Below are 52,725 nucleotides of genomic sequence, written 5' to 3' on the forward strand. Positions count from 1 at the left end.
TATCTAAAAACACTTTAATTATCTAATATGATGAGGTCTATTTCTATACACTATATTATTTGGCGCTTACACCTAAAGGTAATGAGCTTCTAGGAAATTAATGATTTTCATTTAAGAAGTTTGGTATTTAAGTTCCCACCTGAATACTCGTAAGCGCCAAATTATATAGTGTAACTTTATTAAACACTAGCTATGTTTCTGTTTTTATTTCTAAATATCACTACCATTATCTATTGATATAAAAAACATTGGATTCTATATCATGCTAGTTGTTAACAATAGATAAATGCCACCATTGATTGTTGAGGTGTTTCAACTTATGAAATATAATTTGTTTGAAATAAAGATTTGCGATATTTAGTTATTTATTTAAAGAAAGTTAATTGATGAGGTAATCGAAATGGAAATGGAAGGATTAGTAGTAAGCTATGATGGTTTAAAAAACACTTTAATGTATCATGGTATACACGAATACCCTATCGGGGGTATGATTGCAGAATATGCAAGATTACATCCAACAATTATTAAAGAAGTTATTATGAGTTATAGTGATTTAAATGTAGAACCAACTACCGATAATATATCTGTATTCTTTCCGTGGTTTATTAACGAACTTGAAACAAAAGTGAACCTTGTATCAGCAATAGTAATTACATTTGAGTTCATGGAATCAGTTGTTGGTCTAGTAAAAATGACTAAAGATGAACGTGACTCACTTTTTAAAGATAAAACAAAGGAAAAAGGAAAAATATATGAGTTTATTTTTGAACATACAAACTATAACAAACCAGGGATAGAAACAATGGAACAATTATTGCTCACGTGTTACTTATTTTATGCAGATATATACGTAGCTTTTAAATATTCATTTGAAATGTTAGCAACTGGTGATGAATATGAAAAAAAACAAGTTGACTACTTTTGCTCAATGTATGCCGATAACATCGAGTTTCAGCATATCGATTTCAAAATTGCATGTTTTGAAGGTGAATTCAAATCAATATATACAATTAAGTCTTCAATTTCATTACTATTGTTCGAAGCTGCTCATTGTCTTGATAGAGATACTAAATTTGTAAAATGTGCTAATTGTGGTGAATACTTTGTCCCAGAAGGAAGAAAAGATACAATATACTGTCATTATATTTCTCCTCAAAATTCAAAAAAGACATGTAAAGATATTGGTGCTCAGATTACTAGATCAAATAAAGAAAAAAATGACGTTTGTACAAAGGAATATCGTAAAGTATATATGAGGTATAAAATGAAAGCGTTGAGACATCCTGAAGATTGGAATAATAAGAACACATTTGAAAAACTTCAAACAGAAGTTAAAATCTGGAGAAAGCAACTATCTAACGGTGTTAAGACAACTGAACAATTTTTAAACTGGTTAAAAAGTTATTGACAATTTGCTCTCATAAAGTAAAGGAGGTGGTTCATTATGGGATATAAAAAAACATCATTAAACTATTGGTAGTAGTTCAATGATGTATTCGATTACTCAAATATGCTGAGTAAAACCGCATTTTCAATTTAGCATATTTGATGATTTAAAGCAACGCATTAGTATAAGATTTTAAAATTTAAAGAGAGAATATGTATAGATTGGAGGAAATTATTTTGAAAAAAGTAATTAATAGTACCCGTAATCTATTATTGTTATATGTAGGACAATTTTATGGGTACAACAAAGACAGGTAGAGTTTTAAATACAAAGGGTGCTGCAGGTGTCGCTAGTCATTATTCAGTTGTTCATTCTAATGAAGGAACATTTACTAAAGCGGGTAAAAATAATCATATTCGTTTAAAAAGTGGCGGACATGGTCAAACGGGTATGAATATGCTTGATAAGTATGGTATTAAATATAACATCGTTAAAACATTCCCTAATGGCGTTAGAGTTGGTAACATACCTACTCATAAGAATAAAAAAAAGGCAACAGGAACAGGACAAGCTTGGTTTCCAAAAGGATGGAAAAGCAAAGATATTAAACATGCTGGAGAACATGTAGCAAATTTAAAAATAAATAAGCACAAGAAGAATGGTGAAGTTATGTATGGAACATGGAAAGGTGTGCGTGTAGGAGTCATTAAAACGAATGGCATAATAGGTACTATTTTCCCAGACTCAAAACAACCATATAAGAAAGGAACAAAGAAAAAATGAATATTAGCAGATTTAAAGAAATAATTAAAGAAAGAGAAAAAATATCAAAAGAAACACAAGATAATTGGGATTATGGAATTGAAAAATGTTGGACAGAACTAATCCAACTTGTTAGTGACAACGTTGATGAATCAATTAATTTCATATTAAACGATTGCACAAAAGAAGAGTTTTCTTGGTTAAGTGAAGTAATTGAAGATATTATTGAAAACACAAAGAGCAAAAATTTACTAGAAGCTTATAAAAGTGTTGCGAATAAATATGCTGATGAAAGCAAAAAGTATCATGTGTTTGAAAAAATCCAAGATGCTGAATCTTTGCTCGAAGAGGATAAGTGATCTATGGCGAGAGGTATAAAGAATTTAGTTGATGAAGGATTTAGAATATCTCTAGTTGAAACAGCTTTTTTTAATGGAAAACACGAGATTCCTCATATAGATGCTCCATGTGAAATTGTAATCCCCTCGGGACTGGTTCCGTTTTCCAAAAGAGAAAAAAGTTTCAACTTAGGTTTTGAAGATTTTGTTTGCTTTTATGAAAATGACATCGAGTTTAGGTCAATTTTGACTGATACAGAAAAATATGTTAACGATTTAAAGAGATTTAAAGGCGTGATTACTCCTGATTGCTCTTTATATATTGATGCGCCGTTGGCTGTCCAGATTGCAAATATCTACCTTAATAGAGCTATTGGATACTATCTCAAACAAAATGGAATATATGTCATTCCTAATATATGATGGGGCGATGAAAGAACTTATACCGATAAATTATTTGGTGAGAAAATTGCTTTTTTAGGCGTAGACAAACATAGTATTGTTTCTATAGGCACATACGGGCAAATACAATCAAAAGAATCTAAGAACTACTTCAAAGAAGGATTAAGTGCAATGATTAAAGAATTAGAACCTAAAGTTGTTTTGGTATATGGACCAATGCCTAAAAGTATATTCGAGGATTTTATTGAAACCACAAGGTTTGTACAATATCCAGATTGGATAAAGAGAATGAAGAATAAAATTTAAGTTTTAATGATATAGTAGGTAATCAAATATCAGATCTGACAACGAGAAAATGCTAGATGGGACTCATGCGTAATAAGAGTTATAGATTATATTACTATCTAGAAAGAAAAAAACGAACATGCAGGAATAAGCACCTACATGCTCATTTTTACTTTAATACAGCAAACTAAATCCCATCGTTTCTTTTGACAATTCTTCTAATGACATTGTAAATGTTTGCCAATCTGTGGTGGCTTCTTGAAAATTGTTAGTAATTGCATCAAGATTGCCTCCTTGAACAGTTAAAGTTTCACCATCGACTTTAGTAATAATTCCAACATGATTATTACCAATTCCCGGGAATACACAATTTGGCATTGGTGTATCAGATTCTTTCCATTATCTATATGAGTAGCAATAAGTTGATCAACACAATCCCATCCATCTCCTATAAAGCCAGGGCTATAGCCATAAATTTCATAAAATCTTCCCCAAGCAAACCAAGAATATTGTCCATACAAATTAGATTGTGCATAAGGATTGAGAGTCACATATGCTTCTACATTATAAAAGTTAGGATCTTCTTCATTTCTATTATTACCCTATTATTACTTCCCCCAGCTCCAAAAATACTAGTTATTAAAACAATAACTAGTATCATAGAACAAATTGCAGCCGTTATTGCTAATTTATCAGCAGACAATAAGGTTGATTTAATTGGATTAAGGGTAGAGATGATTAAATTATCCTTTTTACGTACACTATATAATTTGGCGCTTACTAAATAAATGCTTCTTTTTTTGAAAATACACAGTTATTCCATAAGTGATTAGTATAATGCTTACAGGTGATAAAGCATGAAGATACTTTGGTTAATTGCACTCTTGTTGACAAGTGGATGTTCAACACGTGCAAATTCAAATTATATAGGCCAAGAAGTAAGGACGTTCTATTCAGGATTATTAAATGGTGAAAATATCTCTGTTACATGTATGGATAGAGACTATAAGACTACTTTCTTTAAAGAGATGAATAAGAATCTTCATAAGAAGGAATATAAAGAGATTGATTCTTATGTCCTTAATAAACATTTAGATGTTGCTTATACGATTAAGAAGGATAATAAGCTGATGCGTTGTTATCATGGTAGTTCTAAAGTATATGAGAAGCAGTATATGACTTACTTTTTTACTATTTCGGTTTTAGAGGGTGATTTGAGTAGTCCTCATGTAGAGACATCTTCTTTTAGACAATATGAAATGACGAGGAGGAAACAAAAAAAGTAACTCTCCTTAATTGTTCAATCGTGGATTTACCATTATACTTTGAGTAGTAATAAAAATTCATAGTATTGTGGGATTACCGCAAACAAATAAGGAGGGTTACCTATGAATAGAATAATAAAAATCGGGATGGATGTCCATACTTCAAACTACACTTTATGCATTTTTGAGCCATCTTTTGAACATGATGGTACAGTTCACTGCATTACACAGGTAAAACCAGAAGTTAAGAACATTATTCATGTTATTGAAACTTTTAAAAAGAAGCATGAAAATGAAGAACTGAATATTGTATGTGGCTATGAAGCAGGATGTCTAGGATATTCTTTATATCATGAATTAAAAGAAAAAGGAATTGAATGTGTTATCCTGGCTCCAACAACCATGAAAACTGAAAAAGGTGGACGAAAACTTAAGAATGATTATCGTGATGCCAAGATGATTGCGGAATGTTTGGCTTATGGAGGATATTCTGCTGTACATATTCCTAATGAACTTGATAATTCAGTAAAAGAATTCATTCGTATGAGAGATGATATAAAAGAAAACCTGAAAAGTATCAAACAACAAATAATTGCGTTTTTAACACGCAATGGTAAACAATTCGAAGGAAAAAGTTTCTGGACAAGAAAACATATTGATTGGATCAATACAGTTTCTTTTAGTGAACCATTACTTCAAGATACCTTGAAAGAATATATGATTGAATATAACCATCTATGCAATCGTATAGAGACTTTAGACAGACAAATTGAAGAAATATCATTAAAAGAGGAATATGTAGAAAAAGTGCAACAGCTACAATGTCTGATTGGGATTAAAACGCATACTGCATTATCTTTAATCGTGGAAACAAGTGATTTCAATCGTTTTAAAAAAGGAAACATGTATTCGGCATATTTAGGCTTGATTCCTGGAGATGACTCATCAGGAGGTCATGAAAATAAGCTTGGAATCACCAAAGCAGGGAATAGTCACTTAAGAAGATTACTGGTTGAAGCAGCACAAGGTTATACACGAGGAAGAGTAGGATTTAAATCAAAAGATTTGAAATCAAGACAAGAAAAATGCAGCAGTGAAGTAGTAGCATATGCGGATAGAGCCAATGAAAGATTAAGAAGAAAATATTATCGAATGACCTTGAGAGGTAAAAAATTTAATGTAGCTAAAACAGCTATTGCAAGAGAACTTGCATGCTTTGTATGGGGTATTATGACAGATCATATTGACTTATGTAATTGATTATATAAAGAATTAAAACAGTATTTAGTAACAAAAAAAGAATCAAGGATATTGGACAGGAAATCTCTATAAGAAGATGGTAAAAGTTATTCAAGATAAAACTATGTAGACATTTCTTATTCCAAAGATTTGATTCACGATATTAGACAAAGAAACTTGCGGCGAAACCATTGACCTGAGGTAACCAATCCACGTATAACAGAGTGGCCAACCGCCGATAAATCTGTATAGAAGTTTCTTGTCCTATGTCCTTGATTTAAAAAAACAATATAAAACGAAAGCGAAAACGAAAATCAAAGAATGTGTTATTTTCACTTGACAATCGTCATTTCATAACAGTTTTACAGATAAACGTAAAGTGTCTTTAAATATTCAAGTGACTAAGGATGATCACTATTACAATGCTATAATAACTGATAAAAAGACTGCAAGAACGTATAAAGAATTTAAATATCGCTTTGATAATGAAGTCTAGAGGAAAATCTAGACTTTTTGTGTATAATATAAATATGAGCGAAAGGAGATTAGAATGAATAGCGCTAAATTTTATAAAGTATCTTATGAACAGTTTCAAATGGGAATGGAAAAGGAAGATGTAAGGGACATCTATGATGCAATTAAGCTTCCACGTCGTGCAACTAAAGGGTCTGCAGGATATGATTTTTATACACCTATTAATATACATTTAGAACCAGGAGAAACAGTAAAGATTCCAACAGGAATCCGCTGTGAAATGAATGAAAGATGGGTATTGATGATTTATCCAAGAAGTGGTTTAGGATTTAAGTATCGTCTACAGTTAAATAATACTGTAGGTGTTATTGATAGTGATTATTTCTATTCAGATAATGAAGGTCATATTTTTATTAAGATGACGAATGATTCAAATGAAGGAAAAGTAGTTGATGTTCAGGCAGGACAGGGTATTGCCCAGGGAATCTTCATGACATATGGTATTACTGAAGATGATGATGCGACTGAAACACGTAATGGTGGATTTGGTTCAACGACTAAATAATCTATGAAATATCAACTTCTTCTTGCAGTTATGTTACTTCTTTCAGGATGTAGTGCACCTCCTAAAGAAGAAGTAAAGAAAAAAGAAACTTCGAGTGTTTCTTTTGTTGCAGTAGGAGATAATCTCTATCATCAATGTATGCTTGATGAAGCCAAGACTTCTAGTGGTTATGACTTTACAGGCTATTATAAGAATATTAAGAAGTATATCCAGGCAGATTATAGTTTTGTGAATCAGGAAACGATATTGGGTGGAGGTGCACCTTCTGGTTATCCCCTCTTTAATGCGCCTGATAGTGTTGCCGGTGATTTACAGAAGGTAGGATTTAATGTAGTGAATGGAGCCACTAATCATGCTTATGATCAAGGGGCATCAGGTATATTACATTCTATTCAGGTATTTAATAAGTATCCTCGTATGACTTATTTAGGGCTTTATAAGAATGAAGAAGAAAAACAGAATATTAAGATAGTAGAAAAGAATGGCATTAAGATTGCATTTGTATCTTTTAATCAATATGTGAATGGTGTGACTTATCAGGAAAAGTTACCTTATATGATTAATTTTCATGAATCCACTATGATGGAAAATATGAAGAAGGCAAGAGAGAGTGCTGATATTGTGATTGTGTCATGTCATTGGGGTATTGAGTATGATTATTATCCTAATATATTCCAAAAGAATATGGCTAAGCAGCTTGCTGATGCAGGTGCAGATGTGATTATTGGAACACATACACATACATTACAGGATGTAGAATATATTCAAAGAGCGGATGGTAAGCGTACATTAGTTGCTTATAGTTTAGGTAATTTTGTGAGTGGAATGTTAGAAGAATCATGTCAATTAGAAGGTATGCTTTCTTTTGATATAGAAAAAAAGAAGATTAAGAATGTGGTATTCACACCACTTGTGAATTACTATACTTTAACGGGTAAAAGAGAAAGACATGATTTTTCTGTTTATCGTTTAAAGGATTATACAAACAAGTTAGTGGAGAAACATGGTTTTCCTAATCTGACTATTTCTCATATGAAAGAAGAAGTAAAACAGAAAGTAAAGAATATCAAAATTGATATGTAAGGCAGTCTTTGACTGCCTTTTGAGGTACATTATGAAGGATTATAGACGTTATCACTGTGATGAGAATAAACTCATTGATTATGGATTTAAAAAACAGGGTCATAATTATATATATAAGAAAGACATACTAGATGGTGATTTCAGGATTGAAGTAATAATAAATGATATATTAGAGGCTAAGGTTTATGATTCTGATACAGATGAAGAATATACAAATATTCGTCTGGTAGGTAAGCAGGGGAAGTTTGTACAAAAAGTGAGACAGGCTTATGAAGAATGTATTGAGGATATTTTAACTCATTGTTTTGTATATGATTATTTTATTTTTCCTCAATCTAAACGTCTTATGCATCTCATTGAAGAAAAGTATCATGTTCTTCCAGAACATCCTTTTACTAATGGTGATTCATTTGTGTTTAGAAATAATGATAAGTGGTTTGGACTTATTATGCATACAGATTATTCTAAGTTTCTAGATAAACAAGGAGAAGTAGAATGTCTGAATATTAAGGTTCCTATAGATAAAGTTGATCATCCTTCTATCTATCCTGCTTTTCATATGAATAAGAAACATTGGATGAGTATATTATTAGATGAAACATTGAGTGATGAAGATATCATGGCTCTTATTGATCAGAGTTATCAGACTACTGTGGTATATGAAGATTGGGTGATTCCTGCTTCTCCTAAGCGTTTTGATTTGATTCAGGCATTTAATCAAAGTGATACTATAAGATGGCATCAGAAAGGGAATATTCATCAAGATGCAATTGTGTATATCTATTATGGGGCACCTTATTCAGCGATTATGTATAAGTGTCAGGTCATAGAGAGTGATGAAACAAGTATGCTTCTTAAACGTCTAAAAACATATGATCCTTCTCTTTATCCATTAAAAGTACTTAAGAAATATCAATTAAGAGCTATAAGAAGTGCAAGGCATATTCCTAAAGAATTAAAGGAGTATATAGGAAATACCGATAAATAAGTGAATTGTCTAGTAAATGTGATATAATAAGCACAGGCGAAGGAGGTTTTGGGAATGAAGGTAGAATATTATAAAGAATACAGTCCATGTCTTAAAAGAGATATGGAGTTTAAGGTGTATGGACATGCAGGAACACCAATACTGGTATTTCCAACACAGAATGGTAGATTTTATGATTTTGAAAACAATGGTATGGTCGCAACAGTAGAAGGCCTCATTGATAATGGAAATATACAATTATTCTGTTGTGATAGTATTGATTTAGAAACATGGAGTGAAGAAGGTGGTCATGATGTTGATTATCGTTCTTACATGCTTGAACAGTATTATCACTATATTGTAGACGAATTAGTACCAAGAATTATTGATATTAATGCGATGTGCGGTACACATGCAAATGGTATTTATACTACAGGATGTTCATTAGGTGCTTCACATGCAGTGAATTTCTTATTTAGAAGACCGGATATCTTTAGTGGATGTATCGCATTAAGTGGTTATTATGATAGTGATCTATTCTTCCATGATTACGTAGATGATAATATTTATCGTAATAGTCCTATCAAGTATATTGAAGGTATGAGTTATGATCATCCATATGTAGAAATGTATAGAAAACGTCGTATTGTATTATGTTGTGGTCAGGGTGCTTGGGAAGATGAAATGGTTCGTTCTACTAGTAGAATGAAGGAATTATTAGAATATAAAGATATTCCAGCATGGATTGATTTCTGGGGATATGATGTAAACCATGATTGGGATTGGTGGAGAGTACAGTTCCCATATTTCGTAAAGAGAGTTATCTAGGAGGAGAAGAATAGATGAATGTTGTATTTATATCACCACATTTTCCAGAATATTATCATAATTTCTGTTCACGTTTAAAAGATCGTGGTGTGAATGTATTAGGTGTTGGGGATTGCCCATATGATATGATCAGTGATGAAACAAAGAATTCATTGACTGAGTATTACTATGTAGGTTCATTAGAGAACTATGATGAAGTATATCGTGCGTGTGCTTATTTCTCTAGTCAATATGGTAAGATTGACTGGATTGAGTCTGAAAATGAATACTGGCTAGAACTAGAAGCTACATTAAGAAGAGACTTCAATGTGACTACTGGACCACAGATTCAGGATATGCGCTGGATGAAGTATAAATCAGCTATGAAAGAAGTTTATAAGAGTGCTGGTTTAAAAGTTGCGGATTATATTAAGTTGGATACACTCGATGAAGCTTTAGAGTTTACTAAGAAAAATGGTTATCCTGTGATTGTAAAGCCTGATAATGGTGTAGGGGCAACGCATACTTATAAATTAAAGAATGATGAAGAATTAAAGGATTTCTATAATCATAAACAGGATTATATTGATTATATTTTAGAAGATTTTGTGCCAGGTGATGTTGTAACATTCGAAGGTGTGACTGATAAGGATAAGAATATTTTATTCTCTACAAGTCATTTTATGGATACTTCTATTATGGATACAGTCAATGAGGCATCTGATATTTATTTCCATTCTGAACCAGTAGAAGGTAAGCCTATTTATGAAATTGGTGAAAAGGTTGTTAAAGCATTTGATACTAAGAGCCGTTTCTTCCATTTTGAATTCATTAAATTATCTGAAGATAAACCAGGATTAGGTAGAAAAGGTGATTTAGTTCCTCTAGAAGTGAATATGAGAGCACCAGGTGCTTTTATTCCAGATATGATGAACTATGCTTATGATGTAGATACATATACTATTTGGGCAGATATGATGATCTATAATACATGCTTCTATGAAATTGAAAGAAAGTATTATGTAGGTTATGTAGGAAGACGTCTTGGTATTGATTATGAATTGTCTGATGCAGAAGTGGCAGATAAGTATAGAGAATATATCAAGATTGAAGCAGATATTCCTCAGGTTCTTGCGCAGGCTGAAGGAAACCATATCTTCATCTTCCGTGCTAAGACTAAGGCAAAATTAAATGAAATCACAAAAGCGATTATTGCACATAAGAAGAAAAAGGCTGCACCTAAGAAAGCAGTAAAGAAGACAGTGAAAGCTGTGGCTAAAAAGGTAGAAGAAGTTAAGGAACCTGTAAAAACAGTTGTAGAAGAAACTGTTAAGACAGTAGAAGAGAAAAAAGAACCAGTTAAGGAAACAGTGAAAACTGTGACTAAGAAGGTTGAAGAAACTAAGGAACCAGTTAAAGCAGTTGTGGAAACTAAGAAAGAAGAAGTAAAAGCAGCTGTAGAAGAGAAGAAAGAAGAACTAAAAGAAGTAGTTAAAAAATCTCCTCGTGCTAGAAAAGCTGTTAAGAAACCTAGACATAAAGCGAAAAAGCGTTAATTAAGAAACTGATTAGAAACAGTTTCGTTTCTAATCAGTTTTTCTGTATATACAATGTGTTGACTGTTAATTGAGTGATGTTTATAATAGTTGAGAAGGAGTTTATGAATAATGAAAAAAACAACACTAACAGTGGCTACAGCACCAAAAACAAGCACTTTTCAGATGCGTATTAATCCAGAAATCAAAGCACAGGTAGAAGGAATCTATGCACAGTGTGGTATGACACTTACTGATGCTATTAATGCATTTATCCAGCAGTCTATTAATGTAGAAGGAATGCCTTTCTTAGTAACATCAAATAGTAAACAGGCATTAAGAGAACAGGCTATCTCTCAGTTAATGATTGAATTAGATAAAGGTGAAAAAGCACCTGCAGATGAAAGTATTTCTGAAGAAGATATATTAAAAGAATTTGGAATTGAACTATGAATCTAAGATATACAAGACAAGCACGTGCTGATTTAAGAAACCCTATGCGTTTGAATCCAAAGATTGTAAAACTATGTGCTGTATTAAAAACACACCCTGAAATAGGTGGTCAGCTATCTGATAGAACTGGATGGACAACAGATCTTTATTATGTCATTGCAGGAAAGTATAGTATTTTCTATAAATATGATCATGATACAGTGACAATCATCCGTATTCTAACGAATGAAGAAAAATATATGAATGTTATCTTTGGTGACAAGTAAAAAAGGATTGAATAAACTCAATCCTTTTTTAGTGCTTCTTCCATTGTTTCTTCACCAAGAAGATTATCAGATACCTTGATCTTATAGACAGAACTTAAGATACATTTATTATATATATCTGGTAGTTCTGAGTCTAAATGATTTGTCTTAAGGACACGCTCAAATACATCACAATACATATTATAGAATTCAGATAATTCTTTCTGACTCTGCTGTAATTGAATAAGCTTAGAAATCTCATCTAATGAAAAGACAGATTTTAATAAACAGATTAATGTGAAATAAGCAATCTGTTCTCTTTCATACTTCTTCTTTATAGGTGCTTTTACAAGCTTATGTTTAACATAGTTATTAATCATTGTTTTTGTGATAATAGCGTCATCATTATTTTTTAAGAAAGACAAACTCTTTTCTATAATAGATACAACCTGATCTATATAGAGTGGAAAATCTGGTATCTCTTCCCATCTAGAAATATGTACATTATCGTAATTCATTTTCATCACCTACTTAAAAACTATCATTTATTGTATTCATTGTCAAATCATCTAGACCATAAAACAAACTGTATATATTTTTTCTTATCTGCTATAATTTGGTGGGTGATGAAAATGAAAAACAAGTTTAGTTTAAGATCAATTATAGTCATTATTGTGTTAGTTATTGTTGTATTTATGGGTGGTATGTACTTTGGAGGACGTAGTACACCAGCTAAAGAAGAAATTACCTCAACAGCTTTAACACAGAAAATAAGAGATATTAATGAATTAGCTGTTTCTGAATATGATTATACAAAAGTAGGGAAGTTCTCTAATTCATTAAAGTTTAATGGCTGGACTGTTCCTTTAACACAGAAGTCTTTCTTAATCACTTATGAAGGTAAGCTAAAAGCAGGTGTTGATCTCTCTGATGTACAGATAAAAAAAACAGAAAACAAGATTATTGTGAAAACATCTGCAGTAAAGATCCTGTCTAATGAAATCGATGAGGATTCTATTAAGGTTTATGATGAAACAAAGAATATCTTTAATCAGATTTCTATTACAGACTACAAGACTTTCGCAAAGGAACAGAAGGAGAAAGTAGAAAAAGAAGCAATTAAGAATAAGTTCATAGAAAAGACTGAAACAAAAGTGAAGAAAAACATTAAAGATCTTATTTATATGACTGTAGATCAAGATAAGTATGAAGTAGAGGTAGAAGTAAGTGAATAAGTTAGAAGTATGCTGTGGCAGCTATGAGGATGCAATAAATGCATATCATGGCGGGGCAAAAAGAATTGAATTAAATAGTGCATTAGCATTAGGTGGATTAACACCTACAATTGCATCACTAGAACTTGTAAAGAATAATACGGATTTAGAAGTTATATGTATGGTGAGACCTAGAGGTGCAGGATTTGTATATAATGAACTACAATCTGAACAGATGATTATTGAAGCAGAAGAACTATTAGAACACGGGGCTGATGGTATTGCGTTTGGGTTCTTAGATCCTGATGGTAAAATCAATAGTGCACGTACAAGTGAAATGGTCTCTATTATTCATAGTTATGGGAAGACCGCAGTATTCCATAGAGCCTTTGATGTATGTGATGATCCAGATGAAACGATTCATAGATTAATTGAATTAGGTGTGGATAGAGTACTTACAAGTGGCATGAAGTCTACTGTGAGTAAAGGAATTCAGCTTATTAAGGAACTTCAGGAGAAGTATGGCAATCAAATAGAAATATTGGCAGGTTCTGGAATTAATGAAACAAATGTCGTAGACATTATTCACTATACAGGTATTCATCAGGTTCATTCTTCATGTAAGAATTGGAGAGCAGATCCTACTACAGCTAATGATCATGTATCATTTAGCTATAATGGTATTAATTATGATTATGTAGATAAAGAGAAAGTGAAGAGAATGGTTTCACTTGTGGAGGAGGATTAATTATGCAGCAGTATTGTGAAATTGCGACACCTAAGGGTGTTATGAGAGGATTCTTTCATGTGCCTCATAGAAAAGAATTCCCTGTATTATTAATATTCCATGGTTTTACAGGACAATGTACAGGAACTAAGTTCTCTTATGTTTCTTTATCACGTTTATTAGAAGCACAGGGTGTTGGTACTTTAAGAATGGATTTTCTAGGCAGTGGTGAATCAGATCTTACCTTTAAAGAAATGACATTTGATGACGAATTATCATGTGCACGCATTCTATTAGAAGAATTAAAGAAGATGCCTCAAGTAACAGATATATATGTCTTAGGACATTCTATGGGTGGTGCAATTGCGAGTGAACTTGCTAAAATTTATCCTGATGATATTAAGAAGCTAGTCCTATGGGCTCCTGCTTTCTGTTTACCAGATGCTTTAGATTATCTTACAGGTTCAGTGGAAGAAGCACCTGTTTATGATCATAATGGATTTGAAATCAGCGATGCTTTTGTAAAGGATATGCTTCAAAGAGATTTCTATAAGAACTTAGATACATATAAGAATGATTTATTAGTCATTCATGGAACTGAAGATAAAACAGTACCTTATGCAATTAGTGAGAAATATACAAAGTTATTTGGTGATCAGATGATCTTCCATCCGGTTGTTGGTGCATCTCATAATTATGATAATGCGGATCATATTCATGAAGTTCTTTCTACAACTTATAAATTCTTAACAGAACAGGTTGTGTAAGCCTGTTCTTTTTTTAAAAAGAGTTGAATTATTCAATATTTAATAAATTTTCTCATCTTGAAAACTATTCTTTATTGAAATGAAGACGAACTATGATATAATCTAAAAATTGAAAGAGGTGCGATTATGAATATTAGAAATATAGCAATTATTGCTCACGTTGACCATGGTAAAACAACATTGGTTGACCAGCTTATTAAGAAATCAGGAACACTTGAAGCACACGAAGAATTAGCTGAACGTGCTATGGATAGTAACGCTTTAGAAAGAGAACGTGGTATTACTATTCTAGCAAAGAATACAGCTATTCATTATAAAGATTATAAGATCAACATCATGGATACACCAGGCCATGCTGACTTTGGTGGAGAAGTAGAACGTATCATGCACATGGTGGATGGTGTTTTACTTGTTGTTGATGCTTATGAAGGTACAATGCCTCAGACTCGTTTCGTATTAAAGAAGGCATTAGCTGCTCATGTTAAACCTATCGTTGTTATCAATAAGGTTGACCGTCCAGTTGTAAGAATTCAGGAAGTTATGGATGAAGTTCTTGAATTATTTATGGAATTAGGTGCTGATGATAATCAGCTTGATTTCCCAACTGTTTTCGTTTCAGCATTAAATGGTACAAGCTCATTAGATCCTGATATTAGTACTCAGGTTCCTAATATGGACTGTTTATTCGATATGATTATCAATGAAATTCCTGCGCCAGCAGTAGATGTTGAAGGTGGTTTACAGTTACAGCCAGCTTTATTAGACTACAATGATTATGTAGGAAGAATTGGTATTGGTAGAATCCAGAGAGGTTCTATTAAAGTAAATGAAAATGTTGTATGTTTAAGAACTGATGGTTCTAAGACACAGTTCCGTGTACAGAAGTTATTCAGTTATTTAGGCATGCATAGATTTGAAGTAGAAGAAGCAAGTGCTGGTGATATCGTGGCTGTTGCAGGTTTAGCTGACATTGGTGTTGGTGAAACAATCTGTGAACCAAGCTGTGAAGAAGCATTACCATTACTTCATGTAGATGAACCAACAATCCAGATGATTTTTGGTACAAATACATCACCATTCGCTGGTCAGGATGGTAAGTTTGTGACTGCATCTAAGATTGAAGAACGTTTATTTAAAGAAACAAACAAGGATGTATCTTTAAAAGTAGAACGTATTCAGAATAAAGAAGAATGGATGGTAAGTGGTCGTGGTGAATTACACTTATCTATCTTAATTGAAACAATGAGAAGAGAAGGATATGAATTACAGGTATCTAGACCTCATGTTATTTTAAAGGAAATCGATGGTGTGATATGCGAACCATATGAAGATGTAGAAATCGAAGCACCAGATGATTGTATTGGTTCAGTTATTGAATCACTAGGTTTAAGAAGAGGAATCATGGAAAACATGGATTCTATGGATGGTATGACTAAGGTTCATTACATCGTACCTTCTAGAGGTTTAATTGGTTTCATGACTAACTTCTTAACAATGACTAAGGGCTATGGTATTATTAACCACTCATTCTTAGAATATCGCCCATTAGAAGGTGAAGCAGTAGGTGAAAGACAGTTAGGTGTTCTTATTTCTATTGAAACAGGACAGACTACTGCTTATGCACTTGGTGGTGTAGAAAGCCGTGGTGTAATGTTTGTTGGTCCTGGTGTAGATGTATACGAAGGTATGATTGTTGGGGAACATGCAAAGGACAATGACTTAGTAGTAAACGTTACTAAGGGTAAACAGCAGACAAATACACGTTCATCTACAAAAGATACAACAGTTGTATTAAAGAGACCTAGACACTTCAACCTAGAAGCTTGTCTTGACTATATTAATGAAGATGAATTAGTAGAAGTCACTCCAAATAACATCCGTTTAAGAAAGAAATATCTTTCTGAACTTGATCGTAAGAGAGCTTATAGAGCTAAAAATTCAGCATCAGAATAAGGGGAGTAATGAGAATTACTCTCTCTTTTTTTTAAAGGAGTATGTTATGAAGATAAAAGAACTCACAACGATTGGTTTTAAACCAACCCCTAAGAAAGACTATTATTACTATATTCAGGATCATTTCTATCTTTTGCTACAGGTATTACCTCATCATAAAATCGCTTTATTGCTTACAACAGAAGATACAAAAACACAAAGAGATATATTAGAACAGTTTTTTATTAAAAGAGATGCAGTAGAGCGTATATATTCGAATGAAGAAGGTGCAGGACTTGTTCTTTCTTCTTCTATAAAAAAAGAAGAGTTAAAAGAGATTGTCTTAAAACTCAAGGAAGAGATCAATCAGTCCCCACAATGTCATCACTGTCATCAAAGCAAACCATTAAATGTATATTTATTAGATGACGAAATAGATATATTATGTTCTGACTGTTTTGAAAAGCATGAACGTATTACTAAACATACGGCTTCACCATTTGGAATACTTGGCGCCATTATTGGTGCAGTCATTGGTGGAATCATCTGGGCTTTTGGATATAACCTAGGGTACATGATCTGTCTAGATGCGATATTGCTTTCATTTCTTAGCTTTATTGGTTATAAGAAGCTAGGGCACTATATTGATCAAAAGGCAAAGATTCTAATACCTCTTATAGATTTACTTGTTTTAATATTTGCACAATATGCTTCATGTGCCTTCTCAGTTCAGGCTGCTTTTAAACGCATTGGTGCTTCTAGTGTTTCCTTTATTCAGGCACTTGTTGTCGTACCAGGGATGATGTTTGATTCAAGTCTTATGGGATTATTACTTGTTTATTTATTCTATGGTCTTATTTTAATGATTATTACTTTGGTTATTTTGTTTATATATGATAAGCGTAAAAATAGTTATTATTTTAAGTATAAATGTATAAATGAGGAAAATAGTTGATGCTTTCAAGAAAAAATAGTTGATTGTAAAAAGAAAAGTGATATATTAAAAGTGGTTTTTATCATATTAGGAAATGGAGGACCCACACATGAAAACAAAAATTGAAGTACAGTTCATGAATAAAGATGTTAATGTATCTGATATCGAAAAATTAGTTAAAGAAGATATCAAAGCTAACGGAATCAAGCTTAACACTCTTGAAACTTTAGAAGTTTACTATAAACCTGAAGATAGCGCAGTATATTATGTAGCGACTACAAAAGATAAGAAGGTTTATGGTGTAAACAACGATCCATTACATATTTAATGCAAAAGAGGCCTTTATAGGGCCTTTTTTAGTATCTTGTTGTATAATAAAGAAAAAGAGGAGAATACGCTTATGGACTATAAAGACTTATATTTCATGATTTCTATCGCGTTACAGATTCTTATTTTCTTTGAATTAAGAAGACAATCAAAGAACCTAATTATGTTAGTGATGAGTTTCTTGGTTACGGTATTATGTGTCTTATTCTTCTATAATGTTTTCTTGGTAGAAAAGCAGAAAACATTATTCTCTTTTGGTATGTTAGTTGTTGTATTCTTAATGTTCCTATGGAATGTAAATTATCGTTTTACAAAGATTATAAAATGAGAGAGTATCTCTCATTTTTTTTACGTAAAGAATTATGTTATAATGTTTTTGTATAAAAAGGAGGCAGAGTATGAAAAAGGTAATAGGGATCCTTGCTGCTGCTTTAATACTAAGCGGCTGTGGATCATCATCCGATAATCATGATGTAAAAAAGAGTTCTTTCATGAAAGAAGGAAAGAATAGTTTATATGCTCTTTATAATACAAAAGGGCAGCGTTATACCAAAGATATGTATAAGGCTTATACGCCTTTTGAAGGCGGTTATTTAGTGACTGATGCAAATGATCAGACTGGTTATATTTCTAATACAGGTAAGACTATTGTAAAGCCAGGACGTTATACAAGCTTAAAGACACAGGGGAATATGCTTGTAGGTGAAACTCAGCCACAGACGAGACTTTATTTAAGTGCATCAACTCTAGAGATGACAGAAAATACTTTAACACAGGTATTTGCGAATGATGCAGTTGTCTGGTCTACAAATGATAATGATGTAGTTAATATTAACCAGCAGGGTTATGTTTATGCAAAACATGCAGGTACTGCAGTACTTACTGCAACTAAAGATAATGCATCTGTGACTTGTGTGATTAAGGTAAAAGCGTTGCATCCATATTTTGATCATGACTCTTTAGATGTTTATACATTAGAACCAGCTACATTAACAGTTAATGACTATGGGGCTCGTACTATTGAATGGAAGTCTAAAGATCCTAAGATTGCGACAGTAGAAAATGGTGTGATTCAGGGACTAAAGCCTGGTACAACAACTATTAGCGCAAAGGTTGGAGATGATACTTTAGAGTGTAAGGTAAAAGTAAAACGTAAGACTTTTAAGATTTCTCATAAGGAAGCCACTTTCTATGAAGGTGATGAAGGTCAGTTAGGTATAGAAAATGCATATCCTGATATTAAGTGGGAAACAAGTAATGCAGCTGTTGCGACTGTTGCGAATGGCCATATCTGGACAATGAGTCCTGGTAAAGCAACATTAAAGGCAACAAGTAATGGACAGACAGTAAAATGCGTCGTTACTGTAAAGAAGAGAGTACCAAGACTTGATCAGACTAAGGTGACTCTTTTAACTGATCAGAAGGTTGTTTTAAATATTTTAGATAAGGCCAATCCAGAAGATGTTGTACAGTGGAGCTCTAATAAGAAAAAGATTGCTTCAGTCAATGAATTTGGTGAAGTAACAGGTCTTAAGAAGGGTAAAGCAGTTATTACTGCAAAGATTGGTAAGAAGAAATATAAAGCAACAGTTACTGTTAAGAAGAGACAGATTAAGATCAATCCTGCCAAGACAACTATTGAAAAGAATCAGCATATCTTCTTGCAACTATTAAATAAGAAGGATGAAGATCAGGCAGTATGGACTACAAGCAATGATAAAGTTGTTATTGTAGCACAGAGTGGTGAAATTGCAGGGGTTAAACCAGGTAAGGCAACTATTACTGCGCAGGTTGGTAAACAGAAGGCTAAAGCAGAAATTACTGTAAAGGCTAAACCTCTTTCTTTAAGTAAAACAAAGATTGATATGGATGAAGAATCAGATGAAGCTCTTTCTATTAACAACTATGAAAATCAGAAGGTAGAATGGTCTAGTTCTGATGAAAGTATCGCCACTGTAGAAAATGGCATCATCCATGCGAAAAAAGAAGGAACAGTGACTATTACTGCCACAATTGATAAGAAAGACTATACATGTAAGGTGACAGTTCATAACCTTATTAAGGTTATTGATCAGAAAAAAATGACTGTTATTAAAGGCGGTCAAGGACAGTTAACAATCACAAATGTGGATCCTGAAAAGATTAAATGGGATACAAGCGATTATGGTATTGCGACTGTTGCAAATGGTACTGTTTATGGTTTGAAGGCAGGTAAGGCGACTATTACAGGTAAAGTCGGTAAGAAGACTTATATATGTAAGGTAACAGTAGTAAGAAATCCAGATACAGAAACAAAAACAAAAGCGGCTGATATATCACTTGGTGGTATTGAAGTATTAAATACAAAGGGTAAAGTGCTTTATAAATCATCAGCAAAGACTGGTTTATTAAAGACAGATCTTCCTGTTGTGGTAAAGGATAAGACTTATAAAGTCATCAACAACGGTAAGACTCTATATGTTGGTAAGAAGAAAGTTTATTATGCATCTAGTTATGAAGATGCTTCTATTGTAGCTTTCAATGATTCTATTAATATTTATTTAAAGAATGGTAAGAAGACTTCTATTAAGGAAGTAGGTAATTATTCTATTCTTGCATCACGTAAAGATCAGGCAATTCTTTATGATGCTTATAATAAGAATACACTTGGTGTTATTGGTACTAAGGTCTATTCAAATGATTATGCTTTAACAAGTGCCGAAATTACTAAGAAAAACAATGTTGTATTAACTGCAGGAGATGTAGTCAGTCTTTATAAAGATGGACAGATTATTCCTACAAACTCTAACTATAAAGACGATACACATTTCATTTCTAGAAATAAGAAGATTGCGTATGGACCTCATACAGTCTATAACGGTAAGAAGACAACTGAATTGAAGGGTGTACAGGTTTATCCTTATGCTTATGAATTAACAGTGTCTCGTTTTCCAGGATTTGTGAAGGGTAAAGGCTATGCTTATTATGACTTCAATGGTAAAAAGGTCAGTCCTTATTATCAGGAAGCAAATCAGTATGATGAAAATAAGTGTGCAATTGTACAGCTTAAGAATAATAAGTATGAATTGATTAATGCAGAAGGTGAAAATGTATTAAAAGAATCATATCCTCGTTTAGAATTCATAGGCAATTCATATTATGCAGCCTATAATAAGAATGGCCAATTTAAGGTTTATGACTGTAATGGAAAAGAAGCTCTTTCAGATATCTATACAAAGATTCCTGAAACAGCTGCAATAGTCTTTGATGGACATCCATATCTTGCATTAGAAAAGAATGGACGTTCTTATATCTATGATGTGGATAATGGTATGAAGGAAATTTATTCTATTGAAAAAGAAATAGTTCTTCATGAAGAAGGTTATTTCACAATTGGAGATAAATACTATACTCTTACAGGTCAGAAGATCAAATAAGGGGGAATTCTATGGCAATTTTACTTGCAACTTTATTAGTGTTTGTTGGATTAATGTTGACATTTCAGCTGATCTATTTTGAAATCAGCCGTAAGCGTGCATTAAGAGTGAATAATTTAGTATGGTTTGAACAGTTCAATCGTCCTTTCAACTATACGGGAACAGCAAGCATGGTTGTATTATGTATTATCTGTTTTATGATTGGTGGTACAGAAGCAGCATTTATGTCAGCACAGTGGTTCTTAGAACTCATTATCTTTGTGGCATGCGGCGTTATTGCGGATGCTGTGGTACAATTTATTATTATCAAGTATGGTAAGTTCAGATGTCGTCAGCAGATTAGATCTGCAACAACTTTAATGAAAGAAATTGAAGAATTAAAACGTGGAGACGAAGATGACTATGGTTATGAAGTCTCTACACCGCTTTATGATGAAGTTTCTATCACTAAGAGTTATGTGCATCCAGAAGATCATCTTGCTTTTATGACGGTGGATAAAGGGCAGTTTGTAAAGGATTATAAAGACTATCCAGCCGCAACATTTGATATTGAACCTTATAGTGAAACAAGCGAAGTAGAAGCCACTTTAGAAGGATTACCTGTAAAAGCAACAAAACTTACAGAATCTAACTTACTTCCATTTAAGGATGAACGTATTGATGTATTAATGGATCAGTTTTCTAACTATGATAAGAATGAAGTATTGCGTGTACTTAAACCAAATGGTACTTTCATTGTGAATCAGAATGGTAGTGATAACCTTCATGAATTCTTATCTATGTATATGCCTTTCAAGATGAGAGGTGTCTGGGATATGAATAGTTGTGCTATGACTCTTGCGGATGCAGGATTTGAAGTCGTAGAAACAAAAGAAGACAGAGGATATATTCGTTTCCATAATCTTCATCAGATACAGACATATTTCCGTAAGGTGGCTCCAGAAGTGGCTGAAAATGTCGCACAATATAAGAGCTTCTATATGCATGCATTAGACGAGATTAAACAGAATACATATTTCCAGTTGACAACATATCGTTTCTTAGTTGTCGCAAAGAAGAATTTCTAATAGGCTTTCTCAATTGAAAGCCTTTTTTGATAGGGGGTTTTTATGAATACAGTTGAAAGTAAAAGTGCAGTAAAAAATAGTGTATTACGTGTCATGATTGCTGCTGTTCTGATTATCATTCAGGTCTTCTTGATAGTGAAACTTGCGATATATTTATCTAAGTACTATGCCGCTTTTGATATCATTATGAGCTTGATTGCTTTCTTATGTGTATTACGTATCTATGGCAGACCTGATAATAGTGCTTTTAAGTTATCCTGGATTGTCCTGATTCTTATCTTTCCAGTCTTTGGTTTAGCTATTTATCTTATGTTTGGTAGACCTTCTTTATTAAAGACAGTACAGAAGAAGTTCAATAAGGTAAATGCCTATCTTAATACATATCAAATAGAGACAAACGGATTTGAAGAACTACAATGTGATGATCCTCTTCATGCCACTGAAGCTTATTATTTAAAATCTTTAGGTTTCCCAGTCTTTAATCATACAAAGATGAAATTCTATAGTTCTACGAATGAAGCATTAGAAACACAATTAAAAGATTTAAATAATGCAAAGGAATTTATATTCATGGAATATCATGCTATTGAAGATTCAAAGGCATGGAGACAGATTGAAGATGTTCTTGTTGAAAAAGTAAAACAGGGGGTAGATGTCAGAGTCTTTTATGATGATATGGGTAGTGTTGGCTTTATTAATAATAAGTTTAGAACACGTCTTCATGAAGAAGGTATACAATGTCGTGTATTTAATCCTATCTTCCCTGTTTTAAATACTTTTATGAACAATCGTGATCACCGTAAAATAACTGTCATAGATGGTCTAGTAGGCTATACAGGAGGCTATAATCTTGCCGATGAATATTTCAATTATACACATCCTTATGGACTATGGAAGGACTCTGGAGTAAGATTAGAGGGTGATGCAGTAGACTCTCTCACAAAAATTTTCTTTGAGATGTGGCAGACATCAAGTAAAGAAGACAATGAAGACCTCACACCTTATTTAAAAAGGTATCAAATAGAAGGGGAAGGTTATATCGTTCCTTACTCTGATACACCTTTAGATGATGAAGAAACAGGTGAGAATGTCTATTTAAATATGATCAAGCATGCTGTTCATCATATTTATATCACAACACCTTACTTGATATTGAGTGATGAAATGCAAAGAGAACTCATTCTTGCATCAAAAAGAGGTGTCGACGTCAGAATCATTACTCCCGGTATTCCTGATAAAGCTGTTGTCTTTGCAATGACAAGAAGTTATTATTCACATCTTGTGCAGGCAGGTATTCATATCTATGAATATACACCAGGTTTTATTCATTCAAAACAATGTTTAGTAGATGATCAGGTCGGTGCTGTTGGTACAATTAATTTTGACTTTAGAAGTCTTTATCTACACTTTGAAAATGGATGCTGGTTTACTCATAATCATGCAGTCAAAGAATTAAGAGAAGATTTTGATGAACTATTTGAAATAAGTCAGGATGTATCAGAGAAGTATATAAATACAAGTGTTGTATTAAGAGGATGGAGATGTATCTTACGTTTCTTTAGCCCTCTTATGTAAGGAGGTATTATGTTTCATTTTAAACCAAACAGAAAATATACGCAGATTGCGGTTTATGTAGTTGCAACTGTAATTGCAATTTATCTTGTCATTGCAGTGGGGAGTAACATGACAGACATCCTAAAATGGATTAAAAAAGGATGGGGCTTTTTAACTCAGGTTTTCACACCTTTGCTCATTGGTTTTGTGATTGCTTATTTATTAAAGCCTTTAGTAGAAAAGGTGGAATCATCTCTTAGAAGTATTTCTTATTTCCAAGAAAAGAAGAAACTCATCCATCAGTTATCTGTTGCGATTACTTCTTTAATTGTATTATTTGTATTTGCGTTATTATCTGCATTTGTGATTAGAAGTATAGGTAAAGAATTAGCTGTAACACAATTTAAGGACATGAGTGATTTCTTACGTATTATTGCGAAGAATGTGAATGCATTCTATGAAGACCTGATTGTACAGTTAAAGTCCATGAGTATCTCTACAGTACAATTACAGCATTTCTTAAAAACATTTACGAATGGTCTTACAACTAATATTCTAGGTGCTATTAGTAGGGTTTCTGACTTTTTTACAAACCTTCTATTCTCTATCATCTTTGCGATTTACTTTATGCTTGATGGAGAAAAATTATGGAACTATTGGAGTAAGAGTATTAAAGCCTTCACAAGTAGACAAGTAGATGCTGTCATTCACCAATTATTAGCGGATATCGAAGGTGTATTCTCTGGTTATGTACGTGGTCAGGTTATTGATGCATTTCTTATGTTTTTAATGGTAAGTATTGCGTTTGGTTTCTTACATATCAAGTTCTGGATTGTGATTGCGTTATTAGTTGGTATAGGGAACCTCGTTCCTTATGTAGGTCCATTTCTAGGATATGGCTCTATTGCGATTATAGGGCTTGTGACTGGTGATTTACATATGGCTTTAAAAGCATTTATCGCATTATTGATTATTCAGGGGGTAGATGGTAATATCATCAACCCAAGATTGCTTAGTGCAAGTATTGACATTCACCCAGTACTCGTTATTGTATCTCTTATTATCGGTAGTATGATAGGTGGATTCTTAGGAATGCTCGTTTCTGTACCAGTAGGTGCATTATGTAAAATCTGGTTTGAAAGATTAGTAGATTATCGTACAGAAACAAAAAATGAATTAGTAGAGGAGAAAGAAAATGGAATTTAGATTTGATCCATGGATGTTAGATGTAGATGTCAATGCAACACAGCATGACTATAGTAAAAATGATTATTCTAAAGAAAAACAATTAAATGAAGAACTAAAGAAAGCAATGTCTTTCCAGCAGTCTCGTATCTTTGAAACATTAGGTGTTGATCCTGATAAGATTTTTGTAGAAAAGATTCCATTAGAAGGTTCACAGAATGTTTATAAATTCTCTTTTATTGTAAAGGGCAAACTTCTGACAATCACAAATATGCAGGCTGCAGTTTATAGTGATGAAAAGGTCTTTGGTCCTGAAATATTAGACCATGTAGAAGTTGTAGATATCCCAGAAGGTGGCGTAATGGTCTATGAAATGGGAAATTTAGCATTGGCTTTTAAACACCCAGGACATACAAATGAATGGAATTGTGGCTCTGTTTTAGGTGTCGGCTTTATACAAATTTAAAATTTATTATCAAAAAAAGATAGTATATATCAATGTTTTTGTAAGCGCTAGTAAAAAATGAGATAAAGGTATAGAAATTATTAGGATTTGTGATATAATAATGCTATATTCATAAGGAGGAATTTTTTAAATGGAAAAATTATCATTCGTAGTATCTGACCCAGTAGGTTTACATGCAAGACCTGCTACAATCTTAGTAAACCAGGCTAGCAAATTCTCTAGCAATATCAACTTAATCTATAACGGTAAGAGCGTTAACCTTAAATCAATCATGGGTGTTATGTCTTTAGGTGTTCCAACTAAGGCTACAGTAGAAATCGAAGCTGAAGGTGAAGACGAAAAGGACGTAATCGATTCTATCGCTAAGGTTATCAAAGAACAGAAAGTTGCTGAATAATATACTTTTGTTTTTGACAGTGGATTTTATCCACTGTTTTTTTTACACACGTTTTCCCATATTTACTCCATAATAACGCAAATATTATTTTTTATTATAATTATAAGGAGGCGTCATTATGTCTAAAGGGAAAGAGTGTTTACACTATTTATTACTATTTCTAATTGTATTGATCACAATGAATATGATTATGATGTGCTTATTTATTAAGCAGGGATCATTGCAGGTAATTAATAAGTATAAGAAACAATTGAAATATGAAGTAACACTGACATCTAATAATGGAGGTGTTAGTCTTACTGATGCAAAAGAGTTAACACACCTTAAAGGTGTAAAAGCCTATAACTATGAACAATTAGTCAATGCATCCTCATCACTTCAACCTGTAGATACACATCTCTCTTTTCCTCGTATTCATTTAAAAAATTATCAGGAAGATTCATTTCTTCTTGCGGGTTATTCTTCTATGACGCTGATTCAGGACTTTAATTCAAAAGAATATCAATTAAAAGAAGGAAGACTACTCACAAATAAAGATGAGAATACATCCAATGCAGTTATATCCTACGCATTAGCTAAAAATAATAATATTAGTATAGGAGACAGTATTCAGTTTAATACTGAAAAAGGAGATGTCTCATTATCTATTGTAGGTATCTATAAGAATAAGGTGGGTCCATTAAGTCGTCTAAAGCCTTATAATACAATCTTTATCTCTTTATCAAAAGCACAGTCATTAAGTCATACAGAACAGACGCTATCCTCTGTCACTTACTACTTAACTAAAGAAGATACATCAGAATATTTTATTAAGAGAGCACAAAAAACACCGTTAGACTGGAATCAATTACAGCTTACTTCCAATGATGCACAATATAATGCATGTGTTTCAATCTTTGAAAATATATATGATAAAGTAAAGACGTTTCCATTTATACTATTAATCACAGGCTCATTTCTATTAATACTTGTATATATAAGATTATCAAAGAAACAGAATCTTTTAAAAACATTCATCGTATTTATTGTTGCGTTATCTATTACTTTCTTTACAAGTCCTTACCTTTCAAAATATATCATCAATACCTCTCTTTCTCACCGTGATATGACAATATCTCAAAAAGAAATAAGAAAGATTAGGACAGTTTATACATCAAAAATCCTGATAGAAACAATTGGCATTGCATCTATCATGTATCTAGAAACAGTGATTATAACATATAAGAAAAAGATCTCAGCCTAGGCTGAGATTATTTCTTTTGATTTTGAGAATAATCCATAAATACCACCAGTATGCATAAATAGAATATTCTTTGCATGATCAAAGGTACCTTTTTCTAATTCATGGATCAGTCCATAATAGGCTTTACCTGTATAAACAGGATCAAGAATAATACCACTGTGTCGAGACAAATCAGAGATAGCTTTTAATTCTTCTTTACGGCTTAAAGAGTAGCCTCTTCCTACATATCCATCAATTATATGAATATGACTTCTATCCACATCTTCAACATTAAGATGAGGCAACGTTTCATCAATAATGCGATTGATTTCTTTAATAAAGAAATCAGCATCATCACATACATTAATACCTACAATATCTTTATGAGTTTGTCTTAATTCATTACCTAGATATAAACCAGTATAAGTTCCACCAGAACCGACTGCATCAATAATAGTATCAAACACTATGCCTGTCTTTTTTTCATATTCTAGTATTTCATCAAAAGCATCAATATAACCTAAAGTACCGATTCCATTACTAGCACCCATAGGAATAATGTAAGGTTTACTACCTTGATCTAATACTTCTTGATAGACTTCCTGCATCATTTCATCTTTATGCGCCTGGAAATCATCATGTTCCTTTACTCTAATATCAGCACCAAGCATATGATCTAAAAGGAAGTTGGCTGTTTCAATATTTTCACCAGGTTCTTTTCTAAGTATAAGAATACACTTTAATCCTAGTTTAGCGGCCACTGCAGCAGTAGATCGGCAATGGTTGGACTGGAATCCACCATTTGTGATCAGTGTATCACATCCTAAAGATAATGCTTCTGCCACACTGTATTCTAATTTTCTAATCTTATTGCCAGATGCGACACTATCTGTTAAGTCATCTCTTTTCACAAAAATATTTGGTTTATATTTGTTTGAGAGATAGTCTATTTTTTCTATAGGAGTAGGCAGCTGAGCTAAATGTAGTTTGTTCATTTTATCACCTCTATATATAGTATAGTAGAATTAAAGGATGAAATCACACTTTCTTATAAGAAAGTTTGGTATAATGATGAAGGCAAGGAGATACAAATATGAAAACAATTGGTAAAGATGGTATTTTATTAAGACTCGCAAAGGATATGTATCCTGAGAGAGATGATTTATCTTCTATTGAAGTAAAAACATTATTTAATGATATTTGTCATAAATATATACAAAGAGAAGGCATCTATGATCTTCTTTCATGGCTAGAAGGTACTGACTTTTATAGTGCACCTGCAAGTACACGTTATCATGGAGATTATGAAGGTGGGTTATGTGATCATAGTCTTCATGTTTATTTCTGTTTTAGAAGTTATGTAAAGAAGCGTTGTGAACCAGGGTATCATTTATCTATGAGTGAAGAAAGTATAGCGTTATGTGCTTTATTTCATGATTTATGCAAGGTTGATATTTATAAGACGGAAATGCGTAATAAGAAGAATGCCCAGGGACAATGGGAACAAGTACCTTTCTATACAATAGAAGATGCATTCCCTGTAGGACATGGTTCTAAGAGTGTTTATATTATGAATCGCTATTTAAAGCTTACAGATATAGAAATAGCCGCTATTGCCTATCATATGGGCTTTAGTTATGGTGATGATGCAAGAACAGTAGGAAATGTATTTAGTCGTTTTCCTGAAGCTTTTGCGTTATCTACAGCTGATATGGAAGCCACTTATTTTGTAGAAAATGAACATTGGCCAAGATAAAGTGCTATAATATCATCCAAGGTGATATATATGAAAAAGAGTAAAATTAAAACAAATGCATTAAGAATGCTTGATCGTGATAAGATTCCTTATGAGATCAAGACATATGAATATGATGAAGAACATTTGAGTGGTGAACATGTGGCATCACAAGTAGATATGGATGCAGGCGATATCTATAAAACACTTGTATTACATGAAGACCACGATTATTTAGTATGCTGTATTCCTGTATTAGAGGAAATAGACTTAAAGAAACTGGCTAAACTATCTGGACATAAGAAGGTAGAAATGCTTCATATGAAGGATTTACTTGGCCTCACAGGTTATATACGTGGGGGGTGTTCTCCTGTTGGCATGAAAAAGAAGTTTCCTACATATTTTGATGCCAGCATAGAAAAAGACCGTCCTATCGCTCTCTCAGCAGGTAAAAGAGGCTATCAGATGATTGTTTCATCAAAGGATATTACAACATATTGTGATGCAAAAATAGGGGATGTAGTGAGAGATCACTAACCCCCTTTTTATATATCTGTAAGTGCTTACTTAGGAGTTCTCGACAAAAACATATCGATATTCATAAATATAACTATTTGATTTAGATAAATATTTAAAACGTGAGTAAAAGTTATGAGAAAATAATGCAACTGTAGCGCTTTTTGTTTCTATAGGTTTTTGAAAATGGTATAATAAGAACAGGAGGTAACGCTTAAAAATGGATATTAATAAAAAATATGAGCAATGGTTAAATTATGAAGATATGGACGCTTCATTAAAGGCAGAACTTGCCGGAATGACAGAAGAACAGAAGGAAGATGCTTTCTATAAGAACCTTGAATTCGGTACAGCAGGTATGCGTGGTATTTTAGGTGCAGGTACAAACCGTATGAACATCTATACAGTTCGTAAAGCAAATATGGGATTTGCGAAATATGTGGCTAATTTACCAGAAGGTAAAGAACGTGGAGTCGCAATCAGCTATGATAACAGACATATGTCATATCGTTTTGCGATTGAATCTGCTAAGATTCTTGCAAAGTTTGGTATTAAGTCTTATATCATGGAATCCTTAAGACCTACTCCAGAATTATCTTTCGCAGTGCGTTATTTAAAATGTGCAGGTGGTATCATGATTACTGCTTCTCATAACCCTAAGGAATATAACGGTTATAAAGTATATGATGATACTGGTTGTCAGTTAATCCCTGAATGGGGCGATATCGTTGTTGATTATGTAAATGAAATCGACGATGAATTAGAAATTGAACAGATTAGTGATGAAGAAGCTTATCCATTCATTACATGGGTAGGAGAAGAAGTGGATGAAGCTTACTACAAAGCTGTAATGGGTATTGAAATCAATCCTGGACTAGATAAGTCTGATTTCAAGATTGTTTATTCACCACAGCATGGTGCAGATAACATCCCTGTAAGAACATGCTTAAAGAGATTAGGTTATGATATTGTGCCAGTACTTGCACAGTGTGCACCTGATCCAGATTATACAAATACAAAGTCTCCAAACCCAGAAGTAGATTCTTCTTATGAATTAGCTATTAAGCTTGCGAAAGAAGTAGATGCTGATGTAGTCGCAATTACAGACCCTGATGGTGATAGACTTGGTGTTGTTGCAAAGCATAATGGTGAATATGTATTAATGAGTGGTAACCAGAGTGCTGCTGTATATCTTGAATATATCTTATCTCAGAGAAAAGAGAAGGGTACATTACCTGATAATGCAGTTATGTACAATACTATTGTTACAAGTGATCTTGGTGAATTAGTTGCTAGAAACTATGGTGTTGATGTTGAAAAGACATTAACTGGATTCAAGTTCATTGGTGATAAGATCAGAAAGTATGAAAAGACACATGAAAAACAGTTCATCTTCGGTTATGAAGAAAGCTATGGCTGTGTTGTAGAAGACTTCGTAAGAGATAAAGATGCTGTACAAGCTGTATTACTTGCTGCTGAATGTGGTAACTACTATAAGAAGCAGGGTAAGGATCTTATTGATGTATTGAATGAATTATATGCTAAGTATGGTACGTTCAAGGAATCACAGATTGCTTTAGCTAAGGCTGGTGCTGCAGGTGCTGCACGTATCAAAGAAATGATGGATACTTTAAGAAAAGACAAGCCTACTGAAATTGGTGGCGTAAAGGTTGTATTAAGCGAAGATTATGCAACAAGTGAACGTTCTGATGGCACAACAATTGACTTACCAAAGTCAAATGTATTAAAGTATTATCTAGAAGATGGTTCTTGGATTGCTGCTAGACCTTCTGGTACAGAACCTAAGTGTAAATTCTATTTCTCAATTAAGGGTACAGATGCAAAGGATGCTGCTGATAAGACAGAAGTATTCCATAAAGCAATGATGGAATTAATTGGTGAATAACTCATATGGGGGCTCTATCTTCGATAGAGTCCTTTATTATTTGGAGGTGGAACATGTATAAATTATTAGTTGTAGAAGATGAAGTGCTTATTAGAGATATTATTAAGGAATATTTTGCGGCAAGAGACTATGAAGTGATTGAAGCAGTAGATGGTTATGATGCTTTGAATAAAGTGAATCAAGATATTGATATGGTTTTACTTGATATCATGATGCCAGGAATGGATGGATATGAAACATGTAAGAAGATTCGTGAACAATACGATATGCCTATTATTTTTATCAGCGCTTTGTCTGAAACTGATAATATGCTGGATGGTTATCATGTAGGAGCAGATGATTATATCACAAAGCCATTTAAGCCTTCTGTTTTATATGCGAAATGTCAGGCTATTTTAAATAGAAGCAAGAAGACAGAAAAAGAAGATAAAGAAATCATCTGGTTAGATGCAAGTAAACATTTAATGTATGTAGATGGTGAACCAGTCGCACTTCCCAATAAGGAATATTTATTAATGGAATTATTCTTAAATAATAAGAATCAGTTATTTACACGTTCTCAGATTTTAAATAAGGTCTGGGGCTATGATTATTATGGTGATGGACGTGCTGTAGATACTTATATTAAGAAGTTAAGAAAGAAACTGGGTGTACATTCACATCGTATTCAGACTATTATGAAGGCAGGTTATACATATACGGATGAAGAAGACTAAATGGTCTTTTGGACTTGTAAAGCGTACCTTCTTCTTGATGTTGTTTGTATTTGTGATTATTCTTGGACTTATGTCATTACAAGGCATTACAGAATACAAGGAACGTATTATTAGTTCTTCATATGATGCTTCATTGACTTCTGGCATACAGAATATATATCAGACACAGTATTCTTTAGATAATCCAGATATGACCAAGTATTTAAAGAATTACTATCTTACAAATGAGGGTATGTCTGCAATAGTGGATAGTGATAATAATATCAAGTCATTTATAAGTAGTGCTTCTTCGCATATTTCTCAATTGTGGATTCTTGACGATAGTACGAGTCAGAAAATCATGGTGGATATATCTGAAAATAATCTAGTAGAGAAAATCAATAAGTATATGATTGAACATCCTGATGAGAATTATGATGTAGTCATAGGTGATGCTAAGTCTCAAAAGAAACAATACTATATTAATGATGGTGAGAGAGAGGTTGAATATTATACATCAATGGATACAACAGATATTCATCCTGCGTATCTTGCGATTAATGGTAAGGTTTTATTAAATGGAACACACAAATCATTAAAGAAATATAAAGTATCCTGGTATATGTCGGAAAGATGCTTTTATGAAAGAAATGGTTCAAGTGGCGGAAGAGAGTTCACTGATTATAAGAAACTTAAGAAGGCATTAGAAAAACAGATCAAGAAGATTGATAGTATTGAATATGCAAAAGGATCTGATTATGTGCATTTTAAGAGTATTAATGTAAATGGTGGGACAATGACTATTGTGCTTTCAGAACTGAATCAGGAAATATCTCCAGTGTCAAATGTGAGTGGTGTAAAGGGTTATTTTGTATCAGCTAGCTTTATACCTAAATTGACTAAAAGGGCTGCAGTGAACTATTTTGAACATTCCTGGTATATTTATATTATTGTACTCTGGCTGAATATTGTGATTTCTATTGTAATCTCACATATGATTACAAAACCATTAAGACATGTATCAGAAGTTACAAATGAAATTGCGAAGAATGATTTCAGTGAGAAATTCTTGATTACACGTCATGATGAAATAGGGCAGTTGGAAAATAATATCAATATCATGAGTACGAACTTAGAGAATACAATCAATCAGCTGACTGAACAGCTTGAACATGTTCAAAGACTAGAACATACAAGAAAACAGTTTATTGCGAACTTTACTCATGAGATTAAAACCCCTCTTGGTATTATTGCGGGGTATTCTGAATTATTAGAGGATGCCACAACGCAGGTTACAAGAGAGAAATATATTCATATCATTAATGAACAGATTGAACGTATTAATGGTATCGTACTTACAATGTTGGAATTATCTCGATTAGAATCAGGTAAGATAGAATTAAATAACTATCATGTTTCATTGCCAGAACTTGTAGAAGAAGTGATAGATGATTTTGAATATGAACTAGAAAAGAAGCAGCTTCATATTGTAAAAGAATATGAAGAAGTGGTTTTGGATTGTGATCCTATTCAGATAGAAAGGGTTATTAATAACCTGACATCTAATGCGATTAAGCATACAGATGAACAAGGTACGATTATATATCGTGTTACAAATCATCGTTTTGAAATAGAAAATGAAGGACAACATCTCTCTCAGGAAGAGATGGAATCCATCTGGGAAGCCTATATTTCTAAGGATCAGGGCGGAACAGGACTCGGTCTTCCTATTGTAAAAGCGATATTAGAGAGACATAGTTATCATTTTGGAGTAGAAAATACAGAAAAAGGTGTTCTATTCTACTTTGAATATTGATATAATAAGGCAAGTAGGGAATGGGTGATCTTATGAAACTAAAAAGAGTACAGTTTTTTATGTCTAAACAAAGTTATCTGGCTAGTCTCCTTGCGATTGCAGCATTAGTCTGTTATTTCATAGGTTACGCCTCAATTGCGATTATTCTGACTATCGCGATTATTATTTGTTTAGTTATTTATTTTATTCTTGGTCTCGTTTATTGGAGATGCCCTTATTGTCATAACTATCTTCCTACAAAAGATGCAGGTAGTTTAACAGTGTGTCCCCATTGCCAAAAAGAATTATTTAGAGATGAAGAAAACAATACTGTAGAAAAATAAAAGGCTGATATCGCTTATGTGATATCAGTCTTTTTTCTATAAGTAAATTGCTTTATTGATGTGAAGATAGTAGACAATAGGCTGTACATCTGTATGGAATACTTCTTTAAGTACTTTTGAGTAATAAGACAACTGCGTACGGTGGAGCTCTTTAAGCACTTCTTCGCTGTTGTCTTTTGATACTTTATCTGTCTTATAGTCTAGTACATAAACTTTATTGTCTTTAATAAAGACTAAGTCAAATATACCATTGATGATGAGTCCATTCTCATCTTTGTATCTAAATTGTTTTTCCTGGTAAATTTGATCTGCATCTTTAATCAATTGATATGTATCACTATTGATAAAATCATTGATATGAGGAAGATAGTTATTTAAGACCTTGAGTCCTTCCTCATCAAACATCTGATTACTATAAAGTGATTGAATCAATTCCTGTGGATTATCTTCTTTAAAATTGAAATAACTTAATAAGTTATGGACCAATGTTCCTCTATCTGTAGCTAGATAGTGTGTTCCTTCATTACTAAAATCAAAATGTGTTTCATCATTCTTCACTTCTTCCATACTTGTTACCGCAATGCTGCGTGGTTCAGTAGGATAAGGATATTCAAAATCATAATACTTCTTATAAGCGCGATATTGGTTGTCCGCTTTTATTTTCGCATAAGGTGGAATACGTTGTACTGTTTCACTACTATCTAGTATTGTGCAATGGAAACGTGCTAGCTGAGTATCTTTATTCTCTAGTTCTTTAAAAGAAGAACGATCTAATGAAAGATAAGGTCTGATTTCAGGAATTAGTATCTTTATATCATTTTGGAAGTCCTTATGTCTTAATAAAGCCATAAGAACCCAGCTTAAATAATTGTTTGTAGAACGCATGGCAAGATTATATACAACACCCTGACCCTTCTTTAGAGTAGGGTCTGTATCATTGGCCTGTACCTGACGGGCAATAGAAATGATTTCTTCTTCATCCTTGATTGTACCGGTTAAGATGAGTTTCTTTTCTGCACGTGTTAAGGCAACATAAAGAATACGCATTTCTTCATTCACTGTTTCTTGACGAATGAACATCTTCAACATTTTTGAATAAGGATGCTCATACTTACATACAATATTTCCAAATGGAGATTCTTCTAGCTTACATACACTTCCGGCCACTCCATCATGCTGAGAAATAATAATTTCGGCATTTTCATCAGAGGAATTAAACTTCTTCTGCATGGCACTCACAAATACAACAGGGAACTGTAACCCTTTAGACTTATGAATAGTCATGAATTCTACAGCATCATTTTCATCACTCGCAATAAATCCAGGGGCCTGGCTAGAAGAAGAATCTAATAATTCTAGGTAATCTTTTAAATAAGGATATTCTTCATTTGTGCGGAATGTTTCTATTAGAATATCTAAGTTTGCGCTACGTTGTTCACCATTCATTAATTGGGATACAAAAGCCTGATATCCTGTTTCTTTTAAACACTTCTTTAATGTTTCATAAGGTGATGATGTCATGGCAGTATTTCTTAAATCATTGAACACATCTAAGAAATGAAGTACCTTCTTATTTGTATGATGTGTGAGGTTGATGTAAAGAGGATCATCTGCATCTCTTATATCTAATAACTCATTCTCAGTAAAATGAGAGAATAAGAAATTATTATGTAATACAGATAACATCGCAATATCATCATATGGATTAACCAAAGCCTTTAATAATGTCATCATACTAATGACTTCATTAGACTCAAACAAACCACTTGATAAAGTAATATTTGCAGGAATATGATAACGTTCAAAAACCTTCTTATAAGTAATAAATTCAGTCGTAGAACGCATGAGTACCGCAAAATCATGATATTTATAATCCTTCAGTTTTTTCATGCTGATGATTTTCTGGGCAATCATATGTGCTTCCACTTCAGATTTTGTATATTCTTCCTGATTCTTATAAAGAGAAATAAGTATGTCTGTATCAAAATCATGATTCTTCTCTAGTTCAGGAAGTGTTGTACCTTTTGCATCAAAATCATATCTTAAAATCGCATTATCACCATGGATATACTCTAATCCGCCTACAGAACTATCCATAATACAATCAAAAATATAATTGACACTATCTAATACAACTTTTTCAGAACGATAGTTATACTTTAAATCAATACGAATATTTGTATCATATTCTGTCATCTCTTCTAGTTTAGTGAATGTATCAAACTTATATTGGAAAATAGAAGGATCAGCTTGTCTAAATCGATAAATAGACTGTTTCATATCACCGACCATAAACATTGGAATATGTTCATCATAGTTCGCAATCTTTAAGACAAGGTTCTCCTGCATCTCATTTGTATCCTGATACTCATCCACCATGATTTCCTTTAGTGTATGATTCAATCTTTCTACAACAGGAAGATCAGGTTGCAACAGTCTTGTCGCATATTCTTCTAGATCATGGAAGTCTAATTCATTTCTAGCTTTCTTTGCGTCACTATAATCTTTATTGAACTGATCCAATAGTCCATCTTTACCGAGTAAGAATTCAATATCTTTAAAAGAATAATCAAGATATTTTTTGAACTCCTCTGTTGAAGTAAAAGATAAAAACTTCTTTAATTTTGAAAGAGGATCAGTGACATTCCCTTTTAACTTTGTATATTGTTTCTTAACAGAATCATCTACACCTAATTCACTCCATTTAATATTTGCCATTTCTAACTTTTGAGACAGTAAACTATTTAAAGTATCAAAGGTAAGCGGTCTATTTAAGGCATCATAGAGATCAGAATAATAATCATATAATGCATTGGCAGGTGCAGGTTTTTTCGCATTTTCAACAGTTTCAAAGAAATAAGTAATATCATACTTCTCACAGAAACGATATAAAATATTATAGGCACTTAAACTTTTAAGACAGCAGTCTCTATATAATTGAGTCATGCCTTCTAGAATAGGCATGTTTCTAGAAAGATTAAAATCATAATATCTTTCATGAACTTGATCAAGGAAATGATGGAAATCCACAAAAGAATTGGTGATGTTCTGGAAGTCTATTAAAGTCTTCTTTAAATCATCAAAGTTATTTTTTGTGTTATGACGATAAGCATAATCCTTGAAATCTGGATCTTCTACCCATTTTTCTAAACATTGATTGAGAACCTGGTCTTTAATTAAATCAGGTGAAGGGTTCACCTTAAATCCTGGCATCACACCAATCAAATAGCCATACTTCTCTAAGAGAGTCTTACAGAAACTATCAAATGTAGTGATGTAGGCATGAGGCAGTAATTGAATCTGTTCTTGAATATGTCTCAATGTTTCCTCATCGTGATCAGCGAGGGCTTCTTCATGTAAAGACACATTCAATCTTTGTTTCATTTCATTTCCGGCCGCTTTAGTAAAGGTTAATACAAGGAATTGATCCATTGAATAATGATCATTCACAATCAAACTAATTAAGCGGGCTACAAGAATTCTTGTCTTTCCTGAACCTGCAGGAGCACTGACAAGAATAGTCTTTCCTCTTAAATCAATCGCAGCCTGTTGTTCTTTATTGTATTTAGGCATTCTCGTCATCTCCTTTTAGTTTCTTATACATATCTTTCGCAATCATTCTATTTTCATTTTCAAATACATCAAATAAGCATACTGGCTTATAAGGACAATACGTACATGGATAAACCTTGAAATCACTATTTGGCTGGGCACCGTCTGTTAAGGTAGGGTGGATAGGAATTAATCCAGCATGAATCTTTTTATAGAGTTCAGAAATATGATTTTCTACATACTCCATAATTTGATCTAGTTCATCAGGAGAAATAACTTTTGCGCTATTCGCATATTCTCCAGACTTTTTTACCTTAACAGGTGCAACTAATTCAGGTGTAGATCCGAGTCCTTTTACAGAATTAGTAGATCCATCATCCACCATATAGCCTTCCATACGATATTCTTTTAATACATCCTCATCACTAAGTGCATAACTTGAATCACGTGTGAGTATTCGTTTCTTCATATTAAAGTACAACATGCCTGCACGATCCTTATTCTCCTGCTTGCATAACATATCTAGATAAACAAGCATTTGAATATTAAATCCCTGCATCGCAAGATTTAAATCAATTTCTTTGCTACTTGATTTATAATCCACTATACGTGCATAATTTCCAAATTCATCTACTCTATCAATAATGCCTGAAAAAGGAACATCACCAATCTGACCGGATATTTCTTTTTCTTTTGCGACAGGAACATAGTCACCTAGTTTTAACTGTTTCTGAATAATCTTGATTGTCATCTTCATATCTTTAATGAGATTATCAATAAAATATTGGTTCATTGGATGATCATCATATTTCTCTTTCAGATTCTCTTCTATATAATGTTTTGCTTCTTGATCTACAAGAGATTCATCATCAAGACATTTCTCCATTAAATAATGACATAAAGAACCAAGTTCACTTGATTGTAAAGTATCTTCTCTCTTTTCTGTAATCTTTAATCCATATTTAATGTAATAAGAGAAAGGACATTTATTATATGTCTCTAAACGAGATACACTGACCCCTCTTCCGAGCTTATTTGTATCTTTAATAAACTCAGGCTGGTTACTTGTCATTTTATAATGATCAATCAATCGATTAATAGGATCTTCATCTATACGTGATTGATTTAAATATAGGTTATTCTTGATGAGATTCAATGAAGGATTGATATATTCTAATTCAAAGAGATCACTCAAACGTGACATAAGAATAGAAGGAATCAATTCGTTGGCAGCCATATTCTTCTTACTATAAGAGAATGTATAAGATAAATAAGGATTTAAAAGAACCTGTATAATACGCTTATAATGTGCCTGTAACTGTTCATCTAATAATAGAGGATGAGGATTAAATTGTTTATAGTCCTCCTCCATTAAGAATCCTTTATCACTGATTTCTAAAGGTAGGAATGTTTCATTGATTCCTGTTAAATAAATATGTTTAGGTGAAGCAGTCAATCCCTTTTCAAGTGAAGTCACAATAACACCTGTCTTATTTGTAACTCTATTACCTGGAATAATGCATTGAAGGAATAAATCAAACTCTTCAGGACTAATTTCATCATCACATTGATAAGCATCAAGAGTTTTAATCATAGAGGCACTGATATCCTGTTTTTGAAGGAACTGAATAATTTCCTTAAAAGTATGTCCAATACACTCTGATAATGATCGAGACATTTTACGATAATCACTATTATAATGACATGCTACATTTTGTGATAATGTGGCAGGAATATTGAGTTCATCAAAACATACTGTGAGATAATCTGAGTAGCTTGCTTGATTGGTAATGATCATAAAGTCTTCATAGTGCAGCTGCTCATTCACAATACGTGATTTAATATCACAGGCAATCTTCATACATTCCTGCATAGGGTGCCCACCACTCATTACACGTCCTCTCGCTACTTTATGTACATCACTATTATCAAATAAGTGATGAATAATAGACTCTTCATATTCATTTAATATTTCATCTGCATCTGTCATTTCTAGTAATGTGACAGGAACATAATTGTCTATCTTATTAAATAATTTTTTGGATGCAATGTGAGGATAATCATCACTCATAATATAAAGAGGTGTCTTTAACGAATCGTCTATTAAATCCTCTACCATCTCTTCAATTGTCCAATATCCTCCAGTAATAAGAGAATTAATTGTATATAAATCTTCACACTTCTTATTTAATAAAGTATCTTCGAAAAACTGATCGAGAGTTATGTTATTTCTATGAATCTTTTTAAGTGTAGAAATCAATTCAAGAATCATCTCATAAGAATTAGAACTAAATTGTATTGTATTAAATGTATGACAAGAAAGAATATGACGCATCATAAAAACAAGATCTGCCTGTGAATAAATATGACGGGCAAACTGTTTATGTGAAATCAAAATCTTATCTATATATTGTTTAAGTGTTAGAACTTCTATATCAAATAAACAGGAACACTTATTCAAGAATAGATCTTCTACATATTCTGTATTCTCTGTAATGATATAAGCAGGTCCCTGCAGTTTGTCTGCCAATTCATTGAGTTTTTTATTGAGGTGCATCCCTTTAATAATCTGCATAATGATTCTCCTTCATTTGTACTTTAGTACTATTATATCATTGCATCTAAAATCACGCATTAAGTTAAGCTTCTATAACACCTATATAATGGAGTTAGTGAACTACCTCGACTTAATACTCCGTATTTGAAGTCAAGGCTTCTAGGATGCTTATGCATCCGTTTAAGAAGATTGATATTTAAGTCTCCACCTATTGCTAGGCAATCCTTATTCTTATAGGCGTGTCCACTTCGCCTCTACTGTATAGGATGTTTACATCCACAACGCTACTTTTACGCAAGATATTTAATGCACCATTTACATCTGCATTCAGAACTTGTCCACTCGCTGTTCTGTACTGTCCACGATGTATTCTCTTTCCACTGAAAAGGTATTCTTCAGTATCATCACTCTTATAGACTGGTATGACATCCTTATCCCAGAAGCTAGCCTTTGATGTATAGGACTCTTCCTGCATTACAAGTATGATGCCATTCAGTTCACAGAGATATTCAAGCTTATCTCTCAGCTTCCCATAAGGAATATTAACGAAAGTCTGATTGTTTCTTCTGCCTATGTTGGAATCCTTCTGAAATGTTTCATTATAGCCCACAACAAGAGTTCCAATATCATGATCGATACAGTAATCAATCACCCTGCGTGCAGTCTTGTTCATGTAGTCATTTATTCTATTGTTGCGCCTGCATGCTAATGCTTTCTGTCTGTTGGTTGGCTTCTTTCCAAAATGCTGCTTATCCTTGATGGACTGTAATCTTGCATTTTTCTTGTTGAACCACTGGTTAATGGACTTCAATCTTCTTCCGTCGATGATGAATGTCTCACCTTTACTTGATACTCCAGTGACAAGATTATTGATACCAAGATCTAATGCCAGTGAATTTGTTGTATTGAGATTCCTTTGAATGCATTCAGCTTCATAGATATACTGGATTTCAAAGAACCTGGCATCTGCCTTTGGTATGATACGTATTTCCTTCACTTTCTTATCAAGCAGTATAGGTGGAATAGTAATCTCAACAGCCTTATGTGTTTTTTTGAAGCTGTTTGAATATGGAAGTATGAGCTTATTCCCTTTAAGTCTTACAAATCCAATGACGAGCGTAGTATATCCATCACTAGGAAGATAGCGTGGAAGTCTGCAGTCCTTAAGTGCATGCTTTCCCTGCTCTGCCTTTTTAAGAAGATCGAAGAATGATTTGAATGAACTATCTACTTCCTTCAGTATCTGCTGTGCCATATTGGAATTAAGCGTTCTATAGTTATCAGACGACTTCAGAAGTGCATAGTTCTTCTCATAATTGAGATATTTGCCTTCTGCAAAGTAGTGCTGTCTGATGTTATAGATTGCCTGATTAGTAAGATTCTTTGCAATATGACATAATTCCTTGATGGAACGATAGTCTTCCTTGGACAGATGCTTTACCTGCTGTTTGACTGTAAGATACATATATTTAGCCTCCTTTCTGCAGATTTAGGAAAAGAAGTTTCCTATATGTATTATACTATTTCTTACTCCAAATTTCTCTATCGGATGCATTAACGGCATTCATCCCCCACCTATATTCTATATTGAGGCGGGGTTTTTCTGCCTGTTTTTTAGATAAAAAAAGCCTTCCACATAAGTGGAAAGCTTCATGTTAACGTAACTCATCAAGCCACATAGATACATCTGCATCACTAGGCATACGTAAATCTCCACGAGGAGATAAAGCGACTGAACCAACTTTAGGTCCATCTGGGATACAGCTACGCTTGAACTGCTGAGTAAAGAAACGTCTATAGAATAGAGTGAGCCATTTCTTAATTGTTGCTTCATCGTATTTATCACCATATGTATGAATCGCAATACGTAATAGTTTTTGTGGTTCATAATGGAATCTTGCATGATGATAAAGGAAGAAGTCATGTAATTCATAAGGTCCTACAATATCTTCTGTCTTCTGAGTAATTTCACCATCTTTTGCAGGAAGTAATTCAGGTGAGACTGGTGTATGAAGAATATCCTGTAATGTAGCTTCTAATACTTCACCTTTATATAAAGTAGATACATAATCAACAAGATATCTTACTAGTGTCTTAGGAACAGAGACATTGACACCATACATACTCATATGGTCACCATTATAAGTAGACCATCCAAGTGCAACTTCTGATAAGTCTCCTGTACCTACGACAATACCACCTGCCTGATTCGCAATATCCATAAGAACCTGTGTTCTTTCACGTGCCTGGCAGTTTTCATAAGTGACATCATGAACTTCAGGGTTATGATTAATATCCTTAAAATGCTGGTTAACGGCATCTTTGATATTGACTGTCATAGAAGTGACTTCTAGTTCCTTCATAAGTGTTAAGGCGTTATTTAAAGTACGATCTGTTGTACCAAAACAAGGCATAGTGACCGCAATAATATCTGATACAGGACGACCTAGCATCTTATAAGCCTTATGCATAACAAGTAAGGCGAGAGTAGAATCAAGTCCTCCAGACATACCAACAACTACTTTCTTAATATGAGCGGCTTCTAATCTCTGCATTAAGCCATGAGTCTGGATATTAAATACTTCTTCACAACGGGCTGCACGTTTTTCTTTATCACTAGGGACAAATGGATGAGGATCATAATAACGATCTAAATCCAATTCTACATCATCTAATGCAAATGGTACGGCATTAAAATAATCTTCGCTTTCATAAGTGGTCATTTCAATACGTTCTGTATGAATCTTTTCTAAATCCATATCGGCGTAGATTAAACCTGTTGAGTACTGAGTAGATTCTTTAAGTAATGTACCATTTTCATAAATAAGGTGATGATTAGAAAATACAACATCAGTTGTTGATTCACCCACACCCGTGTTACTATAAACATAGCCACATACAAGTCTTGCACTTGTTGCACTGATCAAACTGCGTCTATAATCACTCTTACCTGTTAAGTTATTAGAAGCAGAAGGGTTCACAATAAGTGTGGCTCCATTTAAACATGCATCAGTACTTGGTGTATGAGGAGCCCATACATCTTCACATATTTCTACCCCAATCTTTAACCAAGGATGATTTACATCTTCAAAAAGCTGTTCAGTTGTCACATGAATTTCCTGATCACATAAAGTAATATACTCATCTAAATCACGACCACTCTTGAAATGTCTACCTTCATAGAATTCATGATAATTTGGAATATATGTCTTAGGTACAGCACCTAGAATTTCTCCTTTATGTAGTACAAGTGCACAATTATAAAGATCATTACGGATAACAAGCGGCATTCCAATAACAATCACTGTATCAAGATCTTTTGTTTCATCTAGAATATATTGAAGCTGTGTTTCTGATTCATTCAATACTCTCTTCTGAAAGAAAAGATCTTCAATTGTATAACCAGTTAAACATAGCTCATTCAATACAAGAACCTGTGTATGATTTGCGTTGGCTTCTTTTGATAAACGGATAATCTCCTGCGCATTCTTTTTCACATTTGCGATAGAGACTTTAAAAGAACCAGCTGCAACTCTAATAAAACCATCTTTCATAAGCATTCCTCCAATTTCCTTATCATTATATCAAAAAAAGTTCACGTGAGTGAACTTTATAGTAAGTGTATATCATTTTCTTTGCAGATACGCATTGTATCTTCATCCCATAAAGAAGCCTGTACTTCACCAATATGGGCTTTCTTTAAGAAGAACATACATAAACGTGACTGACCGATACCGCCACCAATACTTAATGGATAAACATTATTTAAAACATTCTGGTGATAAGGAAGTTCAGTACGTTCCTCTGCGTGAGCTTTCTTTAGCTGTTCTTCTAAGGCTTTCGCATCAACACGTATACCCATAGAAGATAATTCAAATGCATCATCAAGAATAGGATGATAAACAAGAATATCACCATTGAGAGTCCAGTCATCATAGTCCGGTGCACGTCCATCATGCTTGATGCCAGACTTAAGGGTATCCCCAATCTTCATTAAGCAGACTGCTTTCTTTGCTTTAGTGATGGCTCTTTCTCTTTCCTTTGGTGTTAAATCAGGATAAACATCTTCTAATTCCTGTGTTGTAATAAAAAAGATCTTTTCTGGTAATAATCCCTTATCTAACTGTGGATAATGACGAATCATTAAGAAATCTAAATCTAATAAAGCTTTATAAATCTTCTTAACAGTCTGTTTGAAGAAATCAACAGTACGATCTTCAGGTTTGATCACTAATTCCCAGTCCCATTGGTCTACATACATAGAATGAAGGTTATCGATTGTTTCATCTCTTCTAATTGCGTTCATATCTGTATATAGTCCAGTATGTGCTTCAAAGCCATATCTATAAAGCGCATCACGCTTCCATTTTGCAAGTGAATGAATGATTTCAATTTCATCATCATTATTCAATTCATAGCTATTGAAGGCCACTGGTCTTTCAGTTCCATTTAAATCATCATTTAATCCTGTGTTTTTTAATAAGAATAATGGTGCAGATACTCGAGTGAGTCTTAATTCTTCTGATAAACGTCTTTCAAAATAGTCTTTAATCATTTTAATCGCAACTTCAGTCTCAATCAGATTGAGTTGTGAGTGATAATTTTCTGGTATAAATACTTTGCTCATAACTTTACTCCTTTATACATGATTATATAAGAAAAAAATAAAAAAGAAAGAAAGAAAACAGTATTTCTTTGAATATTTAAAAATATGTAATAATTTAGGGAAATTGAAAAAATAACGAACTTGATTGACTTATTTCCGATTATTTAATACAATGTGTGAAAACACAAGATAAGGAGATGCACAATGGAAAAATTGTTTAAGAGCACAAGAGGCAATCAGACACCTATTGATTTTTATACATCTATTCTTCAGGGAATCGCAAGTGATGGGGGGTTACTTGTACCTGACTTCGATTTTGAGAAAAAAAACTTAGAAGAACTTCTATCATTAAACTATGTTGATCTTGCAACAGAGATTATTAGTACATTTGCACCAAGTGATGCAAAGGAAGCATTACATACAGCTTGTACACAGGCTTATGGTGAAGGGTTATTCTGTGATGAAGTGGTTCCTGTAAAGAAAGCAGGAAATGTATATGTTGCAGAACTCTATCAGGGTCCTACAGCTGCATTCAAGGATATGGCATTATCTATGCTTCCTAGAATGATGACTCTTTCTTTAAAGAAGAAAGGTGAAGAACGTGAAGTGATGATTCTTGCAGCAACAAGTGGTGATACTGGTAAAGCTGCATTAGAAGGCTTTAAGGATGTTGAAGGGACTTGTATTAAGGTTTTCTATCCAATTGATGGTGTATCTGCTATTCAGCAGCAGCAGATGGTCACAACAACAGGTAAGAATGTTGAAATCATTGGTATTAGAGGAAACTTTGATGATGCACAGTCTGCAGTTAAGAAGGCTTTTGGTTCAAAAGAATTAAAAGAACTTTGTGATGAACATCATATTTTCTTATCTTCTGCTAATTCAATTAATATTGGACGTTTAATTCCACAGATTGTTTATTATTTCTATTCTTATTTAACACTTGTAAAGAGAAATGAAATTAAGTTGGGAGAAGCAGTGAACTTTACAGTACCTTCAGGTAACTTTGGTAACTGCTTAGCTGGATGGATTGCAAAAAATATGGGCTTACCAGTGAACCAGTTCATTGTTGCTTCTAATAAGAATAATATCTTAACCGATTTCTTTACAACTGGCACTTATGATGCAAGACGTGAATTCTATAAAACGAATGCACCTGCAATGGATATCTTAGTTTCTAGTAACTTAGAAAGATTAGTATGGTTCATGGTGAATGGTGATAGTGAAAAAGTAAATAAGTACATGGAAGAACTTAAAGAAACAGGTGTTTATAAAGTAGATGATGAAACACTTGCAAGAGTTCAGAAAGAATTCAAGGCAGGATGTATTGGAGAAGAAGATGTACTTAAAGTCATTCATGACTGCTGGAATGAAAATAAATATTTATTAGATACACATACAGCGGTTGGTTATGGTGTTTATGAAGAATATGTCAAGAATACTGGTGATACAACTAAGACAATCTTACTTTCAACTGCGTCACCTTATAAGTTCCCTGAATCTGTTTATCAGGCATTAACAGGTGAAGAAGTAGATGTTTATACAGCTATTGAAAAATTACATGAATTAACTGGTATGGATATTTCTTATCCATTAAAGGGTATTAAGGATCGTGAAATCCTTCATAAGGGTGTTATTGATAGAGATGCCATTTTAGATACTATTGCAGATAAGATCAAGGAGTACTAATTATGTTTGTAAAGGTAAGAGTTCCTGCAACAAGCGCAAACTTAGGACCCGGATTTGATGTTGCGGGTCTAGCAGTAACTTTATATAATACATTCACTTTTGAATTATTAGATGAAGGATTAGAAATCTTGGGATGTCCTGAACAGTTTGCGAATAAAGATAACTTAACTTATCGTGCCTTTGAAGAAGGTGCACGTTATGTGGGATTAGATTATAAAGGATTACGTATTACCAATGAAGGAGATGTTCCTTATACGAGAGGATTAGGTTCTTCTTCTACATGTATTGTTGCTGGTATTGTCGGGGCTTTCGCATTCAAGAATCGTTATGAAGAACGTCAGAACATCCTTGAACTTGCGACTAAGATTGAAGGACATCCAGATAACGTTGCACCAGCCATCTTTGGTGGATTAACTGTATCTGTTATGGAAGAGCATAAAGTGACCACACTTTCGATCCCTGTTAAACAGGACTATCGTTATGTAGCGCTCATTCCACCTTTCACATTATCTACAGAAAAAGCACGTTCTGTATTACCACAGACATTAGACCGTGCAGATGCGATTAAGAATGTATCTCATCTTGCATTGATGGTTGCATCACTTATTAATGGATATGATGAAGGTTTAAAACTAGGCTTCAAGGATCGTTTCCATCAGCCATATCGTGGACACTTAATTGATAACTTCTTCCCTATTATGGATGTATTAGAGAAAGATGAAAGAGTATTAGGTGCTTATCTATCAGGTGCAGGGCCTACTATCATGGCTTTAATTCGTGCGGATGATACAATGGGTGTTGTTCGTATTAAAGAAGAATTAGGATCTTTAATTGACGGATGGCAAGTAGAAAAGTTAGAATTAGATGAACGTGGATTTACATGTGACTTTTTATAATACCTGGCTGTTGTCAGGTATTTTTTTCGGGAGGATTAAATGAAGAATTATCATACACATACAACAAGATGCATGCATGCAATTGGAAGTGAAGAAGAGTATATCTTAGCAGCCATTTCAACTGGATATACAGAACTAGGCTTTTCAGATCATACACCATGGCATTATGATTCAGGCTATCATGCCACAATGCGTATGGATGAATCACAGCTTGAAGACTATGTCCATACATTATTAGTACTTAGAGATAAATATAAAGACAAGATTTCTATTAAGATTGGTTTAGAATGTGAATATTTTGAAGATAAGATGGACTGGCTTAAGGAGCAGGTAGAACGTTATGGACTAGATTATCTTATTTTAGGTAATCATTTTGATGGCAGTGATGAAACAGGTATTTACTATGGGTATCCTGTAAGTTTAGAAGAATTAAAAAGATATGTATCACAGGTGCTCAAGGCAATGGATACAGGTTTATTCTCATATGTAGCACATCCTGATGTTGTCTTTTATGATGAAAGTAAGCAGGAACATATTGATGAATTAGAAAAAATCTGTATTCATGCAGCTGAAATAAATATGCCTTTAGAATTCAATTTATTAGGATATAAGGCAATGCGTCATTATCCAAGTCAGCCATTTGTTGATTTATGTAAAAAGCATCATAATCGTATTATTATAGGAACAGATGCGCATGATGCTGGTGCATTAAAAGACACTAAAACATACAATCGTGCTTATACTTATTTAAAAGAAAATGGATTAGAGATTACCGAAGATATAAAGATGTTGAAATAGGAGGCTTGAAAAAGCCTTTTTGTTTTGGTGGTATGAGTGCATAATATAAATAAGAGAAGGAGAAAATGCATATGGTTAATTATGAAGAAGCAAAGAAAATTGCTTTAGAATCACTTGGTGAAATGGCAATACATATCGATGAAGCATTTGAAACAGAGGATGCTTATATTTTTAACGATTCTAAACATATTTATGCAGGATGGATTCCTGTTGTGATTAGAAAAAGTGATGGTCATCGTGTTCATTATGGTGAATATATGCTTGGTGATGATCAGACATGGACTTATAGGAAAAAAATAAAATTCTAATCCTTTTGACAGTTATGAGTGTACTTATGGTGAAAAAGCATCGATATATCCAACATTTTTTAATGCACTAAAACATTGGAAATGTAGTAATATATATCATAGTCGTATTACTTTATTATTTATATAATTGCTTTAGATGGAAAAAAACAATGATATTATTTCTTTTATAGCGAAAAATCTTTAAAATAGAAGTGCCTAGTACAAATCAAAGGATTGGTAATGGATATATTATTTGATGTATAATAAAGGTGGTGATAAAATGGAACATATTACAGATATAGATAAAACAGCACATCTTGAAGAATGTGTAGAAGCGGTGAGAGAAATCATTAATCCAGATGATTATGGATTAACTGAAGAAGCACTTTATGCCTTAACAAAAGAAATCATGGATACTTCTCTTACAATGGGAGGAGACTTTCATTTAGATAATATTCGTTTCTTTGCGGAACGTTTTATTAAGAGTGGATCAATCGCTCGTTTTAAGATGGCTCATGAAAATGATTTTTAAGGAGGGATTGTATGGGTAAAATAGAAGATGTTATCCAACAGTACCTGGATGAACATAAAAGTCATTATCTAGGTAAATATCGTTATAGATGTAGTTATCGCATTGGTGATACTGCTATGAAGTTTCATTATTATATGCTTGATGAGAGCTTCAGAAATATCGATATTTATGTTGAGCTTTCATATGGTGAGAAAGTTGATGCGGAATTTTCAGAAAATTTAAATGACCAGGAAAAGCAGTTTATTATTAAAGATGCTCTGGTAAATATTTTTTATAAAGAAAAGTTTAAACATGTTCTTCACTATTCTTTGATTCCAAAAATTGTGAAGGAACATCATTTGATTGATACAAACATGGCACCAATCGATTATATCGAGATATTGGAGTATATGAAGTATCATCAGGGTATTAATCAGAAGACAATTGATTCTTTTTATGAAATCTATCTTCCAGTGATGCATGATTTAATCAAGACACAAAAATATGATGTTTATATTTGTTCGTTGATCTTATTATTGCGTAACATACTTTATGAATATGATTGGGATGGACCAAATTCCAAGTATCGTGATACTGAATATCAATATCATTTATATTATGTGAGAGAATTGATCCAGGAAATCGTGGATCGCTTAGATGTATTTTATAAGCATGCGGCAAGCTACTTATTCCATTTAATGCATCTTTTATGTCAGCATACATTATTCGCATTCTGTATCATGACTGATTTAAGCTCATTGTTTAATTCTAATCAAATTGTCTTAAAAGCTTTATCAGATAATATGAAGAAACATTTTATTTTATATGATAAAGAAGCAGATAATTTGAATGAATGTAATCTCGTTTATTCTTATTTATTCTATTATTACTTACATAAGAAGGAACCTTTTAGAGAAGTTATCAAACAGTTCTTCAGAACAATTGTGGATTCGATTCTTGTCTATGCGAACCATGATCTAGATATTGCGTTAGGTAATACGTTATTAAAGAATGAGGGATATGATGTATTGTTGGATTTATTTAGCAGTGACTATAATACATTTGTATTCACATGCTTCCCAATCAGTTCATTCCCAACAGAAATGCGTACATCAGTTCGTAATGAACTTGTTGCCGCTATTCGTTTCTTTGCAGGTAGAATGAATAATGATAAGTATAAACTCAGCTCATTTGAACAGGTATTGAATATCAATAGATTGTTATTGGATAATTTTGGAGATTGGTATAAATGAAAAAGAGAAATATAGTTACAGCGGTCTTCGGGACAGCTGTCCTTGCAGCTGCAGGGTTATATCAAAAAACAAGTCAGTTTGTGGATGAACGTTTATATCGCACACATATTAATCGTACTTCATTTGAGGTTTTAAAACCTCAGGTTGTACGTATTAAGAATATGAATGATGCGATTTTAACTGGGTATCTTCTTGAAGTGGATCATGCAGACAATACATTGATTATGGTTCATGGATTTACTAAGGATGCTTCTTCTTTAGAAAATGAAGCACTCTATTTTCAGTCAATCTGTCCACATACCAATATTTTGATGGTTGACTGTTATGGCAATGGTTCATCGGATGGTGTCACAAGAGGTGTTGGTTTTCAGGATGTTATGGATATCAACTACTGGAATCGTTATATTATTCAAAAATATGGCAAAGAACATCATGTCTTCTTCTATGGTAAAGAAACAGGTGCAACTGCACTACTTTGTGCAGGCAGTGCCGGCTTATTAAAGAATGCAACAAGCATGATTGTAGAAAGTACATTTAAGAATGTACGTGACTACTTTGCTTATCTCATGAAAAATGAAGGATATCCAGAATCAATCACACGCCCTCTTCTTTCGATTGTGTTAAGAAAAGAATTAAATATCACTTTAGATGATTTAGATGTCATGAGATATATTATGAAAAATACTATTCCTACATTATTTATTCAGAACAAGAATAACAATAAAGCTGATTTTAATAATGTATTTGATTTATACAATGCAGCAGTATGTGAAAAAGAACTGATGCCATTAAAAGATAAGCCATTTTATGCTCTTGATGAAAAGCATCCTTATAAGGATCTTCTCGCAGAGTTTTTAAATAGAAATGGATGATAGGAGGACGCTATGTATTTTAAAGAATCAAAAGGTTTCCCAAAGGATTTCTTATGGGGAAGTGCTTCAGCTGCTTATCAGGTAGAAGGTGCCTGGGCTGAAGATGGTAAAAAACCTTCTGTATGGGATAAGTTTGTAAGAATCCCTGGTAAGACATTCAAAGCCACTACAGGTGATAAAGCAGTTGATCATTATCACATGTATAAAGAAGATGTCAGATTAATGGGTGAAATGGGTCTTAAGACTTATCGTTTCTCAATTGCCTGGTCAAGAATCTATCCAGATGGCAACGGGCAGGTGAATGAAAAAGGTCTACAGTTTTATGATGACTTAATTAACGAATGCTTAAAGTATAACATCGTACCAATGGTGACTGTATATCATTGGGATTTACCACAGGCATTAGAAGATCAATATCATGGCTGGGAAGACCGTCGTATTGTCGATGATTTTGTTAATTATGCAACAACATTATTTAAACGTTATGGTGATCGTGTTAAACACTGGATTATTTTAAATGAACAGAATGTCTTCACAGGCCATGGCTGGATGCTAGCAAAACATCCACCAGGAAAATTCAAAGACATGAAGACTTACTATCAGGTAAATCATCATGCATTCATGGCTCATGCTAAGTCAGTGTTGGCATTAAAAGAACTTTATCCTGATGCATTAGTTGGCTCATCATTTGCGTATGGTCCAGCTTATGCTGTGTCTGATAAGCCGGAAGATCAGATGGCATGTGTAGACTATGAAGATTTGAAGTCATATTACTGGATGGATGTTTATGCATATGGACGTTATCCAAGATCTGCCATGAAATACTTAGAATCATTAGGCGTTGCACCTCACTTTGAGGAAGGCGACCTTGAAATTCTAAAGGCAGCTGCCGCAAAGGTAGACTTTATGGGTGTGAACTATTATAAGACATGCAGTATTGAATATAACCCATTAGATGGTGTTGATTCTCTTGGCGGTGAAAACAATACAGGTAAAAAAGGTACAGCTGAGATGGAAGGTGTGCCAGGTATGTATAAAGTACCAGCTAATAAGAATCTTCCTACAACTGACTGGGACTGGACTATTGATCCTATGGGATTACGTTTTGCATGTCGTAAGATTACTTCACGTTATGATTTACCAATCGTTATTTCAGAAAATGGTCTTGGCGCATTTGATAAATTAGAAGATGGACAGATTCATGATTCATATCGTATTGAATATTTACGTAACCATATCGAGGAATTAAAGAAAGCATGTGATGATGGATGTCGTATTCTTGCATACTGTACATGGTCATACACTGATTTATTAAGCTGGTTAAATGGTTATCAGAAACGTTATGGTTTTGTATATGTAGATCGTGATGAAGATGAAAACTCAGGTACTCTTAAGAGAATTCCAAAAGATTCATATTATTGGTATAAGAAAGTTATTGAAACCAATGGTGAAGAATTATAATTCATAGAAGGCTGATTCATATTGAATCAGTCTTTTTATGTTTAAAAAATGCATAGGAAGCTTGCAAGAGACATATATAAAAGAGGATAAATAATAATTAAAATAGAAAAACATTGATTATATCAACAAAAATAGACGCTGCGAGATAAAAATAGAAAATAATTCAAAAAAAACACTTTACAAGTGTCAGTATTTTAGGTATTATAGACAGGCAGTCCGGGAGACGGGCTGAGACAG

At 33.2% G+C, this 52,725-nt stretch carries 48 protein-coding genes and 1 pseudogene; 41 read left to right on the plus strand and 8 right to left on the minus strand.

Going from position 1 to position 52,725, the window contains the following annotated elements; genetic code table 11:
- Positions 1–400: 400 nt before the first annotated feature.
- The 4 genes and pseudogenes from ACFOZZ_RS09335 (at position 401) to ACFOZZ_RS09350 (ending at position 3,195) form a co-directional block, all read left to right on the plus strand.
- Positions 401–1,408 carry a DUF6076 domain-containing protein gene (locus ACFOZZ_RS09335; protein WP_278780875.1) on the plus strand — a complete coding sequence of 336 codons (1,008 nt, stop codon included), beginning with the start codon at positions 401–403 and terminating at the stop codon, positions 1,406–1,408.
- Between the two features lie 273 nt (positions 1,409–1,681).
- Positions 1,682–2,170, plus strand: coding sequence for an EndoU domain-containing protein (locus ACFOZZ_RS09340; RefSeq protein WP_278780876.1), 489 nt, complete (start codon positions 1,682–1,684; stop codon positions 2,168–2,170).
- The gene (locus ACFOZZ_RS09345) at positions 2,167–2,508 is read left to right on the plus strand and encodes a hypothetical protein (RefSeq protein WP_278780877.1); all 342 of its coding nucleotides are present in this window, start codon (positions 2,167–2,169) and stop codon (positions 2,506–2,508) included. The genes ACFOZZ_RS09340 and ACFOZZ_RS09345 overlap by 4 nt, the downstream gene beginning before the upstream one ends.
- A gap of 3 nt (positions 2,509–2,511) precedes the next feature.
- Positions 2,512–3,195, plus strand: a pseudogene (locus ACFOZZ_RS09350) (DUF4417 domain-containing protein).
- 153 nt (positions 3,196–3,348) lie between these two features.
- Here the strand turns inward: ACFOZZ_RS09350 and ACFOZZ_RS09355 are convergent.
- Entirely contained in the window at positions 3,349–3,552 is a 204-nt protein-coding gene (locus ACFOZZ_RS09355; protein WP_278780879.1) for a hypothetical protein, read from the minus strand.
- A 479-nt stretch (positions 3,553–4,031) separates the two neighbouring features.
- Between ACFOZZ_RS09355 and ACFOZZ_RS09360 the strand changes: the two genes are divergently transcribed.
- From ACFOZZ_RS09360 to ACFOZZ_RS09400, 9 genes are all read left to right on the plus strand, one after another.
- Positions 4,032–4,460, plus strand: a complete 429-nt coding sequence (locus tag ACFOZZ_RS09360; protein WP_278780880.1) for a hypothetical protein — start codon at positions 4,032–4,034, stop codon at positions 4,458–4,460.
- A 102-nt stretch (positions 4,461–4,562) separates the two neighbouring features.
- Positions 4,563–5,699 carry an IS110 family transposase gene (locus tag ACFOZZ_RS09365; RefSeq protein ID WP_376815123.1) on the plus strand — a complete coding sequence of 379 codons (1,137 nt, stop codon included), beginning with the start codon at positions 4,563–4,565 and terminating at the stop codon, positions 5,697–5,699.
- A 529-nt stretch (positions 5,700–6,228) separates the two neighbouring features.
- A complete protein-coding gene (locus ACFOZZ_RS09370; protein WP_278597030.1) occupies positions 6,229–6,717 on the plus strand; it encodes a dUTP diphosphatase in 489 nt (162 codons plus the stop codon).
- A gap of 3 nt (positions 6,718–6,720) precedes the next feature.
- The gene (locus tag ACFOZZ_RS09375) at positions 6,721–7,800 is read left to right on the plus strand and encodes a CapA family protein (protein ID WP_376815124.1); all 1,080 of its coding nucleotides are present in this window, start codon (positions 6,721–6,723) and stop codon (positions 7,798–7,800) included.
- A gap of 31 nt (positions 7,801–7,831) precedes the next feature.
- On the plus strand, positions 7,832–8,788 hold the full coding sequence (locus ACFOZZ_RS09380) for an MmcQ/YjbR family DNA-binding protein (protein WP_376815125.1): 957 nt from the start codon (positions 7,832–7,834) through the stop codon (positions 8,786–8,788).
- Positions 8,789–8,842: 54 nt separating this feature from the next.
- The gene (locus ACFOZZ_RS09385) at positions 8,843–9,595 is read left to right on the plus strand and encodes an esterase family protein (protein WP_055233849.1); all 753 of its coding nucleotides are present in this window, start codon (positions 8,843–8,845) and stop codon (positions 9,593–9,595) included.
- Between the two features lie 14 nt (positions 9,596–9,609).
- The gene (locus tag ACFOZZ_RS09390) at positions 9,610–11,130 is read left to right on the plus strand and encodes an ATP-grasp domain-containing protein (RefSeq protein WP_376815126.1); all 1,521 of its coding nucleotides are present in this window, start codon (positions 9,610–9,612) and stop codon (positions 11,128–11,130) included.
- A 111-nt stretch (positions 11,131–11,241) separates the two neighbouring features.
- Entirely contained in the window at positions 11,242–11,562 is a 321-nt protein-coding gene (locus tag ACFOZZ_RS09395; protein ID WP_006505232.1) for a type II toxin-antitoxin system RelB/DinJ family antitoxin, read from the plus strand.
- Positions 11,559–11,828 carry a type II toxin-antitoxin system RelE/ParE family toxin gene (locus tag ACFOZZ_RS09400; protein ID WP_055233846.1) on the plus strand — a complete coding sequence of 90 codons (270 nt, stop codon included), beginning with the start codon at positions 11,559–11,561 and terminating at the stop codon, positions 11,826–11,828. The genes ACFOZZ_RS09395 and ACFOZZ_RS09400 overlap by 4 nt, the downstream gene beginning before the upstream one ends.
- Positions 11,829–11,845: 17 nt before the next feature.
- On the opposite strand, the gene ACFOZZ_RS09405 is transcribed toward ACFOZZ_RS09400, so the two are convergent.
- Complete coding sequence (locus ACFOZZ_RS09405; protein ID WP_226793839.1) at positions 11,846–12,325, minus strand: DUF1836 domain-containing protein; 480 nt, start codon at positions 12,323–12,325, stop codon at positions 11,846–11,848.
- Between the two features lie 114 nt (positions 12,326–12,439).
- On the opposite strand from ACFOZZ_RS09405, the gene ACFOZZ_RS09410 reads away from it, so the two are divergent.
- The 14 genes from ACFOZZ_RS09410 (at position 12,440) to ACFOZZ_RS09475 (ending at position 27,036) form a co-directional block, all read left to right on the plus strand.
- Positions 12,440–13,042, plus strand: a complete 603-nt coding sequence (locus tag ACFOZZ_RS09410) for a DUF4230 domain-containing protein (protein WP_238703689.1) — start codon at positions 12,440–12,442, stop codon at positions 13,040–13,042.
- Positions 13,035–13,769, plus strand: coding sequence for a copper homeostasis protein CutC (locus tag ACFOZZ_RS09415; protein ID WP_278780303.1), 735 nt, complete (start codon positions 13,035–13,037; stop codon positions 13,767–13,769). The genes ACFOZZ_RS09410 and ACFOZZ_RS09415 overlap by 8 nt, the downstream gene beginning before the upstream one ends.
- A 2-nt stretch (positions 13,770–13,771) precedes the next feature.
- On the plus strand, positions 13,772–14,515 hold the full coding sequence (locus ACFOZZ_RS09420) for an alpha/beta hydrolase (RefSeq protein WP_279078771.1): 744 nt from the start codon (positions 13,772–13,774) through the stop codon (positions 14,513–14,515).
- Positions 14,516–14,641: 126 nt separating this feature from the next.
- Complete coding sequence (gene typA, locus ACFOZZ_RS09425) at positions 14,642–16,468, plus strand: translational GTPase TypA (protein ID WP_278860744.1); 1,827 nt, start codon at positions 14,642–14,644, stop codon at positions 16,466–16,468.
- A gap of 46 nt (positions 16,469–16,514) precedes the next feature.
- Complete coding sequence (locus ACFOZZ_RS09430; RefSeq protein ID WP_055233840.1) at positions 16,515–17,402, plus strand: hypothetical protein; 888 nt, start codon at positions 16,515–16,517, stop codon at positions 17,400–17,402.
- An 88-nt stretch (positions 17,403–17,490) separates the two neighbouring features.
- On the plus strand, positions 17,491–17,709 hold the full coding sequence (locus tag ACFOZZ_RS09435) for a DUF6465 family protein (protein ID WP_022425172.1): 219 nt from the start codon (positions 17,491–17,493) through the stop codon (positions 17,707–17,709).
- Positions 17,710–17,781: 72 nt separating this feature from the next.
- Positions 17,782–18,036 (plus strand): hypothetical protein, encoded by a 255-nt coding sequence (locus ACFOZZ_RS09440; RefSeq protein ID WP_055233839.1) that lies wholly within the window; start codon positions 17,782–17,784, stop codon positions 18,034–18,036.
- 70 nt (positions 18,037–18,106) lie between these two features.
- The gene (locus ACFOZZ_RS09445; RefSeq protein WP_376815127.1) at positions 18,107–21,124 is read left to right on the plus strand and encodes an Ig-like domain-containing protein; all 3,018 of its coding nucleotides are present in this window, start codon (positions 18,107–18,109) and stop codon (positions 21,122–21,124) included.
- 11 nt (positions 21,125–21,135) lie between these two features.
- Entirely contained in the window at positions 21,136–22,191 is a 1,056-nt protein-coding gene (locus ACFOZZ_RS09450; protein ID WP_055233837.1) for a hypothetical protein, read from the plus strand.
- Between the two features lie 42 nt (positions 22,192–22,233).
- Positions 22,234–23,766 carry a cardiolipin synthase gene (gene cls, locus ACFOZZ_RS09455; RefSeq protein ID WP_055233836.1) on the plus strand — a complete coding sequence of 511 codons (1,533 nt, stop codon included), beginning with the start codon at positions 22,234–22,236 and terminating at the stop codon, positions 23,764–23,766.
- 9 nt (positions 23,767–23,775) lie between these two features.
- Positions 23,776–24,951, plus strand: a complete 1,176-nt coding sequence (locus ACFOZZ_RS09460) for an AI-2E family transporter (RefSeq protein ID WP_278780312.1) — start codon at positions 23,776–23,778, stop codon at positions 24,949–24,951.
- A complete protein-coding gene (locus ACFOZZ_RS09465) occupies positions 24,941–25,396 on the plus strand; it encodes a hypothetical protein (RefSeq protein WP_055233834.1) in 456 nt (151 codons plus the stop codon). Before ACFOZZ_RS09460 ends, ACFOZZ_RS09465 begins: the two co-directional genes overlap by 11 nt.
- Positions 25,397–25,526: 130 nt before the next feature.
- Positions 25,527–25,793, plus strand: a complete 267-nt coding sequence (locus ACFOZZ_RS09470) for a phosphocarrier protein HPr (protein ID WP_006505217.1) — start codon at positions 25,527–25,529, stop codon at positions 25,791–25,793.
- A gap of 118 nt (positions 25,794–25,911) precedes the next feature.
- On the plus strand, positions 25,912–27,036 hold the full coding sequence (locus ACFOZZ_RS09475) for an ABC transporter permease (protein WP_376815128.1): 1,125 nt from the start codon (positions 25,912–25,914) through the stop codon (positions 27,034–27,036).
- Here ACFOZZ_RS09475 and ACFOZZ_RS09480 read toward each other — a convergent pair.
- On the minus strand, positions 27,033–28,010 hold the full coding sequence (locus ACFOZZ_RS09480) for a D-cysteine desulfhydrase family protein (RefSeq protein ID WP_278780317.1): 978 nt from the start codon (positions 28,008–28,010) through the stop codon (positions 27,033–27,035). The two genes, ACFOZZ_RS09475 and ACFOZZ_RS09480, sit on opposite strands and share 4 nt — an antisense overlap.
- A 98-nt stretch (positions 28,011–28,108) precedes the next feature.
- Between ACFOZZ_RS09480 and ACFOZZ_RS09485 the strand changes: the two genes are divergently transcribed.
- The 6 genes from ACFOZZ_RS09485 (at position 28,109) to ACFOZZ_RS09510 (ending at position 34,006) form a co-directional block, all read left to right on the plus strand.
- Positions 28,109–28,771, plus strand: coding sequence for a hydrolase (locus ACFOZZ_RS09485; RefSeq protein WP_187114844.1), 663 nt, complete (start codon positions 28,109–28,111; stop codon positions 28,769–28,771).
- A gap of 30 nt (positions 28,772–28,801) precedes the next feature.
- Entirely contained in the window at positions 28,802–29,287 is a 486-nt protein-coding gene (gene ybaK, locus ACFOZZ_RS09490; protein WP_055233831.1) for a Cys-tRNA(Pro) deacylase, read from the plus strand.
- A 199-nt stretch (positions 29,288–29,486) separates the two neighbouring features.
- Positions 29,487–31,172 (plus strand): phospho-sugar mutase, encoded by a 1,686-nt coding sequence (locus tag ACFOZZ_RS09495; RefSeq protein ID WP_055233830.1) that lies wholly within the window; start codon positions 29,487–29,489, stop codon positions 31,170–31,172.
- 53 nt (positions 31,173–31,225) lie between these two features.
- On the plus strand, positions 31,226–31,888 hold the full coding sequence (locus ACFOZZ_RS09500; protein WP_278780830.1) for a response regulator transcription factor: 663 nt from the start codon (positions 31,226–31,228) through the stop codon (positions 31,886–31,888).
- On the plus strand, positions 31,875–33,683 hold the full coding sequence (locus ACFOZZ_RS09505; RefSeq protein ID WP_376815129.1) for a sensor histidine kinase: 1,809 nt from the start codon (positions 31,875–31,877) through the stop codon (positions 33,681–33,683). The genes ACFOZZ_RS09500 and ACFOZZ_RS09505 overlap by 14 nt, the downstream gene beginning before the upstream one ends.
- 32 nt (positions 33,684–33,715) lie before the next feature.
- Positions 33,716–34,006 carry a hypothetical protein gene (locus ACFOZZ_RS09510; RefSeq protein WP_040389743.1) on the plus strand — a complete coding sequence of 97 codons (291 nt, stop codon included), beginning with the start codon at positions 33,716–33,718 and terminating at the stop codon, positions 34,004–34,006.
- A 36-nt stretch (positions 34,007–34,042) separates the two neighbouring features.
- Here the strand turns inward: ACFOZZ_RS09510 and ACFOZZ_RS09515 are convergent, their stop codons facing one another.
- The 5 genes from ACFOZZ_RS09515 to asnA form a co-directional block, all read right to left on the minus strand.
- Positions 34,043–37,579 carry a UvrD-helicase domain-containing protein gene (locus ACFOZZ_RS09515; protein WP_376815130.1) on the minus strand — a complete coding sequence of 1,179 codons (3,537 nt, stop codon included), beginning with the start codon at positions 37,577–37,579 and terminating at the stop codon, positions 34,043–34,045.
- On the minus strand, positions 37,572–40,133 hold the full coding sequence (locus ACFOZZ_RS09520) for a PD-(D/E)XK nuclease family protein (protein ID WP_376815131.1): 2,562 nt from the start codon (positions 40,131–40,133) through the stop codon (positions 37,572–37,574). Before ACFOZZ_RS09520 ends, ACFOZZ_RS09515 begins: the two co-directional genes overlap by 8 nt.
- Before the next feature lie 196 nt (positions 40,134–40,329).
- Positions 40,330–41,580 carry an RNA-guided endonuclease InsQ/TnpB family protein gene (locus ACFOZZ_RS09525; RefSeq protein ID WP_376815132.1) on the minus strand — a complete coding sequence of 417 codons (1,251 nt, stop codon included), beginning with the start codon at positions 41,578–41,580 and terminating at the stop codon, positions 40,330–40,332.
- 190 nt (positions 41,581–41,770) lie between these two features.
- Entirely contained in the window at positions 41,771–43,675 is a 1,905-nt protein-coding gene (locus tag ACFOZZ_RS09530; RefSeq protein ID WP_376815133.1) for an NAD(+) synthase, read from the minus strand.
- A 50-nt stretch (positions 43,676–43,725) separates the two neighbouring features.
- Positions 43,726–44,742, minus strand: coding sequence for an aspartate--ammonia ligase (gene asnA, locus ACFOZZ_RS09535; RefSeq protein WP_055233733.1), 1,017 nt, complete (start codon positions 44,740–44,742; stop codon positions 43,726–43,728).
- A 183-nt stretch (positions 44,743–44,925) separates the two neighbouring features.
- On the opposite strand from asnA, the gene thrC reads away from it, so the two are divergent.
- From thrC to ACFOZZ_RS09575, 8 genes are all read left to right on the plus strand, one after another.
- Positions 44,926–46,410 (plus strand): threonine synthase, encoded by a 1,485-nt coding sequence (thrC, locus tag ACFOZZ_RS09540; protein WP_278778859.1) that lies wholly within the window; start codon positions 44,926–44,928, stop codon positions 46,408–46,410.
- 2 nt (positions 46,411–46,412) lie between these two features.
- A complete protein-coding gene (gene thrB, locus ACFOZZ_RS09545) occupies positions 46,413–47,306 on the plus strand; it encodes a homoserine kinase (RefSeq protein WP_055233731.1) in 894 nt (297 codons plus the stop codon).
- A 39-nt stretch (positions 47,307–47,345) separates the two neighbouring features.
- Positions 47,346–48,104 (plus strand): histidinol-phosphatase, encoded by a 759-nt coding sequence (locus tag ACFOZZ_RS09550; RefSeq protein WP_376815134.1) that lies wholly within the window; start codon positions 47,346–47,348, stop codon positions 48,102–48,104.
- Between the two features lie 71 nt (positions 48,105–48,175).
- A complete protein-coding gene (locus ACFOZZ_RS09555) occupies positions 48,176–48,412 on the plus strand; it encodes a hypothetical protein (RefSeq protein WP_055233729.1) in 237 nt (78 codons plus the stop codon).
- A 259-nt stretch (positions 48,413–48,671) separates the two neighbouring features.
- A complete protein-coding gene (locus ACFOZZ_RS09560) occupies positions 48,672–48,923 on the plus strand; it encodes a hypothetical protein (protein ID WP_006505197.1) in 252 nt (83 codons plus the stop codon).
- A gap of 11 nt (positions 48,924–48,934) precedes the next feature.
- On the plus strand, positions 48,935–50,155 hold the full coding sequence (locus tag ACFOZZ_RS09565) for a hypothetical protein (RefSeq protein WP_055233728.1): 1,221 nt from the start codon (positions 48,935–48,937) through the stop codon (positions 50,153–50,155).
- Positions 50,152–51,027: a hypothetical protein gene (locus ACFOZZ_RS09570; protein WP_376815135.1), complete on the plus strand. Its 876-nt coding sequence runs from the start codon at positions 50,152–50,154 to the stop codon at positions 51,025–51,027. The genes ACFOZZ_RS09565 and ACFOZZ_RS09570 overlap by 4 nt, the downstream gene beginning before the upstream one ends.
- A 12-nt stretch (positions 51,028–51,039) precedes the next feature.
- A complete protein-coding gene (locus ACFOZZ_RS09575) occupies positions 51,040–52,488 on the plus strand; it encodes a glycoside hydrolase family 1 protein (protein ID WP_055233726.1) in 1,449 nt (482 codons plus the stop codon).
- Positions 52,489–52,725: the final 237 nt, after the last annotated feature.

It is taken from the genome of Catenibacterium sp. GCM10023432 (genome assembly GCF_042651925.1).
Lineage (GTDB): Bacteria > Bacillota_I > Bacilli_A > Erysipelotrichales > Coprobacillaceae > Catenibacterium > Catenibacterium mitsuoka.

What these genes read in the sequence shown, in the direction of transcription:
- thrB (WP_055233731.1), top strand. Translation starts at nt 46,413, where the DNA reads ATGTTTGTAAAGGTAAGAGTTCCTGCAACAAGCGCAAACTTAGGACCC.
- ACFOZZ_RS09565 (WP_055233728.1), top strand. Translation starts at nt 48,935, where the DNA reads ATGGGTAAAATAGAAGATGTTATCCAACAGTACCTGGATGAACATAAA.
- ACFOZZ_RS09570 (WP_376815135.1), top strand. Translation starts at nt 50,152, where the DNA reads ATGAAAAAGAGAAATATAGTTACAGCGGTCTTCGGGACAGCTGTCCTT.
- ACFOZZ_RS09360 (WP_278780880.1), top strand. Translation starts at nt 4,032, where the DNA reads ATGAAGATACTTTGGTTAATTGCACTCTTGTTGACAAGTGGATGTTCA.
- ACFOZZ_RS09525 (WP_376815132.1), bottom strand. Translation starts at nt 41,580, where the DNA reads ATGTATCTTACAGTCAAACAGCAGGTAAAGCATCTGTCCAAGGAAGAC.
- ACFOZZ_RS09475 (WP_376815128.1), top strand. Translation starts at nt 25,912, where the DNA reads ATGTCTAAAGGGAAAGAGTGTTTACACTATTTATTACTATTTCTAATT.
- ACFOZZ_RS09575 (WP_055233726.1), top strand. Translation starts at nt 51,040, where the DNA reads ATGTATTTTAAAGAATCAAAAGGTTTCCCAAAGGATTTCTTATGGGGA.
- ACFOZZ_RS09435 (WP_022425172.1), top strand. Translation starts at nt 17,491, where the DNA reads ATGAAAACAAAAATTGAAGTACAGTTCATGAATAAAGATGTTAATGTA.
- ACFOZZ_RS09410 (WP_238703689.1), top strand. Translation starts at nt 12,440, where the DNA reads ATGAAAAACAAGTTTAGTTTAAGATCAATTATAGTCATTATTGTGTTA.
- ACFOZZ_RS09510 (WP_040389743.1), top strand. Translation starts at nt 33,716, where the DNA reads ATGAAACTAAAAAGAGTACAGTTTTTTATGTCTAAACAAAGTTATCTG.
- typA (WP_278860744.1), top strand. Translation starts at nt 14,642, where the DNA reads ATGAATATTAGAAATATAGCAATTATTGCTCACGTTGACCATGGTAAA.
- ACFOZZ_RS09555 (WP_055233729.1), top strand. Translation starts at nt 48,176, where the DNA reads ATGGTTAATTATGAAGAAGCAAAGAAAATTGCTTTAGAATCACTTGGT.
- ACFOZZ_RS09430 (WP_055233840.1), top strand. Translation starts at nt 16,515, where the DNA reads ATGAAGATAAAAGAACTCACAACGATTGGTTTTAAACCAACCCCTAAG.
- ACFOZZ_RS09560 (WP_006505197.1), top strand. Translation starts at nt 48,672, where the DNA reads ATGGAACATATTACAGATATAGATAAAACAGCACATCTTGAAGAATGT.
- ACFOZZ_RS09505 (WP_376815129.1), top strand. Translation starts at nt 31,875, where the DNA reads ATGAAGAAGACTAAATGGTCTTTTGGACTTGTAAAGCGTACCTTCTTC.
- ACFOZZ_RS09420 (WP_279078771.1), top strand. Translation starts at nt 13,772, where the DNA reads ATGCAGCAGTATTGTGAAATTGCGACACCTAAGGGTGTTATGAGAGGA.
- ACFOZZ_RS09515 (WP_376815130.1), bottom strand. Translation starts at nt 37,579, where the DNA reads ATGCCTAAATACAATAAAGAACAACAGGCTGCGATTGATTTAAGAGGA.
- ACFOZZ_RS09530 (WP_376815133.1), bottom strand. Translation starts at nt 43,675, where the DNA reads ATGCTTATGAAAGATGGTTTTATTAGAGTTGCAGCTGGTTCTTTTAAA.
- ACFOZZ_RS09520 (WP_376815131.1), bottom strand. Translation starts at nt 40,133, where the DNA reads ATGCAGATTATTAAAGGGATGCACCTCAATAAAAAACTCAATGAATTG.
- ACFOZZ_RS09375 (WP_376815124.1), top strand. Translation starts at nt 6,721, where the DNA reads ATGAAATATCAACTTCTTCTTGCAGTTATGTTACTTCTTTCAGGATGT.
- ACFOZZ_RS09440 (WP_055233839.1), top strand. Translation starts at nt 17,782, where the DNA reads ATGGACTATAAAGACTTATATTTCATGATTTCTATCGCGTTACAGATT.
- ACFOZZ_RS09390 (WP_376815126.1), top strand. Translation starts at nt 9,610, where the DNA reads ATGAATGTTGTATTTATATCACCACATTTTCCAGAATATTATCATAAT.
- ACFOZZ_RS09365 (WP_376815123.1), top strand. Translation starts at nt 4,563, where the DNA reads ATGAATAGAATAATAAAAATCGGGATGGATGTCCATACTTCAAACTAC.
- ACFOZZ_RS09470 (WP_006505217.1), top strand. Translation starts at nt 25,527, where the DNA reads ATGGAAAAATTATCATTCGTAGTATCTGACCCAGTAGGTTTACATGCA.
- cls (WP_055233836.1), top strand. Translation starts at nt 22,234, where the DNA reads ATGAATACAGTTGAAAGTAAAAGTGCAGTAAAAAATAGTGTATTACGT.
- ACFOZZ_RS09355 (WP_278780879.1), bottom strand. Translation starts at nt 3,552, where the DNA reads ATGCCAAATTGTGTATTCCCGGGAATTGGTAATAATCATGTTGGAATT.
- ACFOZZ_RS09550 (WP_376815134.1), top strand. Translation starts at nt 47,346, where the DNA reads ATGAAGAATTATCATACACATACAACAAGATGCATGCATGCAATTGGA.
- ACFOZZ_RS09465 (WP_055233834.1), top strand. Translation starts at nt 24,941, where the DNA reads ATGGAATTTAGATTTGATCCATGGATGTTAGATGTAGATGTCAATGCA.
- ACFOZZ_RS09345 (WP_278780877.1), top strand. Translation starts at nt 2,167, where the DNA reads ATGAATATTAGCAGATTTAAAGAAATAATTAAAGAAAGAGAAAAAATA.
- ACFOZZ_RS09395 (WP_006505232.1), top strand. Translation starts at nt 11,242, where the DNA reads ATGAAAAAAACAACACTAACAGTGGCTACAGCACCAAAAACAAGCACT.
- ACFOZZ_RS09385 (WP_055233849.1), top strand. Translation starts at nt 8,843, where the DNA reads ATGAAGGTAGAATATTATAAAGAATACAGTCCATGTCTTAAAAGAGAT.
- ACFOZZ_RS09480 (WP_278780317.1), bottom strand. Translation starts at nt 28,010, where the DNA reads ATGAACAAACTACATTTAGCTCAGCTGCCTACTCCTATAGAAAAAATA.
- ACFOZZ_RS09445 (WP_376815127.1), top strand. Translation starts at nt 18,107, where the DNA reads ATGAAAAAGGTAATAGGGATCCTTGCTGCTGCTTTAATACTAAGCGGC.
- ACFOZZ_RS09380 (WP_376815125.1), top strand. Translation starts at nt 7,832, where the DNA reads ATGAAGGATTATAGACGTTATCACTGTGATGAGAATAAACTCATTGAT.
- ACFOZZ_RS09450 (WP_055233837.1), top strand. Translation starts at nt 21,136, where the DNA reads ATGGCAATTTTACTTGCAACTTTATTAGTGTTTGTTGGATTAATGTTG.
- ACFOZZ_RS09485 (WP_187114844.1), top strand. Translation starts at nt 28,109, where the DNA reads ATGAAAACAATTGGTAAAGATGGTATTTTATTAAGACTCGCAAAGGAT.
- ACFOZZ_RS09340 (WP_278780876.1), top strand. Translation starts at nt 1,682, where the DNA reads ATGGGTACAACAAAGACAGGTAGAGTTTTAAATACAAAGGGTGCTGCA.
- ACFOZZ_RS09405 (WP_226793839.1), bottom strand. Translation starts at nt 12,325, where the DNA reads ATGAATTACGATAATGTACATATTTCTAGATGGGAAGAGATACCAGAT.
- ACFOZZ_RS09500 (WP_278780830.1), top strand. Translation starts at nt 31,226, where the DNA reads ATGTATAAATTATTAGTTGTAGAAGATGAAGTGCTTATTAGAGATATT.
- ACFOZZ_RS09400 (WP_055233846.1), top strand. Translation starts at nt 11,559, where the DNA reads ATGAATCTAAGATATACAAGACAAGCACGTGCTGATTTAAGAAACCCT.
- ACFOZZ_RS09370 (WP_278597030.1), top strand. Translation starts at nt 6,229, where the DNA reads ATGAATAGCGCTAAATTTTATAAAGTATCTTATGAACAGTTTCAAATG.
- ACFOZZ_RS09335 (WP_278780875.1), top strand. Translation starts at nt 401, where the DNA reads ATGGAAATGGAAGGATTAGTAGTAAGCTATGATGGTTTAAAAAACACT.
- ACFOZZ_RS09460 (WP_278780312.1), top strand. Translation starts at nt 23,776, where the DNA reads ATGTTTCATTTTAAACCAAACAGAAAATATACGCAGATTGCGGTTTAT.
- thrC (WP_278778859.1), top strand. Translation starts at nt 44,926, where the DNA reads ATGGAAAAATTGTTTAAGAGCACAAGAGGCAATCAGACACCTATTGAT.
- ybaK (WP_055233831.1), top strand. Translation starts at nt 28,802, where the DNA reads ATGAAAAAGAGTAAAATTAAAACAAATGCATTAAGAATGCTTGATCGT.
- ACFOZZ_RS09495 (WP_055233830.1), top strand. Translation starts at nt 29,487, where the DNA reads ATGGATATTAATAAAAAATATGAGCAATGGTTAAATTATGAAGATATG.
- asnA (WP_055233733.1), bottom strand. Translation starts at nt 44,742, where the DNA reads ATGAGCAAAGTATTTATACCAGAAAATTATCACTCACAACTCAATCTG.